The 55,214-nt window shown below is 72.1% G+C and carries 57 protein-coding genes and 1 riboswitch (2 of these 58 running past the window's edge); of the genes, 33 read left to right on the top strand and 24 right to left on the bottom strand.

The features are described 5' to 3' along the window. Positions 1-186: the 5' portion of a putative bifunctional diguanylate cyclase/phosphodiesterase gene (locus Aiant_RS01645; protein WP_189335631.1), read on the bottom strand. It extends 2,091 nt beyond the left edge of the window; only the first 186 of its 2,277 coding nucleotides appear in the window; its start codon is at positions 184-186; the stop codon falls past the left edge of the window. A gap of 204 nt (positions 187-390) precedes the next feature. Beyond that, positions 391-1,041 carry a TetR/AcrR family transcriptional regulator gene (locus Aiant_RS01640; RefSeq protein WP_189335632.1) on the bottom strand — a complete coding sequence of 217 codons (651 nt, stop codon included), beginning with the start codon at positions 1,039-1,041 and terminating at the stop codon, positions 391-393. Between the two features lie 82 nt (positions 1,042-1,123). Here Aiant_RS01640 and Aiant_RS01635 point away from each other — a divergent pair, with 82 nt between their 5' ends. The 4 genes from Aiant_RS01635 to Aiant_RS01620 all read left to right on the top strand — a co-directional run bounded on the left by Aiant_RS01635 (position 1,124) and on the right by Aiant_RS01620 (position 5,112). Then, positions 1,124-2,269: an FAD-dependent oxidoreductase gene (locus tag Aiant_RS01635; protein WP_189335701.1), complete on the top strand. Its 1,146-nt coding sequence runs from the start codon at positions 1,124-1,126 to the stop codon at positions 2,267-2,269. A 344-nt stretch (positions 2,270-2,613) separates the two neighbouring features. Further along, positions 2,614-2,964: a cupin domain-containing protein gene (locus Aiant_RS01630; RefSeq protein ID WP_189335633.1), complete on the top strand. Its 351-nt coding sequence runs from the start codon at positions 2,614-2,616 to the stop codon at positions 2,962-2,964. Positions 2,965-2,991: 27 nt separating this feature from the next. Next, the gene (locus Aiant_RS01625; protein ID WP_189335634.1) at positions 2,992-3,816 is read left to right on the top strand and encodes a phosphotransferase family protein; all 825 of its coding nucleotides are present in this window, start codon (positions 2,992-2,994) and stop codon (positions 3,814-3,816) included. A gap of 114 nt (positions 3,817-3,930) precedes the next feature. Then, positions 3,931-5,112: a GAF domain-containing protein gene (locus Aiant_RS01620; protein ID WP_189335635.1), complete on the top strand. Its 1,182-nt coding sequence runs from the start codon at positions 3,931-3,933 to the stop codon at positions 5,110-5,112. Between the two features lie 7 nt (positions 5,113-5,119). Here the strand turns inward: Aiant_RS01620 and Aiant_RS01615 are convergent, their stop codons facing one another. The 3 genes from Aiant_RS01615 to Aiant_RS01605 form a co-directional block, all read right to left on the bottom strand. Beyond that, a complete protein-coding gene (locus tag Aiant_RS01615) occupies positions 5,120-5,536 on the bottom strand; it encodes a hypothetical protein (protein WP_189335636.1) in 417 nt (138 codons plus the stop codon). A 43-nt stretch (positions 5,537-5,579) separates the two neighbouring features. Beyond that, on the bottom strand, positions 5,580-6,389 hold the full coding sequence (locus tag Aiant_RS01610; RefSeq protein ID WP_189335637.1) for an SAM-dependent methyltransferase: 810 nt from the start codon (positions 6,387-6,389) through the stop codon (positions 5,580-5,582). A gap of 174 nt (positions 6,390-6,563) precedes the next feature. After that, positions 6,564-8,114 (bottom strand): DUF6461 domain-containing protein, encoded by a 1,551-nt coding sequence (locus tag Aiant_RS01605; protein ID WP_189335638.1) that lies wholly within the window; start codon positions 8,112-8,114, stop codon positions 6,564-6,566. Between the two features lie 73 nt (positions 8,115-8,187). On the opposite strand from Aiant_RS01605, the gene Aiant_RS01600 reads away from it, so the two are divergent. From Aiant_RS01600 to Aiant_RS01585, 4 genes are all read left to right on the top strand, one after another. Continuing rightward, positions 8,188-9,102: an AEC family transporter gene (locus Aiant_RS01600; protein WP_189335639.1), complete on the top strand. Its 915-nt coding sequence runs from the start codon at positions 8,188-8,190 to the stop codon at positions 9,100-9,102. A gap of 52 nt (positions 9,103-9,154) precedes the next feature. Further along, the gene (locus Aiant_RS01595; protein WP_189335640.1) at positions 9,155-9,703 is read left to right on the top strand and encodes a ParB N-terminal domain-containing protein; all 549 of its coding nucleotides are present in this window, start codon (positions 9,155-9,157) and stop codon (positions 9,701-9,703) included. Between the two features lie 13 nt (positions 9,704-9,716). Beyond that, entirely contained in the window at positions 9,717-11,342 is a 1,626-nt protein-coding gene (locus Aiant_RS01590; protein ID WP_189335641.1) for a TM0106 family RecB-like putative nuclease, read from the top strand. 122 nt (positions 11,343-11,464) lie between these two features. Next, positions 11,465-12,415: an S-4TM family putative pore-forming effector gene (locus Aiant_RS01585; protein WP_189335642.1), complete on the top strand. Its 951-nt coding sequence runs from the start codon at positions 11,465-11,467 to the stop codon at positions 12,413-12,415. Between the two features lie 461 nt (positions 12,416-12,876). Here Aiant_RS01585 and Aiant_RS01580 read toward each other — a convergent pair whose 3' ends face one another. Further along, complete coding sequence (locus tag Aiant_RS01580; RefSeq protein ID WP_229831255.1) at positions 12,877-13,194, bottom strand: putative quinol monooxygenase; 318 nt, start codon at positions 13,192-13,194, stop codon at positions 12,877-12,879. Between the two features lie 177 nt (positions 13,195-13,371). Here Aiant_RS01580 and Aiant_RS01575 point away from each other — a divergent pair, with 177 nt between their 5' ends. Together Aiant_RS01575 and Aiant_RS01570 are read left to right on the top strand one after the other, a co-directional pair. Next, positions 13,372-13,908 (top strand): hypothetical protein, encoded by a 537-nt coding sequence (locus Aiant_RS01575; RefSeq protein ID WP_212846907.1) that lies wholly within the window; start codon positions 13,372-13,374, stop codon positions 13,906-13,908. Between the two features lie 351 nt (positions 13,909-14,259). Then, complete coding sequence (locus Aiant_RS01570; protein ID WP_306415853.1) at positions 14,260-15,393, top strand: serine/threonine-protein kinase; 1,134 nt, start codon at positions 14,260-14,262, stop codon at positions 15,391-15,393. Between the two features lie 10 nt (positions 15,394-15,403). Here Aiant_RS01570 and Aiant_RS01565 read toward each other — a convergent pair whose 3' ends face one another. Beyond that, positions 15,404-15,652 (bottom strand): hypothetical protein, encoded by a 249-nt coding sequence (locus tag Aiant_RS01565; RefSeq protein WP_189335645.1) that lies wholly within the window; start codon positions 15,650-15,652, stop codon positions 15,404-15,406. Positions 15,653-15,797: 145 nt separating this feature from the next. On the opposite strand from Aiant_RS01565, the gene Aiant_RS01560 reads away from it, so the two are divergent. Together Aiant_RS01560 and Aiant_RS01555 are read left to right on the top strand one after the other, a co-directional pair. Next, a complete protein-coding gene (locus Aiant_RS01560) occupies positions 15,798-16,862 on the top strand; it encodes a tumor necrosis factor receptor family protein (protein ID WP_189335646.1) in 1,065 nt (354 codons plus the stop codon). Positions 16,863-16,880: 18 nt separating this feature from the next. Continuing rightward, a complete protein-coding gene (locus Aiant_RS01555; protein ID WP_189335703.1) occupies positions 16,881-17,237 on the top strand; it encodes a BlaI/MecI/CopY family transcriptional regulator in 357 nt (118 codons plus the stop codon). Here Aiant_RS01555 and Aiant_RS01550 read toward each other — a convergent pair. Further along, a complete protein-coding gene (locus Aiant_RS01550; protein WP_229831258.1) occupies positions 17,227-17,787 on the bottom strand; it encodes a DUF1707 SHOCT-like domain-containing protein in 561 nt (186 codons plus the stop codon). The genes Aiant_RS01555 and Aiant_RS01550 overlap by 11 nt on opposite strands. Before the next feature lie 65 nt (positions 17,788-17,852). Here Aiant_RS01550 and Aiant_RS01545 point away from each other — a divergent pair, with 65 nt between their 5' ends. Both Aiant_RS01545 and Aiant_RS01540 read left to right on the top strand, forming a co-directional pair. Further along, positions 17,853-20,339 (top strand): DEAD/DEAH box helicase, encoded by a 2,487-nt coding sequence (locus Aiant_RS01545; protein ID WP_189335647.1) that lies wholly within the window; start codon positions 17,853-17,855, stop codon positions 20,337-20,339. Between the two features lie 177 nt (positions 20,340-20,516). Next, entirely contained in the window at positions 20,517-21,578 is a 1,062-nt protein-coding gene (locus Aiant_RS01540; RefSeq protein ID WP_425322686.1) for a helix-turn-helix domain-containing protein, read from the top strand. A gap of 94 nt (positions 21,579-21,672) precedes the next feature. Here the strand turns inward: Aiant_RS01540 and Aiant_RS01535 are convergent, their stop codons facing one another. Next, a complete protein-coding gene (locus Aiant_RS01535; RefSeq protein WP_189335649.1) occupies positions 21,673-22,332 on the bottom strand; it encodes a DUF6199 family natural product biosynthesis protein in 660 nt (219 codons plus the stop codon). Positions 22,333-22,454: 122 nt separating this feature from the next. Between Aiant_RS01535 and Aiant_RS01530 the strand changes: the two genes are divergently transcribed. Beyond that, on the top strand, positions 22,455-22,778 hold the full coding sequence (locus tag Aiant_RS01530; protein ID WP_189335650.1) for a hypothetical protein: 324 nt from the start codon (positions 22,455-22,457) through the stop codon (positions 22,776-22,778). A 27-nt stretch (positions 22,779-22,805) separates the two neighbouring features. On the opposite strand, the gene Aiant_RS01525 is transcribed toward Aiant_RS01530, so the two are convergent. Then, positions 22,806-23,462 carry a CorA family divalent cation transporter gene (locus Aiant_RS01525; protein ID WP_229831260.1) on the bottom strand — a complete coding sequence of 219 codons (657 nt, stop codon included), beginning with the start codon at positions 23,460-23,462 and terminating at the stop codon, positions 22,806-22,808. 66 nt (positions 23,463-23,528) lie between these two features. Here Aiant_RS01525 and Aiant_RS01520 point away from each other — a divergent pair, with 66 nt between their 5' ends. Continuing rightward, the gene (locus Aiant_RS01520; RefSeq protein WP_189335652.1) at positions 23,529-24,698 is read left to right on the top strand and encodes an MFS transporter; all 1,170 of its coding nucleotides are present in this window, start codon (positions 23,529-23,531) and stop codon (positions 24,696-24,698) included. 151 nt (positions 24,699-24,849) lie between these two features. Here Aiant_RS01520 and Aiant_RS01515 read toward each other — a convergent pair whose 3' ends face one another. Continuing rightward, positions 24,850-26,328, bottom strand: coding sequence for an FAD-dependent oxidoreductase (locus Aiant_RS01515; protein ID WP_212846906.1), 1,479 nt, complete (start codon positions 26,326-26,328; stop codon positions 24,850-24,852). A gap of 50 nt (positions 26,329-26,378) precedes the next feature. Between Aiant_RS01515 and Aiant_RS01510 the strand changes: the two genes are divergently transcribed. The 3 genes from Aiant_RS01510 (at position 26,379) to Aiant_RS01500 (ending at position 29,678) form a co-directional block, all read left to right on the top strand. Further along, positions 26,379-26,915, top strand: coding sequence for a PadR family transcriptional regulator (locus Aiant_RS01510; protein WP_189335653.1), 537 nt, complete (start codon positions 26,379-26,381; stop codon positions 26,913-26,915). Between the two features lie 83 nt (positions 26,916-26,998). Next, the gene (locus tag Aiant_RS01505; protein WP_189335654.1) at positions 26,999-27,895 is read left to right on the top strand and encodes a M48 family metalloprotease; all 897 of its coding nucleotides are present in this window, start codon (positions 26,999-27,001) and stop codon (positions 27,893-27,895) included. 511 nt (positions 27,896-28,406) lie between these two features. Then, on the top strand, positions 28,407-29,678 hold the full coding sequence (locus Aiant_RS01500; RefSeq protein WP_189335655.1) for an alpha/beta hydrolase family protein: 1,272 nt from the start codon (positions 28,407-28,409) through the stop codon (positions 29,676-29,678). 53 nt (positions 29,679-29,731) lie between these two features. Here the strand turns inward: Aiant_RS01500 and efeB are convergent, their stop codons facing one another. From efeB to efeU, 3 genes are all read right to left on the bottom strand, one after another. Then, the gene (gene efeB, locus Aiant_RS01495) at positions 29,732-31,006 is read right to left on the bottom strand and encodes an iron uptake transporter deferrochelatase/peroxidase subunit (protein WP_189335656.1); all 1,275 of its coding nucleotides are present in this window, start codon (positions 31,004-31,006) and stop codon (positions 29,732-29,734) included. A gap of 83 nt (positions 31,007-31,089) precedes the next feature. Then, positions 31,090-32,229, bottom strand: a complete 1,140-nt coding sequence (gene efeO / locus Aiant_RS01490) for an iron uptake system protein EfeO (protein ID WP_189335657.1) — start codon at positions 32,227-32,229, stop codon at positions 31,090-31,092. 7 nt (positions 32,230-32,236) lie between these two features. Beyond that, on the bottom strand, positions 32,237-33,076 hold the full coding sequence (gene efeU, locus Aiant_RS01485) for an iron uptake transporter permease EfeU (RefSeq protein WP_189335658.1): 840 nt from the start codon (positions 33,074-33,076) through the stop codon (positions 32,237-32,239). A 109-nt stretch (positions 33,077-33,185) separates the two neighbouring features. Here efeU and Aiant_RS01480 point away from each other — a divergent pair, with 109 nt between their 5' ends. Both Aiant_RS01480 and Aiant_RS01475 read left to right on the top strand, forming a co-directional pair. Continuing rightward, positions 33,186-33,680 (top strand): MarR family winged helix-turn-helix transcriptional regulator, encoded by a 495-nt coding sequence (locus Aiant_RS01480; protein ID WP_189335659.1) that lies wholly within the window; start codon positions 33,186-33,188, stop codon positions 33,678-33,680. Beyond that, the gene (locus tag Aiant_RS01475) at positions 33,671-34,885 is read left to right on the top strand and encodes an MFS transporter (protein WP_189335660.1); all 1,215 of its coding nucleotides are present in this window, start codon (positions 33,671-33,673) and stop codon (positions 34,883-34,885) included. Before Aiant_RS01480 ends, Aiant_RS01475 begins: the two co-directional genes overlap by 10 nt. Here the strand turns inward: Aiant_RS01475 and Aiant_RS01470 are convergent. The 3 genes from Aiant_RS01470 to Aiant_RS01460 all read right to left on the bottom strand — a co-directional run bounded on the left by Aiant_RS01470 (position 34,853) and on the right by Aiant_RS01460 (position 37,267). Continuing rightward, entirely contained in the window at positions 34,853-35,791 is a 939-nt protein-coding gene (locus Aiant_RS01470; protein WP_189335661.1) for a hypothetical protein, read from the bottom strand. The genes Aiant_RS01475 and Aiant_RS01470 overlap by 33 nt on opposite strands. A 197-nt stretch (positions 35,792-35,988) precedes the next feature. Continuing rightward, entirely contained in the window at positions 35,989-36,639 is a 651-nt protein-coding gene (locus Aiant_RS01465; RefSeq protein WP_229831262.1) for a nucleotidyl transferase AbiEii/AbiGii toxin family protein, read from the bottom strand. Positions 36,640-36,925: 286 nt separating this feature from the next. Beyond that, complete coding sequence (locus Aiant_RS01460) at positions 36,926-37,267, bottom strand: hypothetical protein (protein WP_189335662.1); 342 nt, start codon at positions 37,265-37,267, stop codon at positions 36,926-36,928. A gap of 289 nt (positions 37,268-37,556) precedes the next feature. Here Aiant_RS01460 and Aiant_RS01455 point away from each other — a divergent pair, with 289 nt between their 5' ends. Next, positions 37,557-39,119 (top strand): hypothetical protein, encoded by a 1,563-nt coding sequence (locus Aiant_RS01455; protein ID WP_189335663.1) that lies wholly within the window; start codon positions 37,557-37,559, stop codon positions 39,117-39,119. Positions 39,120-39,603: 484 nt separating this feature from the next. Here the strand turns inward: Aiant_RS01455 and Aiant_RS01450 are convergent, their stop codons facing one another. Further along, on the bottom strand, positions 39,604-40,242 hold the full coding sequence (locus Aiant_RS01450; protein WP_189335664.1) for a hypothetical protein: 639 nt from the start codon (positions 40,240-40,242) through the stop codon (positions 39,604-39,606). A 139-nt stretch (positions 40,243-40,381) separates the two neighbouring features. Here Aiant_RS01450 and Aiant_RS01445 point away from each other — a divergent pair, with 139 nt between their 5' ends. Both Aiant_RS01445 and Aiant_RS01440 read left to right on the top strand, forming a co-directional pair. After that, entirely contained in the window at positions 40,382-40,837 is a 456-nt protein-coding gene (locus tag Aiant_RS01445) for a MarR family transcriptional regulator (RefSeq protein ID WP_189335665.1), read from the top strand. A 19-nt stretch (positions 40,838-40,856) separates the two neighbouring features. Next, positions 40,857-41,228 (top strand): VOC family protein, encoded by a 372-nt coding sequence (locus tag Aiant_RS01440; protein WP_189335666.1) that lies wholly within the window; start codon positions 40,857-40,859, stop codon positions 41,226-41,228. Positions 41,229-41,388: 160 nt separating this feature from the next. Here Aiant_RS01440 and Aiant_RS01435 read toward each other — a convergent pair whose 3' ends face one another. Beyond that, a complete protein-coding gene (locus Aiant_RS01435) occupies positions 41,389-41,964 on the bottom strand; it encodes a helix-turn-helix domain-containing protein (protein WP_189335667.1) in 576 nt (191 codons plus the stop codon). Positions 41,965-42,011: 47 nt separating this feature from the next. On the opposite strand from Aiant_RS01435, the gene Aiant_RS01430 reads away from it, so the two are divergent. Then, entirely contained in the window at positions 42,012-42,845 is an 834-nt protein-coding gene (locus Aiant_RS01430) for a class I SAM-dependent methyltransferase (protein WP_189335668.1), read from the top strand. Positions 42,846-42,875: 30 nt separating this feature from the next. After that, positions 42,876-43,862: a hypothetical protein gene (locus Aiant_RS01425; protein WP_189335669.1), complete on the top strand. Its 987-nt coding sequence runs from the start codon at positions 42,876-42,878 to the stop codon at positions 43,860-43,862. Here Aiant_RS01425 and Aiant_RS01420 read toward each other — a convergent pair. Next, on the bottom strand, positions 43,856-44,608 hold the full coding sequence (locus Aiant_RS01420) for a nucleotidyltransferase domain-containing protein (RefSeq protein ID WP_189335670.1): 753 nt from the start codon (positions 44,606-44,608) through the stop codon (positions 43,856-43,858). The two genes, Aiant_RS01425 and Aiant_RS01420, sit on opposite strands and share 7 nt — an antisense overlap. Beyond that, positions 44,605-45,276, bottom strand: a complete 672-nt coding sequence (locus Aiant_RS01415; RefSeq protein ID WP_189335671.1) for a nucleotidyltransferase domain-containing protein — start codon at positions 45,274-45,276, stop codon at positions 44,605-44,607. Before Aiant_RS01415 ends, Aiant_RS01420 begins: the two co-directional genes overlap by 4 nt. A 139-nt stretch (positions 45,277-45,415) precedes the next feature. Here Aiant_RS01415 and Aiant_RS01410 point away from each other — a divergent pair, with 139 nt between their 5' ends. After that, complete coding sequence (locus Aiant_RS01410) at positions 45,416-46,237, top strand: hypothetical protein (protein WP_189335672.1); 822 nt, start codon at positions 45,416-45,418, stop codon at positions 46,235-46,237. A gap of 381 nt (positions 46,238-46,618) precedes the next feature. Here Aiant_RS01410 and mgrA read toward each other — a convergent pair whose 3' ends face one another. Next, positions 46,619-47,578 (bottom strand): L-glyceraldehyde 3-phosphate reductase, encoded by a 960-nt coding sequence (mgrA, locus tag Aiant_RS01405; RefSeq protein WP_229831269.1) that lies wholly within the window; start codon positions 47,576-47,578, stop codon positions 46,619-46,621. An 87-nt stretch (positions 47,579-47,665) separates the two neighbouring features. Further along, positions 47,666-47,756, top strand: a riboswitch (glycine riboswitch). Positions 47,757-47,833: 77 nt separating this feature from the next. On the opposite strand from mgrA, the gene gcvP reads away from it, so the two are divergent. Further along, entirely contained in the window at positions 47,834-50,641 is a 2,808-nt protein-coding gene (gene gcvP, locus Aiant_RS01400; RefSeq protein ID WP_189335674.1) for an aminomethyl-transferring glycine dehydrogenase, read from the top strand. 90 nt (positions 50,642-50,731) lie between these two features. Here gcvP and Aiant_RS01395 read toward each other — a convergent pair whose 3' ends face one another. Beyond that, positions 50,732-50,932, bottom strand: coding sequence for a DUF5999 family protein (locus Aiant_RS01395; protein ID WP_189335706.1), 201 nt, complete (start codon positions 50,930-50,932; stop codon positions 50,732-50,734). A 122-nt stretch (positions 50,933-51,054) separates the two neighbouring features. Between Aiant_RS01395 and Aiant_RS01390 the strand changes: the two genes are divergently transcribed. The 3 genes from Aiant_RS01390 to Aiant_RS01380 all read left to right on the top strand — a co-directional run bounded on the left by Aiant_RS01390 (position 51,055) and on the right by Aiant_RS01380 (position 54,046). Then, a complete protein-coding gene (locus Aiant_RS01390; RefSeq protein WP_189335707.1) occupies positions 51,055-52,281 on the top strand; it encodes a chorismate-binding protein in 1,227 nt (408 codons plus the stop codon). Positions 52,282-52,436: 155 nt separating this feature from the next. Then, positions 52,437-52,976 carry a SigE family RNA polymerase sigma factor gene (locus Aiant_RS01385; RefSeq protein ID WP_189335675.1) on the top strand — a complete coding sequence of 180 codons (540 nt, stop codon included), beginning with the start codon at positions 52,437-52,439 and terminating at the stop codon, positions 52,974-52,976. A 224-nt stretch (positions 52,977-53,200) separates the two neighbouring features. Continuing rightward, entirely contained in the window at positions 53,201-54,046 is an 846-nt protein-coding gene (locus tag Aiant_RS01380) for an AAA family ATPase (protein ID WP_189335676.1), read from the top strand. A gap of 49 nt (positions 54,047-54,095) precedes the next feature. Here the strand turns inward: Aiant_RS01380 and Aiant_RS01375 are convergent, their stop codons facing one another. Then, entirely contained in the window at positions 54,096-54,665 is a 570-nt protein-coding gene (locus Aiant_RS01375) for a TetR/AcrR family transcriptional regulator (protein ID WP_189335677.1), read from the bottom strand. A gap of 106 nt (positions 54,666-54,771) precedes the next feature. Between Aiant_RS01375 and Aiant_RS01370 the strand changes: the two genes are divergently transcribed. Beyond that, on the top strand, positions 54,772-55,065 hold the full coding sequence (locus tag Aiant_RS01370; protein WP_212846905.1) for an NADPH-dependent FMN reductase family protein: 294 nt from the start codon (positions 54,772-54,774) through the stop codon (positions 55,063-55,065). Beyond that, positions 55,062-55,214, top strand: partial view of a DMT family transporter gene (locus Aiant_RS01365; RefSeq protein ID WP_189335678.1) — the beginning only. 171 nt of this gene lie beyond the right edge of the window; 153 of the gene's 324 nt are visible here — the first part of the coding sequence; the start codon lies at positions 55,062-55,064; its stop codon lies off the right edge, out of view. Before Aiant_RS01370 ends, Aiant_RS01365 begins: the two co-directional genes overlap by 4 nt.

The raw sequence follows: 55,214 nt of genomic DNA, 5'->3' as shown, positions 1-55,214 counted from the left end.
GTCGAAGTAGTTGCGGACCGCCGCGGTCTGCTGCTCCAGGGTCAGGTCGAGGGTGTGGTCCTGCGCCGTGGCCTGTTTGTCGCGGGCCGCGAGCACGCTGGTGACCACGCTCGTCACCAGCACCAGGAGCCCGATGAGGAAGCCGGCCGAGCGGGCCAGACGAGCAATCGCCGAACGGCTGATCATCGTCCTCCTCACCTCGACACCCACGCCACCATGCCCGTGATCGGTCAGGAGAGGATCATGCTGAGATTTCCGGCCGAGGGGTCGGTGAACGGGCGTCTGCCGATGCGAATGGATCTCGTCCTGCGCTTTGATTATGGGCCCGTCATGCCCCGGTTCAGTCCCCTTGGCGATGATTTGAGGCGGGTTGCCGGCCGGACCGCCCGGTCACCGCGGCGCGGTGCCGGCGCCGCCGTCCAAGCCGATGAGCCGCGCGACGATCGCCACCTGGTCGGCGAAGTGCTCGATGAACTCCGCTGAGCGCGGATCCGCCCCGCACAGCCCCTCGATCACGTGCGGCAGCGTGGTCGTCGCCATGCACGCGGCCATCAGGATCACCTGGAGGCAGGCCGGATCGACCTCGGCCGGCAGCCGGCCCTCGGCCTGGAGCGCGCGCAGCTCGGCGGTGCCGCCCTGCAACATCCGGGTGCGGGACTCGCGGTCCGGGTCCTCGTCCGGGCCGGAATACTGAAGGCCGCTCCAGGCGAACATCCGCACGCCCTCGGGGCTGCGCAGCGCCTCCAGCGCGTAGGCCCGCAGCTGCTCGGGCAGTGAGGCGCCGGCCGGGGCGAGCTCGGCCCGGCGCTGCTGCCACCGCTCGGACATCGCCCGATACAGCCCCTCCTTGCCGCCGAAGTAGTACGACACGAGCTGCTGGTTCACCCCCGCCCGGGTGGCGATCGCCCGGGTGCGCGCCCCGGCGAAGCCGTGCTCGGCGAACTCGACGGTCGCGGCGTCCAGGATGCGCTGCCGGGTGCGCTCCGGGTCGCGCTGACGCTCCTGCGGTGTGGGTGACCTGCGCGGACGTGATGACGGCACGGGCTGATCATACCGCCGCCTGACACAGTCAAGTAATCATTTGATTGACAAAGGCATGCGGGCGGTTGATACCGTGCCGGGCATGACGCGAATCCTCATCAGCGGCGCCGGGATCGGTGGTCTCGCGCTCGCCCAAGCACTGCGACAGGGCGGCTTCGACGTCGCCGTCTACGAGCGCGAGCCCGGCCCGCGGAGCCGCAACCAGGGCTATCGCCTGCACATCGACCCGGATGGGAATGCCGGGCTGCGGGAGTGCCTGCCGCCCGCGGTCCTCGACCGGGTCCGGGACACCAGCGGGATCAACGGCGACCTCGTCGCGTTCTACACCTCCGGCCTGCGGCAGGTGCACGCGCAGGAGTTCACCGGCATCCCGGACAGCGAGATCACCAACGTGGACCGGGACGTCTTCCGGCAGGGCCTGCTCAGCGGCCTGGAGGACGTGGTGGTGTTCGGCCGCCCGGTGACCGGCTACGAGATCACCGCGAGCGGGCGGGTCAGCATCGGGTTCGACGAGGGCGATCTGCTGGTCGGTGCGGACGGGGTCGGCTCGGCGGTGCGGCGGCAGCTGCTGCCGGGGGCGTCGCCACGAGACCTCGGACTGCGCTGCGTCTACGGGCGGATGCCGCTGTCCGGCCCGGCGCTCCCGGCCGATTTCGCGCGGGGATTCTGCTGGGTCACCGGCGACAACGGGTTCGGCGCCGGCTTCGCGCCGGTGCGGTTCCGCGATCGGCGGCCCGGCTACCTGATGATCGCTCTGGTCGCGGCCGCCGGCCGGTTCGACCCCGAGCGGCGAGATCCCGCGGATCTCTGGCGGACCGTGGGCGAGGCGACCGCCGATTGGCATCCGGAGATTCACAAGCTCGTTTCGTACGCCGACAGCGGCTCCTTCTTCCCGATCACGATCCGGGCGAGTGACCGGGTGGAGCCCTGGGCGTCCGGGCCGGTGACGCTGCTCGGCGACGCGGTGCACACCATGCCGCCGGCCGGTGGGGTGGGCGCCAACGCGGCGTTGCGCGACGCGGCGAGCCTGGCCCGGGAACTGCTGGCCGGGGGAGCGGTGGGCGACGCGGTCGCGGCCTACGAGCGGGTGATGATCCCGCGCGGCTTCGACACGGTGGAGAACTCGGTCCGGATGATCGGCCGGATGACCGGCTCCGCTACGGGAGTGCCGCCAGCAACGCGTCCAGCCGCGTCGCCAGATCACGCAGGCGGGACAGCGTCGCGGTGACCTCCGCCCGGCCAAGGGGCTCGGCGGCGCGCTTCGTCGCGGTGACATCGAGCCAGCCGCCCTGCGCGGCGACCCAGCCGCCCGGAGATCCACGGCTCGGCGGGGACGGCGAGGGCGCTGCGTTCGGCGTACGCAAGGATCGCCTCCCGGAAGGCCCGCGGATCGCCACCGGACCAATCCACCGCGAGGCCGGCGATTTCCGGTACGGCCGGAGCCGCCCCCGCCGCGTCCCAGTCCAGCGCGAGCAGCGTGGCGGTCTGGCTAGCGGGGCCGGTGGCGGCGTGCCCGTGGGATCTCGAGCGCCTTCGTGGTACTGTAGTCCCACGAAGGCGAGGAGGGGTGCCATGAGCAGCGACGATCCGGCCGTCACCGACCCGGAGCTCTACCAGGTGGTCTTCGAGAATGAGCGGGTCAGGGTCCTGGAGTATCAGGACGCCCCCGGCGACCGGACCCACCCGCATCGGCATCCCGACAGCGTGATGTTCACGCTGACTGCCTTCCGCCGGCGGATCAGCCACGGCGGGCGCGAGGTCGAGGTGGACCTGCCGGCGGGCGCCGTGCGCTGGGTCGGCGCCCAGGAGCACGCCGGGCACAACATCGGGGAGACGCCGACCCACTCGATTTTCGTCGAGCTCAAGGAGCCGGCGCCGGCCGGAGCCGCCACGCCGGATGTCCTCGGTCCACAGTCCAGCTGACGCGCCTCGCCCTGCGACCATGGAGCGATGACCGAGGCGGACGTCCGTGCCGCGGTGGCCGAGGGCCTGCCGGGCTACGAGATCGGTGCGATCGCGCTGCTCGGCGAGGGAGTGGACCATCGGGCGTACGAAATCAATCGGCACCTGATCGTCCGCCTCGCCAAGTCCCCTGACCCGGACGAGACCGCCCGCGAGGCTCGCCTGCTGACCGCGGTCGCGGCGGTCGCGCCACTCCCGGTGCCGTCGCCGGCGTTCGTCATCCCGGAGCGCGGCTGTCTCGCCTACTACAAGCTTCCCGGAGTTCCCCTGCTGGAGCTGCCTCAGCAGTTCCGGGCGGCCCACGCCGCGTCGATCACCGCGGCGCTCGGTGAGCTGCTGACCGCCGTGCGGAGCATCCGGCCCGGCGAGGCCGAACCCGACGACCAGCCGCCGGGGGAGTGGCTGCGGGAGACCGCCGAGCTGTATCCGGCGGTCGCTGCCCACGTCCCGCCGGCCTACCGGGCAAGGATCGAGGCGTTCCTGCGCGCGGAGCCGCCGCCCGGTGATCACTCGCTGGTCTTCTCGCACAACGACCTCGGCATCGAGCACGTCCTGGTCGACGAGTCCGGCACGGTCACCGGCGTGATCGACTGGTCCGACGCGGCCCTGGTCGACCCGGCCTGTGACTACGGCCTGCTCTTCCGCGACCTCGGCCCGGCCGCGCTTCGCGGGACCGACCCGGATCTGACCGGACGTGCCGTCTTCTATGCGCGGTGTGCCGTCATCGAGGACCTGGCCTACGGCCTGGAAACCGGTCGGGCCCGCTATGCCGAGAAGTCCCTCGCCGCCTTGGAGTGGCTCTTCCCGGGCTGAGCCGGAGAGGGCGGACCGGGGTGGTCGCGTGCCCGGCGAAACGCCGCGTGCTTCACTACTCTGCCGGTGCCGGGGTCATCGGCCGATCGCCCCGACGTCGAAAGAGGGTTTGACATGACGGCCGCCGAGGACGTACGCGCCCTGTTCGGGGAGTCCGTCGCCCTGTTCGCGTCGCTGACCGGTCCGGACCATGTGGTGGAGACCGCGAATCCGGCGTTTCTCGCCCTCGTGGGTGAGCAGCGGGGACTCGCCGAGCTGATGCCCGACGTGGCCGGCCAGAAACTGATCGCGGTGCTGGACGAGGTCTACCGCACCGGTGAGCCGCGGACCGTGCGGGACACGCAGCTGATCAAGGCGGCCTATGTCGACATCAGCCTGGAGCCGCGCCGGGACGCCGGTGGCGAGGTGATCGGGATCCGCCTTATCGGCGTGGAGACCACGCAGGTCAAGCAAGCCCAGCGGCTGATGGCCGAGCACCGCGTGCTGCTGGAGCAGATCGCCCGGCAGGCGCCCCTGGCCGAGGTGCTCGACGGGATGGCCCGCAGCATCGAGAACCTGGCGCCCGGCGAGCTGCTGGCGTCGGTCCTGCTCGCCGACCCGGACGGCCGGCACCTGCGGCACGGCGCCGCGCCGAGCCTGCCCGAGTTCTACAACGAGGCCATCGACGGGATCGCCACCGGCGACGGCGTCGGCTCGTGCGGCACGGCCGCGTACCGGCGGGAGCCGGTCATCGTGACCGACATCGCGACCGACCCGTACTGGGACGACTTCCGGGAGCTGGCCGGCCGGGCCGGGCTGGCCGCCTGCTGGTCCACGCCGATCCTGGCCCGCGACGGCGGCCTGCTGGGCACCTTCGCGATGTACCACCGCGCGCCGCGGGTGCCGCAGGAGTTCGACCTGGCCCTGGCCCGGGTCTTCGCCGGGACGGCCGCCCTGGCCATCGAGCGGCACCACACCGAGCAGGCCCGCCAGGCCGCCGAGCACGAGCTGGCCACCGTCCTGGACGCGGAGCGGGAACTGCGCGCCGAGGCCGAGCAGCGCGCGGCCGCCGCCGCTCAGCTCACCGAGCGGATCCGTGCCGCCGCGGCCGCCCAGGCCACCCAGCCGCATCCGGACCGCTGCCAGCTCGGCGGCGAGTCCGGGTGCGGGGAGCCGGCGGAGATCAAGGTCGCGGACTCCTGGGGTGACTCGGCGTGGGGCTGCCCGGCCCATGTCGAGGAGGCCATCATCAACGTCCGGTCCGTCTTCATCGCCAACGAGGAACTCGGCGGTCTCGGGGCCTACCTCAAGCGCTGACGACGGCTCAGTCGCGCGAGGAGGCCCAGGCCAACGCGACCGCGGCGGCGTCCTCGGCGACCGCCCCAGGGATCGCGAAGTCGTGGTCCGCGGCGTAGGCGCGCCAGCGTGCCCCGGCATAGCTGGCACCGGCCGCGGCCAGCCCGGCGACGATCGCCGGACCGGCGATGCCCACGCCCCGGCGGCGGGCGAAGGTCGCCCCGGCGACCGCGCCGAGAGCCACCCGGCCGGCCAGCGGGGCCGGGCGCAACCGGCTGGGCGCCTTCCTCGACTTGTCGAACGCCATCTCGCCGAGCGCGGCGGCGCCCGCGGCGATCCGGATCCAGCCCTGCTTGCGCAGGGCCAGCCGGGCCAGCGGGGTCATGCTGCGCGCTCCGGCGGAGGCGCCGAGGACAGCGGATCGGAGCAGAACTCTGTCGGTCATGAGCGGCGAGTGCCCACACCGGTGATCATCAAACGGCGGTGCCTCAGCGGACGCGGCCGACGATGGCGTTGAAGGCCACGTCCTCGACGGCGGGGCGCGGCTGGGAGGCCTGTTCCGGCCACCACCGGGCGACGGACTGGACGCCCGGCTCGATCAGTTCCAGGCGGGTGAACAGTTTCTCGAGTTGTTCGCCGGTGCGGGCCCGGAACCGGCCGTCGCCGTTGGCGGCCTCCAGCTTCTCGATCGCTTCGGCCGGCAGGTACTCCCAGGTGGAGTGGGAGGCCACCACGTAGCTGCCGGACGGCAGCGCGTCCAGCAGGGTGTCCACGATGCCCTGCGGGTCCTCGTCGTCGCGGACGAAGTGCAGCACCGCCACCAGCATCACGGCCAGCGGCTGGGTGAAGTCGAGAGTCGCCCGCACCTCGGGGTCGTCGAGGATGCCGCGCGGGTCGCGCAGGTCGGCGTCGATGTAGGCGGTCGTCCCCTCCGGGGTGCTGGTCAGCAGCGCCCGGGCGTGCGCGAGCACGATCGGGTCGTTGTCGACATAGACGATCCGGGCCGCCGGATCGATCCGCTGGGCCACCTCGTGCGTGTTGTCCGCGCTCGGGATCCCGGTCCCGATGTCCAGGAACTGGCGGATCCCGCGCTCGGCCAGGAACCGCACGGCACGGTGCAGGAACGCCCGGTTCTCCAGGGCCGCCAGCCGGATCGTCGGCATGGCCGCCTCGATCGCCTCGGCCGAGGCCCGGTCCGCGGCGAAGTTGTCCTTGCCGCCCAGCAGGTAGTTGTAGCGCCGGGCAGGGTGCGCCACGGTCGTGTCGATCCGGTCCAGTGCGTGCCGCCGGTCAGCCACCGACGCCTCCTTCAAACCGAGCAGAGCCGAGCACGAGCCGAGCGAAACGTGCCGATCCCCGGCCGGCTCCCGGCTGGGGATCTGCCCAGCATCGTAGTACTCGATCTTCCATCCGGAGTGGACAGATCGGTCACAGCGGGAGAACACCGAGGTGGGCCGCGACCCGCGGACCGCTCAGGCGGCCGTGCCGAACCGGACCCGCAGCTCGGTCACCAGGTCCTCGTCGCGCCCGTCGAAGGTCTCCAGCGCGGTGGTGAACGTGTCGGTCAGAGCCTTCGCCGGATCCGGGTTCACCGTGTTGAAGATGGTGATCACCGCCATCGGCGCGCGATCGATCCGCTCCCGCAACTCCGCCCGCTGCGCCTCGGTCAGCCGGTCCCCGAGCTGGTCCAGCGGCAACCCGGTCGTCGCCGTCACCAGTGCCGCCGCCGAGATCAGCCGGAACACCGCCCGCCGGTCCGGGAACGGCAACGGCTCCCCGCGGTCCAGCGCCTCCAGCGCCGGGCGCGCCCAGTCCAGCCCGTCCAGCCCGGCGACCTCGAACGCCCGCCGCGCCAGCCACCGGGCCGCCGCCCGCTGCTTCTCCGCGTCCCACGACGCGAACTCCTTGGCCAGCACCCCGTACGCCGCGGTCGAACCCAGCCCGAGACCGCCCGGACGCGTCGGCGCACCGTGACCGGAACCGGCCGTCGCGAGCGCCGCCCGGACCGGCGGCGCGGCCGGCAAGTGGTGCAGCGCGCGCAGCGCGCAGCGCCGCAGGACCACCGCCTGGAGACTCCGGTCGCTGTCCCGGATCGCGTACGTCGTGCCGAACCGCTCCCGCGGATCCCCGGAGGGCACCGCGGCCGCCGCGATGTCCTGCACCGCGTGCATCGCCCGCAGATCGTCGTCGACGCGTTCGTGCAGCTCCCGCAGCCGCGTCCGCAGGTCCGGCCCGAGCGGCCGCCCGGCGTCCAGCGCCGCCAGCACGTCGCGCACCACCGGCTCGTCGATCAGCCCGGCGTCCTCGGCGATCAGCCGGGCCCGGAAGGCGGCCATCGCCGGAACGTTCTCCAGGATCGGCGCGGCCAGCATCCGCTGCACGAAGGGGTGATCGAGAGCGGCCAGTCCCCGCCCGCCCTCCGGCACGAGATCGTCCGGGACCAGGGTCAGCACCGCCCCGGGCAGGTCGCGCTCCATCAGGTCGAACGGCAGCCGGACCCCGGTGAGCCGTTCGGCCAGGGCGAGCCCGGCCGCCTCCGGGATCAGGTCGTCCTCGTAGCCGAACGGCAGCCCCTCCAGCAGCTCGTCGAGCAGCTTCGGATTCTCGCCGGTACGCCGCTCCGGCCGGATGTGGTCGATCACCACCTGGGTGCGGTCGTCGCGGACGTAGCTGAACTCGGAGCGCCCGTTGACGTTGCGATACACGTTGAACGCGATCCCGTCACCGGCCGCGGCCGCCCGGCGCAGCACCTCGGAGCGATTCCCCTGGCAGCCGTTGACCTCGATGCCGATCCGCCAGTCGCCCAGTTCCGCGACGACCAGGGTGGCCGGCTCCTCGCCGTACGGAAATCCGTCCAGGACCTGCGCCAGATCCGCCTGCGGCAGCATCGCGGACGGGTCGCCGCCGAAGGCGGTGATCAGCGCTGCGTCGTCGAGGCCCCGGACGAAGGTGAGACAGAACGCCTCGCCCCACTCCGCGTCCACCAGCATCCGGTCGTAGTACTCCGCCGCCTCGTCCCCCACCCGGTCACCGTACGACCGACCGCCGCCCCCCGGAGTCGAATCGATCACCGGTCGCCCGATAGCGTCGGCGATCATGGTCGCCGCGCTCTCCGGATTCCTGCTGATCGGGGTGATCGTGGCGGCCGGCTGGGGGCTGCGCCGCTGGAGTGACCTGCCGCCGAACGCCGAGACGGTGCTGGCCCGGGTGGTCTGGCTGGTGCTCAACCCGTGCCTGCTGTTCACCGGGGTGGCCGCCGCGGACCTGACCGCCCTGTTCAGCGAGCCGCTGCTTATCTCGGCCGCCGCCGCGTTGCTCTGCTTCGCCCTGCACCCCGTCGTCAGCAGGAAAACTGACAAGGGCACTCGGATAGTCGGCTCGCTGGCCTCCGGCTACGTCAACGCGAACTACATCGGGATCCCCGTCGCCACCTACATCCTCGGCGACCCCGCCCTGGTGGTCCCGATCATCATGGTCCAGCTTCTGATCATCACCCCGATCGCGCTGACCCTCCTGGAACTCGCCGCAACGGGACGCGCCGTACTCCGCGACACCCTGATCGCCCCGGTCAAGAACCCGATGATCATCGCGGTCCTGCTCGGCGCGACCGTCTCCCTGACCGGCCTCCACCTACCCCGCCTGATCCTCGATCCCCTGATCACCATCGGCCACGCCGCCGTGCCCCTGGTCCTGATCGCCTTCGGCATGTCGCTCTCCGGCCGCCGCGTCCTGGCGCCCGGCCCGGACCGTGCCGCGACCGTCGCCGCGGTCGTGCTCAAGACCGCCGCCATGCCGCTGCTGGCCTTCCTGCTCGCGACCGCTTTCCGTCTGGAGCCGCAGGAGACGTACGCCGTGACCGTTCTTGCCTGCCTGCCCACCGCGCAGAACGTCTACCTGTACGGCCAGCGCTTCACCGCGGGCCTGGTCGTGGCCCGGGACACCATCTTCCTCACCACGCTGGCCTGTGCCCCGGTCGTCCTATTGGCGACACTGTTGTTCACCCTTCGGTGAATAGGCAGCTCAACCTGGGCATGGCACCATTTCGCCAGTGACCGTACGCCGGATGCCACTCAGCGAAGTGCTGGCCGCATTCCCGCCGACGTTCGGTGGCGCCACGTGGAAGCGGGCGATTCCCGGCATCCTGGCCGACCCCGACAGCGCTCAGGTCGTCGAGCTGCTGCGTGCCGAACTGGTGCTGCACGGCGGCTTCACCGAGCCCATCCTGGTCGACGCGCGGGCCCGGGAGATCCTGGACGGCATGCACCGGATCGCGGCCGCCGTGCTGAACGAGCACGACACCCTCGACCTCACCGAGGACGAGGCCGACCTGCCGGAGAAACGCCTGGTCCTGGCCACCCTGGCGGTCCCCGCGATGAGCTCGGCGGCGGTCGATCGGCTGGCCCGGGCCCTGCGGTCGTTCCCGTTCGCCGGCGGCTGGACCACCTGCGGCATGCTGTTCCCCGGCAGCGACCAGGTCAGCGGCTGGTGGCGCTGCCCGCCCGGCCAGGACACCACGCTGGGCGCCGAGCTGGTCGCCCGGGCCACCCGCGCCGGCGTGCCGGTCAGTCTGATATCGATCACCGGGGTGGACGAGCCCGAGAATCCCGAGTGATCTAGCATCGCGCATGATCAACGGTCGGCCGGTGCTGCTGGGTGGTTACGCGGCCAAGTCCTGCCCGCGCGCCGTGCACAACCGGTACGACCGCACCGTGCCCCGGCCCGGGACGACCGTCGCGCCGGAGCTCCAGCAGCTGTTCGACACCGGCACCGCGTTCGAGGACGAGCTGCTCGGCGCGTGGGCCGCGCTCGGCCTGCCCGGTTACGTCGACCTGCGCGACCTGGACGGCGACAAGCGCGCCCACATCGGCGCGACGATCGGCGCCATGCGGGCGCGGGCCACCGTGATCGTCGGCGGCCGTCTCCCGGACGACGAGCCCGGCCACCGCACCGGCAAGCCCGACCTGCTGGTGCGCGCCGCGGGCGGTGGATACCACCCGGCCGACATCAAGGCGCACCAGGTGCTCACCAAGGGCACGGACGCCCTGGTCAGCACGCTCGACGCACCCGCGCTGGCAGCGGCGGCACGCCGCGCGGACGCCCGCGCCAAGGCGCACGAGGACGACCTGCTCCAGCTCGCGCACTACTGGCGCATGCTCCAGGCCTGCGGCCACCAGGCCGACGCCCCGTGGGCCGCGGTCATCGGCACCGACGGCCCGCACCTGGTCTGGTACGACCTGAGCCTCCCGCGATTCCTCACCTTCTCCCGCAGCCGGGGCAAGGCCGAGCGCAGCGCCCTCGACCGCTACGACCACGAGCACGCCTTCCGCGTCCGGGTCGCCGAGGTGGCCGCCCGTCGCGAGGGCCTGCCCACCGACCCGGAGCCACTGGTCGTCCCGATCGGCCACGCCGAGTGCGAGACCTGCCCCTGGGCGCCGGTGTGCGTGGAGCAGTTGCCACCCACCGACCTGAGCCGGGAACTGCGTGGCACCCTGAGCGTCCGGGAGTACCTGGCGCTGCGCGACACCGGTGTGCGTACCGTCGAAAGCCTGGCCGACAGCGAACCCGCCGCCCTGCTCGCCGGCCCCTACGGCAGCGAGGTCCACCATCTGCGGCAGCACCGGCATCGCCTGCGCAAGGCGACGGTCGCCGCGCAGCTCGCCCGGGACGGCCTGGTCCTGCGGATCAAGGACGGTCCGCTGCCCCCGGTCCCGCGCGCCGACGTGGAGATCGACATCGACGCCGAGTGGGGCGTCGACGACCGGGTCTACCTGTGGGGCCTGCTGATCACGTCGGACGGCGTCAGCCGCTACGAGTCGTTCTTCGACCCGGTGCTGCCGGACGAGGCCTACCCGGCCCGCCGGTGCCTGGACCGCCTCGACGCGCTCGCCGCGGCGGCCGAGGCCGCGGGCCGCAGCCTGCTGGTCTTCCACTACACGCCGCCGGAGCGGACCCGGGCGCTCACGTTTCCCCCGCCGCCGCGCGGCGCCGCCCACCCGGATCGCTGGGTGGACGTGTATCCCTTGGTCCGCGCGACGGTCGAGTCCCGCGCCGGGCTGGGCCTGAAGACGGTCGCGGTGCACGGCGCGGGCTTCCGCTGGCGCGACGAGGATCCCGGCGGGTTGCAGTCGCAGGAGTGGCATCGCCGGGCCCGCGAGGGTGACCGCGCCGCCGCCCAGCGAATCCTCCAATACAACGAGGACGACGTCCGCGCCACGCTCACTGTGCGTAATTGGTTGACAACGGTGCGCTAAATATCCAGTAATCGCACCGTGAGCTGCTGGTATAGACGATGATCGGTGGATTTCGCGATATCGTTGGGTATGCCCATTCGTGGGCGCCCTGCCTGATGTCACTGTCCGAGGCGGTGACACCCGTGACTGACCGCAGACCTGCCGTTCGCCAGCGCCCGATCGACCCCACGCTGAGTCATCTCCTCCGGGCCACTGCCGTGTCGCACGCCCGCGTCAGACGCCTCCACGCGCTGCGCCTGGTGATCTCCGCCGGGCTGGCCGCGGCCGGACTGTTCGCCGTCTTCCTCGGCGCCGTCACCGGCAACCCGCTGAGCGTCACCCTCTCGGTCATCGGCGTGCTCTGGGCCCTCGCCTACTCGCTCGGCCTGGCGTCCTGGGCCGACCGGGAACTGCGCCGCGCCGCCCTGCTGCAGGAGGCGTTCGAGGTGCGCTTCTTCCAGCTGCCGTGGAACTGCATCCTGGCCGGCGACGAGATCATCCCGGAGGACGTCCGGCACCTGAGCAGCCGGTATCGTGGCGATCCGCCCCGCGACCACTACGAGATGCCGAACCTGCCCCGCCCGTTCGACATCCTCGCCCGCCAGCAGCAGAACCTCTCCTGGGGCAGTCGCGTCCGCCGCCGTTACGCCCAGGTGGTGATGGCCGCGATGGCCGGCTGGGCCGCGCTCGGCCTGGTCACCGGCATGCTCCGCGACTCCACCATCACCGACCTGTTCGTCCAGTGGTTCGTCCCGTCGCTGGGCATGTTCATGCTCGGCTGGGACACGTTCCGCGACCAGCGCACCGTAGCCGCCGACCGCAAACGCGTCTGCGGTTACTCCCGCGCCCGCTGCGTCCAGCTGGCCCACGCCAACCTCGACCCGGAAACCAACCGCGACCTCTGCCGCATGGCCCGCCAGGTCCAGGACCAGCTCTTCCTCTCCCGCCGCCGCGCCGCCCGCGTCCCACGCTGGTTCTTCGCCCGCTACTACACCCAGGACAGCAGCGACTTCACCGCCGGCCTCGCCGAAACCCGGACCACCCTGCTCGCGGCCGGCCTGAACGCCCGGGTCCGCCGCCCCCCAAACCCCTGACCCTTCGGTACGCCCTGCACCGCCCCCCCTTGCCCACCGGCCCCGCCGCACCCCGCCCCGCCGCACGCGCGAGGCAGTCCCACCCCAGACCGACCCGCGACCCACGGGTGTGTCCCGGCCGGGCGGACCCGTCCTCCCGATCGTCCACGCACGACCCGTGACCACAGCGCCGCACAGGTACGGGCTGGCTCCTGTGGCCCTGTTGGGTTGCCGGATAGGGCGGTGGGGACCAGCCGAGGGACGCGGGCTGGTTCCTGTGGCCCTGTCGGGTTGCCGGATAGGGCCGTGGTGACCAGCCGAGGGACGTGGGCTGGCTCCTGTGGCCCTGTCGGGTTGCCGGATAGGGCCGTGGGGACCAGCCCAGGAACCTTTGAAAAGCCCAAGCGCCCCCGCGGAACGGCGCGAGATCGTCGGCTTCTCGCCATCGCGGCCGGTGGATACGCGAGAGTTTCCCGGCGGCCTTACACCGCCGGCATCTTTCCCGCGGGCGCTTGCAGCCAGGTCACTTCGAAACGGCTCACGAACTGGCCGCGTTCGGCCAGGAAGCGCACCGTGTGAGGCTGCTGTTCATGGGCGTCGAACGCGGCCTTGTCGGCGTACAACTCGTAGAAGACACGAACGAGCGGCCGGTCGGCCACTCGGTGCACCAGGTAGGCCACGGTGCCCGGTTCCTGCGTCGCGATACCTGCCACCGTGCGTTCCACCAGAGCGTCGAACGCCGCGGCAGCCGGCTCATCATGCAACGTGAACTGGACGACCAGGCCGAATGCCTCGCTCACGATCACTCCTTCTGTCATCTCGGCCGTCGCATGGCCGCAGCCGGGGCAGAACACTACGCTGCTTCGACGCCGGTATCGCTGACAACAGGTTCGGTGACTGCTGGAAGCGATCCGGCATCCTGCTGCTCGAAGCGCTACCGTCGGCCTCGCTCTGCCCACGGTCAGAAATGGGGAACCTTGACCAAGGACGCTGGTCACGGTGGACCGATCCGAGAGCTCGACACCTGGCCAGTCGATCGGCTCGAAGCCTTCACCGCCGCGCGGAACGGCGAGGAACTGGAGCAGGTCCGGGTGATCGCCCAAAATCGCGCCTACTGGTCCGACGCATCGAGACTCGCTCGCCTGCGGTGGGCCAAGCTGTCCCTGCACGCCAACGAGCGGCTGCATGGCGACGACCCATGGGAACAGGTCCGGATGGCCAACCAAGCCTTCATGCTGCGCGCCTGGGTCATCCAGCATCTCGGCCCTGATGAGGACCCGGACTGGAATCCCGAAATCCTCGCCACCGACACCCTCGCGGCGCTCACTGTCGATCCCGAGCGGGCTCGCACCATGTCCGCGAACTGGCGTGACCTCCCGATCGAGCAGATAGGCGAGCTACGCCGGCAGAAGATCCTGACAGCACACCTGGACAGACTCGTCGACCTCCTCCGGCCCGGCGCCACCAAGGATCGACTTGTGGTCTGGGCGCAAGTGCGCGAATTGCTGCCGTGAGCGCCGGGCTCGCCCAACTGCCCGGGTGAACTGGTGGATCGGAATCCACTGCCAGACATGCCGGCCAGCAGCGTTGCGGTGAAGGCTGGTCCTGGTGGCCCTATCGGGACGCCCGATAGGGCCACCAGGACCAGCCGGTGAGGGGCAGCGGGCCCGCATGACACGCGTGGCGGTCCGGAGGGGTGGCGGCCTGGCGAGCCGACTCGCACGGGACGCCCAGTCGTACCGGAAAATGATGCGGAAGCGGGCGGGCGGCGTCGCGGCAGCGGGGATGGTGTGAGCAGTTCGCCGGTCGGCGGCGAGGTTTGGACGCGCGGGCGCTGGGCAACGGCACGGTTCGTGGAGAACGGTGTGCTGATCGACGGACGGTATCGGCTTCTGGGGCGCCTGGGCCAGGGCGGCATGTCGGTGGTGTGGCGCGCCGAGGACGAGGTGCTCGGGCGGGAAGTGGCCGTCAAGGTGCTCTCGGCGCGGCTCACCGCCGACCCGCGGCTGCTGCGCCAGCTGCACGCCGAGGCGCGGGCCGCGGCCGGGCTGCGCCATGCCACGGTGGTGCAGGTGTACGACTACGGCGAGACGGCGTACCGCGGGGCGGTGCTGCCGTACGTCGTCATGGAACTGGTCGACGGCCGCACCCTGACCGAGCTGCTGGGCGGGACCGCGCTGCCCTGGCGGCGGGCGGTGCTGATCGGTGCCCAGGTGGCGGCCGCGCTGGCCGCCGCGCACGAGCGCGGGGTGGTGCACCGCGACGTCAAACCGGGCAACGTCATGGTCGGCCCGTCCGGGGTGAAACTCGTCGACTTCGGCATCTCGGCCGCGGCCGGCGCGACCGACGAGGACCAGGGCCAGGTGCTGGGAACGCCCGCCTACCTGGCCCCGGAGCGGATCCGTGGCGGCCCGGTCCGTCCGGCCACCGACGTGTACGCGCTCGGCCTGCTGCTCTACCAGTGCCTGGCCGGCCGGATGCCGTGGGACGCGTCGACGGCCACCCAGATGCTCCGGGCGCACTACTACGCCGAGCCGGCGCCGCTGCCGGACGTGCCGGGACTGCCGCCCGCCGTGGCCGGGCTGGTCGCCCGCTGCCTGGCGAAGGCGCCCGACGAGCGGCCGGCCGCCGCGGAACTGGCCCGGGCTCTGAGCGAGATCGCGGCCCGGCCGCCGGCGACGGTCCGGACGCCGTCGCCCCGCCGGCGCGCCCTGGCCGTCTGCGGCACGGCCGCCGCCCTGGTCGCGGTGACCGGCCTCGCGGTCGCGGATGCGGGCGAACCCAGCACGCCGACGCCCGCGGCAGCCGCGCCGGCCCCGAGCAGCCCGGTGCCGTCGCCGGTCAGCACGCCGGTCACCCGGACGGTCAAGCTAACCCTGGTCGGCGCGCCGAGGCCGGTGGCCAAGCCCGCGCAGCCCGCGAAGAAGCCCGAACCCGCGCCGAAAGCCAAGGACAAGGGCAAGCAGAAGGGCAAGGCCAAGGGCAAGGGCAAGCCCTGAAAGACCACCGTCATCGCCGGCGGCGGCGCGGGCGGGGCCAGCGTTTGCCGCCGACCAGGTAGACGGCGTAACCGGCCGCGGCCGCCGCCGGCAGCGCGCCCGCCCAGCCGTCGTGGATCACCAGCGGCGGCCCGGCCGAGAGCAGTCCGAGCGCGAGCACCGCCCGGTGCATGGGCAGTGGCGGCCCGCTCCGGCCCCGCGGTTTCGCCGGCCGGGCGGCCGGCTCGGTCCGCTCGGGTGGCGGGGGTGATGACGTCATGCCACGGCACGGCGTGGTCGGCCGACGCCGGGGTGCGTCAGCCGGCGGGCGAGAACAATGGCGATCACTAGGGCAGTCTGATCTCCGGACGCGGACAGGACCGGCCCCCACAGTACGCGTACGCCCCGCCCTAAGATCGGACGGTGTGAGCCGCCTGATCCTCGACGACGCGACCGGGATCGACGACGGTGGCCTCGTGCGCGGCGAGACGGTCGCCGCCTGGCAGGCGCCGGCGGGCCCGGTGGCCTGGGCGGTCGAGGACTGGCTGCCGGAGCCGGAGATCGTCGCGCAGGCGCGGCTCGGCGAGTGGGAGGCCGTCCTGGCCCGGGTCGGCCGGCACGCCCAGCTGGGCGTTCGGCACGACGGTGACCGCCCCGCCTGGCACGGCCTGAGCAAGTCGCCGGACGACATGTCCCGCGGCGCGATCGGCGCCGCCCTGCTGGCGCCGGGACGCCTCGCCGACGTCACCGCCGTCACCGGCCGGGAGAGCTTCACCGGCATTCACGTCCCGGGCGCCCATCGAGTCCAGCAACTCGTCGTGCCGCGGATCGTCGAGCACCCGCAGGGCGACGAGATGGAGCCCGCCGAGGCCCGGTTCGCCGTCGGCGCCCCACCCGCCCAGGCTCCCGCCGCCCCGCTGGATCTGCCCGAGGACCTGACCGCCTCGCTGCTGCGCCGGCTGCGCCGCACACCCGTCGACGTGGTCCGGATCGCGGTCGGGCTGCACGTCGCCGAGACCTGGGAGCTGCCGGACGGCTTCCGGGCCCAGGTGGTCTACGACGTGGCCCCGGGCCGGACCCAGGGATACGTGCTGGACCCCGACGGCACGCCGCACAGCACCCTTCAGCCCTGCCGGAACCACCACCTGGCCGGCGTGCTCCAGTGGTGCACGCACTGCCTGCGACCGACCTGCGCCGCCTGCACCGAAACGGTCCGCGCATGCGCTCTGTGCCAGGGCGCGGCCTGCGGCGACTGCGTGGTGACCGAGGACGGCCGCTGCCGGGCCTGCGCCGTCCTCGCCAAGGTCGGCATCTTCGCCCGGGGCCGCTTCGGTGTCACCGCGGGCGGCGCGGCCTGGCACGGCGAGTCCACGAACGTCCAGGTCACGGTTCGCCGGCAGGGCACCTGGTGGACGCTGGAGCGGTGGGACCGCAACGGCCGGGTGACCATCCCGCTGGCACCGGAGCAGGTTCACAGCAGGTATCGATAGGGTCTGCCCGTGAGCGAGATGCGCGGCCGTCGCCGGCCCGGCCAGCTGGAGACGGAGATCATGACCGTGCTGGGCGAGGCCGAGCAGCCGCTGACGCCCGGCGAGGTGCGCGATCGCCTCGACCCGACCGGCGAGTTGTCGTACAGCACCGTGGTCACCACGCTCACCCGGCTCTACGAGAAGGGTTCGGCGTCCCGGGTCCGCGACGGCCGCGCGTTCCGTTACGGCGCGCCGGACGGCCCGGCCGGCCTGGTCGCCGACCGGATGAGCCGGCTGCTCGCCGTCGAGGCGGATCGGGCGTCGGTGCTGCGGCGCTTCGTCGGCAACCTGGACGCCCAGGACGAGCAGCTGCTGCGGGACCTGCTCAGCGAGTGATCTCCGGCGGCTTGGACTTCACCGTGATGGCGGAGAACCAGGCGTCGACGTTCACCCGGACCTCCGGCGTGCCGGCCAGCCGCGGCACCGGGGCCAGCCGCAGGTCGTGCGCGCTGAACGCGTTCGTCCCGGTCAGGTCGACCTCGACGCCCTCCGGCACGATCACGGTCAGCTCGCCGAACACGCACCGGCCGGTGATCTCGATGACGTCCGAGCCGGTCAGCACGGCGCGCAGGTCCAGCTCGGTGGAGCCGAACACGGTGGTCGCCCGGACCGTCCGGTCACGCAGCCGCCAGCGGCCGCGCCGCCGGGTCGAGCTGAAGACCGTCACCACCTTGTCGACCGTGCTGGCCGACCCGACGATCGGCTGCGCGGCCAGGCCCTCGGTCGCTCTCGCCAGCTCGACGTCGGTCTCGGCGGCCCACACCGCGCCGACCCGGACGCTGAACTCCTCCAGGGTGAGCCGGCCCTCACCGCACGCTCGCTGGAGCAACTCGGCCACTCGCTCGCGGTCACCGTCGGAGGCCGGCGCCGGCACAGGAAGTCCCACGGCGGGAAACCTTACAACCTCCCCTTGACGCGGTGCCGCCCCCGGAATGACAGACTTGCAGGATCATGACGCTGACCGATCGCCTTCCCGGCAATGCCGAACCCGACGCCGTCTTCGAGGCCTTCCAGGCCTGGGTGGAGGAGCAGGGCCTGACCCTGTACCCGCACCAGGAGGAGTCGCTGATCGAGATCGCGACCGGAGCCAACGTCATCCTGAACACCCCGACCGGCTCGGGCAAGAGCCTGGTCGCCGCCGGCGCGCACTTCGCCGCCCTGGCCGACGGGCGCACCACCTTCTACACCGCGCCGATCAAGGCGCTGGTCAGCGAGAAGTTCTTCGCCCTCTGCGAGATCTTCGGCGCGCACAACGTCGGCATGCTGACCGGCGACGCCAGCGTGAACGCGGACGCCCCGATCATCTGCTGCACCGCCGAGATCCTGGCGAACCTGGCGTTGCGCGAGGGCGCCCAGGCCGACGTCGGCCAGGTGGTGATGGACGAGTTCCACTTCTATGCGGAGCCGGACCGGGGCTGGGCGTGGCAGGTGCCGCTGATCGAGCTGCCGCAGGCCCAGTTCGTGCTGATGTCGGCGACGCTCGGTGACGTCACCCGGTTCGTCGACGACCTGTCCCGGCGCACCGGCCGGACGACCGCCGTGGTCAGCAACGCGGAGCGCCCGGTCCCGCTGATCTTCAGCTACGCGATGACCCCGCTGCACGAGACGATCGAGGAGCTGCTCGCCACCAAGCAGGCGCCGGTCTACATCGTGCACTTCACCCAGGCGGCCGCGCTGGAACGCGCCCAGTCGCTGATGAGCATCAACATGAGCACCCGCGAGGAGAAGGACAAGATCGCGGCGGCGATCGGCAGTTTCCGGTTCACCGCCGGTTTCGGGCGCACGCTGTCGCGTCTGGTCCGGCACGGCATCGGTGTGCACCACGCGGGCATGCTGCCGAAATATCGCCGGCTCGTGGAGACGCTCGCCCAGGCCGGCCTGCTCAAGGTGATCTGCGGGACGGACACCCTCGGCGTCGGCATCAACGTGCCGATCCGGACCGTGCTCTTCACCGGCCTGTCGAAATACGACGGGGTGAAGACGCGGCTGCTCAAGGCCCGCGAGTTCCACCAGATCGCCGGCCGGGCCGGGCGGGCCGGCTTCGACACGCTCGGCACCGTGATCGTCCAGGCGCCCGAGCACGTCATCGACAACGAGCGCGCCCTGGCGAAAGCCGGCGACGACCCGAAGAAGCGGCGCAAGGTCGTCCGGAAGAAGCCGCCGGAGGGCCAGGTCGGTTACGGACGGCCGACCTTCGACCGGCTGATCGAGGCCGAGCCGGAGCCGCTCACCTCGTCGTTCCAGGTCTCGCACGCCATGCTGCTGAACGTGCTCGGCCGCGGCGGCGACCCGTACGAGGCGATGAAGCATCTGCTCACCGAGAACCACGAGGACCCGGCGGCGCAGCGCAAACACATCCGCCGGGCGATCGCGATCGCCCGGGCGCTGATCGCCGGCGGGGTCATCGAGCGCACCGGCGAGGGTCTCTACAAGCTGGTCGACGATCTCCAGCTGGACTTCGCGCTGAACCAGGCGCTGTCCCCGTTCGCCCTGGCCTGCCTGGAGCTGCTCGACAAGGAGGCGCCGGAGTACCCGCTCGACGTCGTCTCGGTGATCGAGTCGACCCTGGAGGACCCGCGCCAGGTGGTCTCGGCGCAGCGGCAGAAGGCGCGCGGCGAGGCGGTCAACGCCATGAAGGCCGAGGGCATCGAGTACGAGCAGCGGATGGAGCTGCTCGAGGAGGTCTCCTGGCCGCAGCCGCTGCGGGAGCTGCTGGAGGCGGCGTACGAGACGTACCGGCGCGGCCACCCCTGGGTCGGCGACTACGAGATCAAGCCGAAGTCCGTGGTCCGCGACATGTACGAGCGGGCCATGACGTTCACCGAGTACATCTCGTTCTACGGCCTGTCCCGCTCCGAGGGACTGGTCCTGCGCTACCTCGCCGACGCCTACCGCGCGCTGCGCCAGACCGTCCCCGAGGACGCCCGCACCGAGGAGCTCGGCGACCTGATCGAGTGGCTCGGCGAGCTCGTCCGGCAGGTCGACTCCAGCCTGCTCGACGAGTGGGAGCGGCTGCGCAACCCGGGCGCGGCCGTCGAGGAGGTCCGGATCGACGACAAGCCGCCCGCGGTCACCCGCAACGTGCGCGCGTTCAAGGTCCTGGTCCGCAACGCCATGTTCCGCCGGGTCGAGCTGGCCGCCCTGGGCCGCTACGACGAGCTGGGCGAGCTGGACGGCGAGTCCGGCTGGACCGCGGAGCGCTGGCGCAAGGCCGTCGAGGAGTACTTCGACGAGTACGACGAGATGGGCACCGGCCCGGCGGCTCGCGGTCCCGCGTTCCTGCACATCGAGGCCGGTCCGGCGGTGTGGTCGGTCCGCCAGGTCTTCGAGGACCCGGAGGGCGACCACGACTGGGGCATCGACGCCACGGTCGACCTGGCCGCCTCCGACGAGGCCGGCAGCGCCGCCATCACGATCATCGCGGTCGGCCCGCACTGACCTCACGGCCCGCTGCGGCTCCGGTCCGCCGCTTGACGGTACGCCCGGAGCCGCCGGCCGTCCGTCCGCGCACCGTGCGGCCTTGCGCCGTGCGGGGTGGTACCGGCATGTACCACTCGTGGCGCGTGCCGGACTTACCGTCGTCGCATGACGCCACGACCGACACCTGACCTGAGCATCGGGGACCGCATCCGGGATCGCCGCCTGCGCCGGGGCTGGAGCATCCGGCATGCCGCCAGCCGGGCCGGCGTCTCGCACGCCACCTGGAGCCGGATCGAACGGGGGCTGCAGGCGGCGGACAACCGGTTCATGCTGTCCGACCTGGCCGCGGCCCTGGAGTGCTCGCCCGCCGACCTCGCCGGGACCGCGGTCCCGGCCGGCGACCGGGAGGCGGCGGCCGCACACCATGCCGTCTACCGGATCCGCCAGGCCCTGGTCGATCTCGACCTCTCGGCCCCGGCCCGGTCCGTCGAGACAGCCGCCGACGTCGGCCTCTCCACGCCGCCGCCGCTCGCCGAGCTGGCCCGGACGGTCGCCTCGTCGGTGCTGCGCAACCTCGGGCACCCGGCCGACGCCTGGCTGGGCGCGGAACGCTGCCGGGACGCCGCCGACGCCACCCGTGACCCGGTCCTGCAGGGATACGCCGCGTACGCGCGGGCCGGCGCGGCCAACGCCTGCGGCTCGTTCGAGCGCGGCTACACCCTGGCCGAGCGGGCGGTCGACGCGTTGCGCCCGCACGCCGCCCGGCCCGGCGGCGCCGAGATGATCGGCTCGTTGCAGCTGATCTGCGCGTACGCCAGCCGGGGCCGCCGACGCCCGGACGACAGCCGCGCCTGGTGCGCCGAGGCCGCCGCACTGGCCCGGCAGACCGGGGAGACCACCACGCTGGGGCTCTACTTCGGCCCGACCAACGTCGACATCTGGCGGATCGGCATCGAGGCCGACGGCGACGACCCGGGCCGGGCGGCCCGGCTCGCCCAGGACACCGATCCGGCGCGGTTGCCGGTCGGCTTCCGGCAGGTCTTCTATTACTCGGACACCGCTCGCGCGCTGGCCCGGCTGCGCGGCCGCGACCGGGAGGCGGTGCGCTTCCTGCTCACCGCCGAACGCGTCGCCCCGCAGCACGTGCACACGTCGCCCCTGGTCCAGGAGACGGCCCGGGCCCTGCTGGACCGCTCCCGCCGGGTGGCCGGCGGCACCGAGCTGCGGGCTTTCTGCGAACGCCTCCAGATCGGCTGATGAGCACCGGGCTGCGCGCTTCCCGCGAACGCCTTCAGATCTGCTGACGAGCACCCGGCTGCGCGCCTTCCGCGAACGCCTCCCGATCGGCTGATCAGGGCACCGGGCGGCCGGTCGCCTCGTCGACGACCGGGCGCCCGGCCAGTGGCGCCCCGAGCCGGGCCGGGACCAGATAGATGGTCGCGCCGCCGGGCGCGGCGGTGCCGGGCCCGTAGACCCCGACGATGACCTGCCCGGCGGTCTCCCGCACGGTCACCAGTGCCGGCGGCGCGTCGCCGCGCACGCCGAGCAGCAACCAGTTCCTCCCGCCGCTGGGCAGCGCCCGGCCCAGATAAGACGGCGGGAAGGCCGGGTTCACCTCCCGGCGCCGGTAGACCTCCATCGCCGCGGTCGTCCCGGGCGACGGCGCGGCCGACGCTTGCGGCACGACGGCCACCCGCGCCCGGTCGGCGCCGAAGTCGACGATGAGGTCGGCGCGCGTCTGCACGTCGGCCGTGGCCGTGGCCGTGGCAGTCGACGAGTCCGCGCGCGGCGGGGAGTCCGTGCCGCCGAAGGTGCCGAAGCTCGCGCAGACCAGGAAGACCAGGGCCACGATGTTGCCCAGCCGCGTCAGCAGGTAGGCCGTGTCGCTCGGCTCGTTCGCCTCCGGATCCCGATAAGCCCAGCCGGCCAGCACCCGCCACTGCGAGGGCGGCGACACCGCGCCCCACAGCAGCAACGCCGCGAGCGGCACAACCCACAACAGGCGAGTCACAGCCGTCGATGCTAAGCCCACACGCGCCGCGGCGCTGCCCTCGATCCGACCGTCGCCGATCTCGAACCGGTCCCGGACCACGCGCGTACACCGGAGCGCCACCTCAACGAAGGGATCCGTCGATGGATGCCGTGCCCGCCCGGCTGCGGTTGGTGACCCGTGCCACCCGGCTCCTGCTGGCCGCCTACCTCGCCACGCTGCTCGTCCTGGCCGTCGCGGCCGGCACCGGGCGCTTCCAGGTCGGCCCCTTCGGCTGGGCCAATCTCGGCATTCCGCTGCTCGCGTTCGGGCAGGCCGCCTGGTCGGCCGGACGCTCCCGCCGGGCCACCGAACCTGCCCGGCGGCGTGAGTTCTGCCAGCGGTCCGTCATCCAGTCGGTGATCGGGCTCATCCTGCTCGGCTCCATCACCTACTACTGGACCCAGGCGCCGGGCACCTACTCCTGACGCGCTGCCCGGCCCGGACGCCGCCGGTCACAGCCACCCCGCCCGGCGTAACAGCCAGTACAGGGTGGCGGCGCCGAGCAGGATCAGCAGCATGGCGCCGTGGTATCCGAAGCGCCAGGCCAGCTCGGGCATGGTCGCGAAGTTCATGCCGTAGACGCCGCCGATCACGGTCGGCACCGCGGCGATCGCGGCCCAGGAGGCGATCTTGCGCATGTCGTTGTTCTGGTCGACGCTCACCTGGGTGAGGCGGGCCTGCAGCAGCGCGTTCACCACCTCGTCGAAGCCGTGCACCTGCTCCATGACGCTGCCCTGCCCCACCGTGATGACGAACTGCGGGCCGACGAAGACGCGGACGAAACCCGCCGTGAGCCGGTGGTGCTCGACGTACCGGGCGGCGCGGACGACGAGGAACGAAACCTCCTCGTACCGCTCGAACTTCACCCGCTGCTCCCGGTGCAGCACGTCCTCGACCGCCAGCGGATGCAGGCCGAACACCTCGGCGACCCGGGTGAGCGCGGCCTCGGTGGGCTCGTGCAGGCCCAGCCAGACGAACCCGCCGTGCTCCCGGGCCCGCTCGTGGAGCCGGTCCAGATCCGCGCCGGAGCCGGGGCTCTCGACGGCGACGCCGTCGACGAACAGGTCGCATCCGACGATCGCGGTGTGGTCGGTGCGCCGGGCGTCCACGATTCCTCCCACCTCCGGTCGCAGCCTACTGTTCTTGACCAGGCCCACGCGTGGGGGAGAAGCCGGGTGATCGGAGCGCAACGAGCCCTCGCGGCGGCCAACTTCGCCTTCACCATCGGTAGCGGCCTCTACCTGACCGCCGGTGTCCTCTACTTCACCGAGGCCGTGCGCCTGCCGGCCGCCCAGGTCGGGCTCGGGCTGGGCATCGCCGGGGTGGTCTCGCTGGCCGCCGGGATCACGGTCGGGCATCTCGCGGATCGGCTCGGCGCCCGGGGTGTCTACCTGGGCACGTTGCTGGCCCAGGCGGCCGGGGACGCGGCGTTTTTGCTGGCCACGAACTTCGCGACGTTTCTGGTCGTGGTGACGGTGGCCGCGTCGGCGAAGACGGCCGGGTTCGCCGCCCGGACGCCGCTGATCCGGCACTACGGCGGACAGCGGCCGCAGGAGTTCCGGGCGTTCCTGCGGGCGGTCACCAATCTCGGGATCGCGGTCGCGGCGCCGCTTGCCGGGTGGGCGGTGCAGGTGGGGACGCTTCCGGCGTACCGGAGCATGGTTGTCGGCATGGTGGCGGCGTCCCTTGCCGCCGCGGCGATCCTGGCCACGGTCCCGCCGATGCGGCCTGTCGAGGGTGACGGCGGCAAGCGCTGGATCGCGCTGCGGGACCGCCCCTATCTGCTGCTGACCGCGCTCGACGGGGTGATGGCGGTGCAGTTCAAGGTGCTGACCGTGGCCATTCCGCTGTGGCTGGTCGGGTTCACCGCCGCGCCCCGCTGGATGATCTCGGCGACGATGGCGACCGCGACGGTGATCGTGGTGCTCTTTCAGGTCCGGGCGAGCCGGGGCGTCGATTCCCCGGCGGCGGGCGGGCGCGCCTATCGCCGCGCCGGGCTGGCGTTTCTGCTGTCCTGCTCGCTGATCCCGCTCGCGGCCGGTCCGCCCGCGGCGGTGGCCGCCACCGTCCTGATCGTCGCGGTGATGATCCACGCGATCGGTCAGTTGTGGAACTCGGCCGGCGGGTTCGAGGTGTCGTTCGCGCTCGCGCCGGTGCACGCGACCGGGCAGTATCTGGGCGTTTTCGGTCTCGGCGCCGGGCTTGCCGACACGTTCGGACCGGCCCTGGTGATCTGGCTCTGCATCGGGTGCGGCCGCCCCGGGTGGTATGTCCTGGGCGCGATCCTCGCCCTGGCGGCCTGCACGATCCCGCTCGCGGTCCGCCGCTCCGTCACCGCCCGCTAACCCCTTTTTCGGTACGCCCTGGGCACCGTCCCGACGCCCGTTCCCCCGGCTCATCCCGCCCTGCCCGGCTCCCGCCTGCTCGTCCTCGGCTCGACCCGTCCGCTTGCTCCTGCCCTGGCTCGTCCCGCGGCGGGGCGGCCCGAGCGCACGATCAGCCCGCGGTCAGGCGGTCGAAGTAGGCGCGGACCGGCTCCACCGTCGGCGCGGTGAGCGCCAGATACCCGTCCGGCCGCACCACCCGATAGTCCCCGGCCATCCGGTGCACGTGCACCAGCTCCGGATCGAAACCGGTCACCGGCTCCGGCCCCAGCACCGTGAAGTGCGACCCCCGGAACAGATCGGACAGGCGGGCTCCGGTCGGCAGCGACCCGTCCGGCATCGGCGCCCCGCCGCCGTCCCCGATCAGCGGACCGGCCGGATAGACCGGATGATCCTGCCGCGTGCTCCGCTGCCGCCGCCGGAACCCCGCCTTCAGCAGCGGCCCGAGCAGCGGCCGGGCGAACCGCCACGTCATCATGCTGCCCATCCGCTGGTCACTGTCCGCGAGGATCTGGCGGGCCACCGGCATCCGCTCACTCTCGTACGTGTCGAGCAGCCCCTCCGGCGCCAGCCCCCGGACCACCAGCCCGAGCTTCCACCCCAGGTTGTACGCGTCCTGGATCCCAGTGTTCATCCCGTGCCCGCCGAACGGACTGTGCACGTGCGCCGCGTCCCCGGCCAGGAACACCGGCCCGGCCCGGAACCGCTCCGCGATCCGCAGGTTGTAGCGCCACACCGAGTGCCAGAGCACCTCGGTGACCCGCAGCCCCGCAAGCCCGGTGCGCTCGGTGAGCAAGCGTTGCAGGGTCTCCTCGTCGTCCGGCAGGTCCGGCCCGAGTGACACCACCACCTGCCACACCCCGGTGCCCGGGACCGGCCGGGTCACCGCGACACCCCGCTGCGGCGACAGCCACATGTTGACCCCGCCCGCCGGGTCGAGCCCGTCCAGCCGGACGTCACTGATCATCGCCCGGGTGTCCGGATCGGTCCGCCCGGTGAACGCGACCCCCAGCTCCCGCCGGATCGTGCTGCGCCCGCCGTCCGCACCCACCACGAACCGTGCCCGGATCCGCTCACCCCCGGCGAAGCTCACCTCGCTCCAGCCCGGCCCGGCAGCCCGCGTCCCGGACCGCACCTCGATCCCGGCCGGCCCGCTGACCCGGCTTCCGGACTCCGCCTCGCCGACGGCCAGCCCGGTCACCCGCATGCCGAATTCGACCTTGCCGCCCAGCTCGGCCAGCCGGTCGCGGAGGATCGCCTCGGTCCGCCACTGCGGAAGGGCGACCACATTCGGATACGGCTGCTCGACGGTCACCGGGGCCGGCGGCGTGTCCAGCTCGAACAGCCGCCGCGTCCCCTGATGAAACCGGGTGCGTCGCTCGACGAACCCGGCCGTGGCGATCTCCCGGGCCGCTCCCAGATCATCGAGGGCCGCCAGCGACCGCGGCTTGAGGCTGAACCCGCGGCCGCCTCCGCCCGGCCGCGGGGACCGGTCGACGATCCGGACGGCGACACCCTGCCGGGCCAGGTCGCATGCCAGGGTCAGGCCGGTCGGGCCGGCGCCCACGATCAGTACGTCCACAGTGTCCATGCCTACAAACGTACATATACAATTGTAGGTGTCTAGAGGGGAGCACGATTTTGTCACTACGGTTCGCGATGCTCGGCCTGCTCGAGGACGGGCCGGCCAGTGGATACACGCTGACGCTGCGGTTCGAGCGCTCGTTGCAGCGCTATGCGTGGACGGCCCGGCAGAGCCACATCTATCCCGAGCTGGCCCGGCTCGCCGAGGACGGCCTGATCGAGGTGGTCGAGGAGGGCGCCCGCGGCCGGCGGACCTACGCGATCACCGACGCCGGCCGGACAGCGCTGCGGGAGTGGCTGATGTCGCCGCCGAAAGAACGCGCGGTCCGCGACGAGCAGGCGCTCCGGCTGTGCCTGATCTCGGCGCTGGAGCCGGCACAGGCGCGGCGGATCGTGCTCGACCACCTGGCCGACGCGGAGTCGCGGGCCGCGGAGCTGCGGTCGCTGGCCGAGGCGGCCGACGCGGATTCCCACCCGCGGGGTGGTCTGCGGTTCGGCCGGCTGGCGATGGAGCTGGGGCGCTACCAGGCGCAGGCGCAGCGGGAGTGGGCCCGGTGGGCCCTGGAGCAGCTCGGTGACGACGAGGCGAGCTAGCTCCGGGTCGCCGCATAGGGCGGGCCGGGCGACGATCCGGCGTGCGGGCCCGGGTGAGAGCATCGGCGGGGGGAGGTAGCGAGGTGTTCGATCATTTCCTGTGGTCCGTGGTGGTCGTCCCGCCGCTGGCCGTGCTCGTGGTGCGCCTGCTGGCCGACCGGCTGGCCCCGGCCCGCGCGGCGTCCGTGGTCGCCTGGTCCGCCGTCACCGTCGCCGCGACCAGCACGATCAACCTGCTCCTGCTCTCCGCCCACGCGCTGGCCCAGGTCCCCGCCATCGGCCGTCTCCTCGGGTGGTCCGCCGCGGTCGTCGCCGCCGACACGGCCGGCGTCGAGTGGGTCCCGTGGCTGAGCCTGGCCCTGCTGACCGCCGTCACCGTCACGGTCACCGTCCGCTGGCGCCGCCAGCGCCGGGTCCTGGCGATGGTCCCGGACGAGGGCCCCGGCGGCCTGGTCATGGTCCCCGACGAGGCCCCGCGCGCCTTCGCCGTCCCGGGCAACCCGGGACACGTGGTGGTCACCACCGGCATGCGTGGCCTGCTCACCGACCCCCAGTTCGAGGCCCTGCTGGCCCACGAGAACGCGCATCTCAGCGAGCACCACCACCGCCTGGCCCGGCTCGCCGAGCTGGCCGTCGCCGCCCACCCCGCCCTGTGGTGGGTCGGCAGACACGTCGATTACCTGATCGAACGCGCCGCCGACGAACGCGCCGCCGCCTCCCTGGGCAGCCGCCACACCCTGGCCCACGCCATCGGCGTGGCCGCCCTGGCCGGCGCCGGGAGCCCGTTCGCCGCGGCCCTGCACGCCGCCGTTCCCGGTGGGGTCGTCCCTAAACGGGTCGCCCACCTGCTGCGCCCCCGGCCCCGCCCGGCGCCGCACCTGTTCCTCCTGCTCCCCGTCGCGGTGGCCCTCAGCTCCGTCGTCTGGACCGGCGAGGCCACCCTCGACCTGCTCGAACTGCTCCGCGCCGCGCTCCGCTGACCCCTTCTTCGGTACGCCCTCCACGCCCTCGGCCGGTGAGCCCGGAGGGCGAGTGACGCCTCGGCGCTCGCTCCGCTGATCCCTTCTTCGGTACGCCCTCCACGCCCTCGGCCGGTGAGCCCGGAGGGCGAGTGACGCCACAGCGCTCACTCCGCCGTGCACTCCGGGTGTCCTTCGCCCCGGAACTCCCGGCGACCAGGGCGGCGTGAAGCTCTCCCGAACGCCCATCCCCGGCACCCCTCGCGGACGGCAGCCACCTGCCTTCCCCGAGCGCGAGGTAGTCCAGAAAGACCGCCCCGACGATCCGCACGATCGTCAATGCCTCCGCGGCGGAGGTGCCGAGTCCGCTCGGCCCAAGACCGATCCTTGCCGGTACGCCGTCCGGCGCGGTCCGCACCAGCGCGGACAGCCCGAACGCCGCCGCCATGCTGCGCCCGGCCAGCCCGGTCGACATCCCGGCGGCGGCCGCCAGCCCCTTTCGCCAATCAGTTTGTTGTGGAAACCTGTTGGCATGACTTCAGTGATTGCTCGTCGAAGCCTGTTCGCCGCCGCACTCGCCGCCGGCGCGGCGGTTCCGCTCAGCGCTGCCGGAGCCGCCCGGGCGGCAGCATCGGCCGGAGCCGCCCGGGCGGCAGCATCGGCCGGAGGTCCCGGGACTGCGGGCCTGCTCGGAGGCACCTCGCCGGCAGCGCCGGTCAACGGCGCCGGGCCGGCGACTCCGGGCCGGTTGACGCTGCCGGGGCCGACCGGGCCCTACCGCATCGGGGTTGCCGACCTGCATCTCGTCGACCGGTCACGGCCGGATCCGAACGCCGGGCCGGGGCGGCCCCGGGAGCTCATGGTCAGCGTCTGGTATCCCGCCGGCCGCGACGGCCGGCGTTACCCGGTGGCCGAGTGGATGCCACCGGAGGCCTGGCGGGAGCTGCTCACCGCGATCGATCTCGCCGCTGACGTCGCGCCGCCCTGGACGGCCGCCCGCCGGGGTGCGCCCGTGCGGCGCACCCGGGACCGGCTGCCGGTGATCGTGTATTCGCACGGCAACGACTCCTGCCGGGCCGAGAGCACCATCGTGGTGCAGGAGCTGACCAGTCACGGGTACGTCGTGGTCACGGTGGATCACACCTACGACGGCGTGAGCGAGTTCCCGGACGGGCGGGTCACGCTGCCGACCGCGGAGTCGTTCACCCCGTGGGACTCCGCGGCCGACGTGCTGTTCGTGCTCGACCGGCTGGCGGACATCGCGGCCGGGCGTAACCCCGACGCCGGGCATCGCCCGCTCCCGGCCGGGCTGGGCGCCGCGCTCGACCTGGGCCGGCTCGGCATGTTCGGCTGGTCGAAGGGTGCGACGTCGACCGCGCTGGTGATGAACGTGGACCGGCGGGTGCGGGCCGGGCTCAGCTTCGACGGGCCGATGCAGTCACAGCCGCCGGTGGCCGGGACCGACCGGCCGTTCATGCTGATGACCGCGGAGAACGGGCGGGACGCCGAGCCGAGCGTGGCGGAGTTCTGGGCGATGCTGCGCGGCTGGCGGCTCAACGTGCAGGCCACGGGTGCGGCGCACGGGTCGTACAACGACGGTCAGTGGCTGGTCCCGCAGCTGGCGCGGATCGTCGGCCTGAGCGGCGAGGAGCTGGCCGAGTGGGTCGGGACGCTCGACCCGGGGCGGGCGGTGCGGATTCAGCGGGCGTACCCGCTCGCCTTTTTCGATCTTCATCTGCGGCGCCGGGGACATCTGCTGAGCGGTCCGAGCGCCGCGTTCCCCGAGGTGCGGTTCCTGCCGTAGCGGGAGCGGGCTTCCCGGGTGTCTCAGGGCGGCCGAGACACCCGGGAGGGGCCTCAGGCGAACAGGGAACGGCCCCAGTAGTCGTCGGCGGCGAGCAGGCCGGGCGGGCACGCGAACATGGCGCTGGAGACGTGCCGGATGTACTCGTTGAGGGCGTCCATCTTGGCCAGGTTGTTCTGCACCGGGACGAACTGCTTGTGCGGGTTGCGCTGGTAGGCCATGAAGAACAGGCCGGCGTTGAGGCGGCCGAGACCGTCCGAGCCGTCGACGAAGTTGTAGCCGCGGCGCAGCAGCCGGGCGCCGCCGTTCTGGTCCGGGTGGGCCAGGCGCAGGTGCGAGTCCATCGGGATGACCGGCTGGCCCTCGCCGTCCTGAGCGGCGAAGTCCGGCTCGTCGTGCTCCTGCTTGCCGGTGAGCGGGGCGCCCTCGCTCTTGTCCCGGCCGATGATGGTCTGCTGCTCGGCCAGCGGCGAGCGGTCCCAGGTCTCGACCAGCATCCGGATCTTGCGGGTGACCAGGTACGAGCCGCCGGTCATCCACTCCGGGCCGTCGCCCTGCTGGACCCACAGGTGCTCGTCGAGCAGCTGGGGTTCCTCGGCCTTGAGGTTGCGGGTGCCGTCCTTGAAGCCGAACAGGTTGCGCGGGGTGGCCTGGCTCGTGGAGGTCGACGAGGTGCGGCCGAAGCCGAGCTGGGACCACCGGACGCTGACCTTGCCCATGCCGATCCGGGCCAGGTTGCGGATGGCGTGCACGGCGACCTGCGGGTCGTGGGCGCAGGCCTGGACGCCGATGTCGCCGCCGGAGATCGCGTCCTCGAGGGCGTCGCGGGGGAATTTCGGCAGGTCGGCGAGGGCGGCCGGGCGTTTCGCGGCGATGCCGAACCGGTCCTTGCCCTGCGCGTTGCGGAACAGCGTGGGCCCGAACCCGATGGTCAGCGTGAGCCCCGAGGCGGGCAGCCCGAGCGCCTCGCCGGTGTCGTCCGGCGGCGCCTCCAGGGAGCCGCCGACCGCGCCGAACGTCCCGGCGTCCCGGCCCTGTGTCATCCGGGCGGCCGCGGCGGTCCAGTCCTGCAGCATGTCGACCAGGGCGGCCTTGTCGTCGGTGATCACGTCGAACGCGCAGAAGTGCAGCCGGTCCTGCGCCGGCGTGACGATCCCTGCCTGCCGAGCCCCGTAGAACGGAATCGCCCCACCGGCGTCGGAGACGAGTTCGGTGGCAACGGTGCCCGGGGTCGCCTGCCCGTGGGTCAGGGCCAGCGCTCCCGCGCCGGCGGCGGCGACGCCGGCCACTCCAGCACCGGCCAGCCCGAGGACTTTGCGCCGTTCCATCTCACAGACCTTTCGTGCAGGGGTCGGGGGGTCGGTCTCGCGCAGCCGTGGGCGAGGCAGGTGCCTCGCCCACGGCTGGGGTGCTACTTCTTGGCCGCGACGAGCGCGGCAACCCTGCTGATCGGCTCGGCCAGCGCGTTGATGTTGTCGCTGAGTTCCTTCAGATCGGCCTGGGTGAGCTGGTTGTGCAGCTTCCAGCCGTCGCCGGCGCGGTGCTTCTCGAGCGACGCCTCGACCTTCGCGAAGTTGGCGTCGAGGGTCTTGACCAGCGCCGGGTCCCGCTCCTCGAGGGCCGGGCGCAGCGCCTGGATCGCGCCCTGCGAGCCCTCGATGTTGGCGGCGAAGTCCCACAGGTCGGTGTGCGAGTAGCGGTCCTCCTCACCGGTGATCTTGCCGGTGGCGACCTCGTCGAGCAGGCCCTTGGCGCCGTTGGCCAGCTCGACCGGGGAGAAGGTGACCGTCTCGGCCTTGGTCACGATGGTCTGGACGTCCTTGAGCAGCTGGTCGGCGACCGGGCCGTCCTTGCTGACGTCCTTGGTGACCCAGAGGTCCTTCTCGAGCTTGTGGAAGCCGGTCCACTCCTGACCCGGCTCCACGTCTCCGTCGCGGGCGTCGATCTTCGGGTCCAGGTCGCCGAAGCTCTCCGCGACCGGCTCGATCCGCTCCCAGTAGGTGCGGGCGACCGGGTACAGGCTCTTCGCCTTCTCCACGTCGCCGGCCTTGACCGCGGTGACGAACGCGGTGGTCTGCTCGATCAGCGCGCCGGTCTGGCTCTTCACATAGCGCTGGTAGTCCTTGGTGGCCTGGGCCAGCTTGGCGTCCTCGGTGAGCGGCGCGGCGGAGCCCTCGACCTGGAAGGCGTTGCGGATGCCCTTGCCGATCATGCCGGGCTTGCAGGCCGTCTCGTACGCCCCGGCGGGCAGCTCGACGATCAGGTCGCGGGACAGGCCGGGAGCGATGTTCTCGATCTCGCCCATGATCCGGTCGCCGGCCGCGTACACGTAGAACTCGTTGATCTTCGAGCCCTTGTTGGTGATCGCGAAGGTGACCGTGCCCGCGGCGGAGCTGGTCCGTTCCACCTTGCACTCGGTGTCCGAGGCGGCAACGGTGATCTTGCCGGAGGCAGCGGCGCTGCCGGCCTTCGTGTCGGCGTCCTTGTCGCCGCAGGCGGTGAGGAGCAGGGCGGCTGCTGCTCCGGCGGTGATAAGGCGTGCGGGGTGCATCGGTCTCCTAGGAGGCGGTGGTGGCGGGAGTGGCGGGGGTGGGCGCCGGCTTGCGGGCCGGCCAGAGGAACAGCACCAGGACGGGAATCCCGTAGGCGAGCCAGGCGACCGTCTCGACCACGGTCGGCGCCGGCGTGAAGTTGACCATGCCGCGGAGCAGTTCCGAGTACCACGCCTCGGGCGGGAGGGATCCGCTCAGGTCGAAGGCGTGGTGGTCGAGCCCGCCGAGGACGTTGGACTCCTGGAGGTCGTGGAAGCCGTACTTGAAGATGCCCGCGGCAACGAGCACCAGCAGCGCGCCGGTCCAGGTGAAGAACGTGGACAGGTTGATCCGGACCGCGCTGATGTAGAGCAGCCAGCCGAGGACCACCGAGGTGAGCAGGCCGAGACTGATCCCGATCAGCGGGCGGGCGCTGTCGGCGGCGCCCTGTGCCGCGGCGTAGAACAGGATCGAGGTCTCCAGGCCCTCGCGGATCACCGCGAGGAAGGCGACGCCGGCGACCGCGGCCGGGCCGACCTCGATCGCGGCCTCCATCTTGCCGCGCAGCTCCCGGCCCATGAACCGGGCCATCCGCCGCATCCAGAAGATCATCCAGGTGACGAAGGCCACCGCCACGAAGGAGGCGATCGCCTCGAACAGCTCCTGGTGCGTCGAGCTGAGCCGGGTGATGCCGAGCTGAAGCAGCACGGCGAAGCCGACGGCGATGGCCGCGGCCAGCGCGACACCGGCCCAGACCAGGCGGAGCATCGGCTTGCGATCGCTCTTGACCAGGAAGGCCACGAGGATCGAGACCACGAGGGTGATCTCCAGGCCCTCGCGGAGGCCGATGAGGTAGATGGCGGTCATGGAGCTCCAAAGGTTAGCCAAACCTAAGTTCGTACCCGCATCATTCTTCTACCAGGTTGTAGATGTCAAATCGTGTAAGCACTTATATAAGCGCTGTTACTGTTGCCGGATGGCTGACGTCGACGATCCGACCGGGAAGAGCGTCTGGGATCCGCTGTGGGATCTGCAGGCCGCGATGGACGCGGACATCGCCCGCATCTATGCCGAGGCGCACATCGAGGGACTCAAGCCCACCTGGGTCAAAGAGCTGATCCGGCTGCATCGGGGCGGTCCGATGACGATCACCGAGCTGGCGGCCGCGGTCGGGCGGACCCACTCGGCGCTGAGTCAGAAGGTGGCCGCCATGCGCGCCGCCGGGTGGGTGCGGACCGTCGCCGGACCGGATGCCCGCGCCAAACGGGTGGTTCTCTCGGCCAAGGCGGAGAGCGTCGTCGGCCGGCTCGCCGCCGAGTGGCGCGCCACCGAGGCCGCCCTCGTCGAGCTGGAGGCCGAGGTGCCCTATCCGATGGCCCGCGTCGTCAGCGACCTGAGGGCGGCCCTGGACCGCAAGAGCTTCCGGGACCGGATCGCCGGGAAACTGGCCGAGGACCCGGCGTGGCGGTGAGCGGGGCGCTGATCGACCTGCGGCCGCTGCGCTCGTCCCGGCCGTTCCGGCGGCTCTGGATCGGGGCGACGTTCTCCGGGTTCGGGAGGCAGATGACCCTGGTCGCGGTGATGTACCAGGTGTGGCAGCAGACCCACAGCACGGTGTGGACCGGCGCGGTCGGGCTCGCCCACGCGCTGCCGGTGGTGCTGTTCGGCCTGTTCGCCGGCGCGCTCGCGGACCGCGCCGAACGCCGCCGGCTCTCGCTGATCACCACCGGTGGAGCGGCGGCCTGCACCGCGCTGCTCGCCGTGCAGGGCCTCGCGGGCGCGTACCCGGTCACCGGGGTGCTGGCGCTGGTCGCGGTGCAGTCCTGCTTCGGCGCGGCCGGTGGGCCGGTCGGGCGCAGCTACCTGCCGCACCTGCTGCACCGCGACCAGCTCGCCGCCGGCCTGGCGCTCCACCACATCTCGTTCCAGGCGGCGATGCTGGCCGGGCCGGCCCTGGGCGGTCTGGTCCTGGCCTGGATCGGGGTCGGCGGCTGCTACCTGATCGACACCCTGACGTTCGGGCTGGCGTTCTTCGGGGTGCTCGGGCTGCCGGTGCTGCGACCCGACGACGCGCCGGACACCTCCAGCCTGCGCGCGGTGGCGGAGGGGCTGCGCTTCCTGGCCGGGCACCGGGTGGTGCGCACCGCGCTGCTCACCGACCTGGCCGCGACCGTGCTGGCCATGCCGATCAGCCTGTTCGCCCTGATGAACGCGGCCTGGTTCGGCGGCGACCCGCGGACGTTCGGGCTGTTCCTGAGCGCGATCGCGGTCGGCGGCCTGATCGCGTCGCTGCTGTCCGGGACGTTCACCGGACATGGCCGGCCGCAGCTGGTGATGCTCGGCGCGTCAGCGGCCTGGGGTGTGGCCCTCGCCCTGTTCGGGCTGGCCGGGAACCCATGGCTGGGCCTGGGCTGTCTGGTGCTGGCCGGGGCGGCGGACACCGTGGCGGTCGTGTCGCGGGGCACGGTGGTCCAGCTGCACACGCCGAACGGGCTGCTCGGGCGGGTGTCGGCGGCCGAGCAGATCGTCGGCCAGGCCGGGCCGGACCTGGGCAACATGCGGGCCGGGCTGGTCGCCCGGGTCTGGTCCGGTCCGGTGGCGCTGGTCAGCGGGGGAGTGCTGTGCGTGCTGGCGGTCGCCGCCCTAGCCGAACACGGCGTGCGTCAGCGCCGCTGAGGCCTGACGGATCGTCCCCGGGTGCAGCAGCACCTGCCGGCAGCCGTCCGCCTCGACGTTCAGCCAGCTCGGACCGGAGTTGAGGACGGCGAAGCGGGTGGCCTGCCCGGTGCACGGGGTGGCCGGCGCGCTCGCGGCCAGCTGGGCGCGGGCGGTCGTCCACTCGGCCGGGCTCAGGCTGCGCCCGGATTCGAGCCGGCCGACCGGGAGCTCACTGCCCCGCTGATCGGCCGGGACCCGGTAGACGCAGACCTTGACGGTGGCGTCGGCGGCGGGCAGCGGCTCCGGGGACGGCGTGCCGCCGGTGCTGTCGTGGCGGGCGACGGTCAGCTCGTCCTTCCAGTCCTGCGCGCACCCCGTGGCGGCCGCGAGATCCGAGTCGAGGTTCCGGACGACCTTGGCGCTCACCTGCTCGGTCCGCAGTTTTTCGTACGCGTCGCGGAACGCCTTGCGTGGCTTGCCGCAGGAGTCGACGGGAACGCCGGGCCGGATCCAGCGGCCCTGGTCGTCGAGCAGGGCCAGCCACGGGACGAACGGCATCTCCAGCGTGCAGGCTTCGGCCGTGCCGGGCTCGTCCGGCAGGCGCAGGGCGGTGAGCAGGGCGGCGATGTCGCCGGCGCGGGACTCGGTCGCCATCAGGTCGAGGCCGCCGCCGGGTCGCTGCTTCGGCCCGATCATGCAGATGACGGCGGAGGCCGGGGTGAAGCTGCCGTCGAGGTGGGGCAGTTCGAGAGCGTCCTGGCCATGCTCGGCGCCCTCGGCGGCGCATGACGTCCAGCGGTCATGCACCGCGGGGCGGCCGGTTGTGGCGACGACCGGGGCGCCGGGCTCGTCACTGTCGACTCCGGCGCATCCGCCCAGAATGAACGCCAGCGCGATCGTGGCCGCTGTGAACCGTCTGCTCATGCGGGGTGAGACGTCCGTCGTGCGCGTCCGGTTCCCCGGGTGCCGGTTGATTGCCGGTGCCGCCTGTTGCCGGGCCGGCCCGGTGCCGCTTGTTCCGGGGCCGCTCGCTGCTGGTGCCGCTTGTTGCCGGGGCCGCTTGTTGCTGGTGCCGCTTGCTGCCGGGCCGGCCGGTGCGCTTCTTGCCGGGCCCTTGCCGCTTATTGGCGGGGCCAGTCCGCCAGGCGTGCCCGCAGCTCGGCGATCTTCGCCGCGTCCAGGCCGTAAAGGGTGAACCGCACGTCGTCCAGCCGATCCAGGTAGCGCCCCGCGTCCGCGATCTCGTCCGGCTCCAGTGCCGGGTCCGCCGCGTAGGCGAGCTCCAAGAGCCGCTCCAGCGGATACCGTTCCAGCGCCGCCGCGACGTCGATGTAGTCGCGGACCTCCCGCCGGGTCACCAGCGCCGCCACCTTCGTCGCGACCAGGTCGTCGAGGTGCATCACCGGGCCGAGGTCCATCACGACCGGGGTGCGCCGGCGGTCCAGCCGGCACAGGGTGAGCCGCAGCGCCCGATGCTCACCCGCGACCAGGAACTCCTGAATGTCCGCGTCCATCCCGGCGAACAGTTCGTCGCCCTCCTCGCGCACCACCCGGTAGCCGGCGTCGGTCAGCGCCGCGACCACCTCGCCGGCCGCCGCGAGCACCGCGCCGTCGGTGTCGGTGAACAGGTCGATGTCCTCGGTGGGGCGGGCGACCAGGCCGTTGACCAGCCAGGCGACGCCGCCACCGAGGACGAAACGGTGCTTGTCGGCGACCGCGAGCGCGATCCGCGCGACGTCACGATAGAAGTCGTCGACGCTCGGATTGGTCACACTATTTCCGCCGAATTCGTCATCGCCGGAATGGGGCCTCTCGCACGATCTAGTCCGCTGGTCGGGCGCGGCCCATTTGTGGCGAGTGGCCCGTTCGTGGGATCGGTTCTCTCATGTGAACCGCTCCGCTCGCGGGAATCGGTTCGCTCGCGGCGATCGGTCTGCTCGCGGGAATCGGTTCGCCCGTGGAGTTCGGGCCGCTCGTGACGCTCGTGACGCTCGGGCCGCTCGTGAGGATCGGTCCGGTCGTCGGAATCGGGCCGCGACTGGGAATCGTGCCGGTCATTCACGCGGTGAGACGGACGCGCAGCCGCGGATGCCGCGCCTCCCAGGCTGCCCGGACACCGCGCGGCAGATTCAGCTCGGGCCAGACCCGCACCAACGTCGCGCCGTCGATATAGGCACGCAACTCGTCGACTCGGATCGATTCGCGGAGCACATTCTCATACATCCACAGCAGCATCGTGTGCTGCCCGAGATCGAACGCGCGCTGCGGATGCCACCAAAGTCGCAACGGCAACTCGACCAGACCGCAGGTGGGCCCCCGCAATTCGGCAAGCGTGCCGGCCACGACGACCGGCCGGTGCGGCCGGGCCAGGTGGACGACGGGGGCGGCGCTCGCGGACATGCGCCCAGCCTAAACCGTCATACCGGAAGGAAAGCAAGCTCCTAGATTCCTAGGATGCAAAGACAGCATGCCGAAACTCACGGTTCGGCTGCGGTTACCGTGGACTTTTTTGTACGACCTATGCCCAGTCCCGCCGAGCAGCCCCGGACCGCTGTTGGTTCCGGCCGCTACGGGACCGCCGGGCTGAAGCTGTGGGCACGGAACACCCGTTTAGCCGCGCGCACCCGGGCCGGCCAAGAATGGAAATTCGCGTCCATTGATGCCCTGGGCGTCATCTCGCGGATCAGGTGTGGCACGATTCCACGCCGAGGTGATGTTGATCATGCAGGTGACCGATCAGGCGCTCCGGGCGCTGACGCTGGCCGCGGTGTCCGCGCATTCACGGGCCGAGACCCCGGTCAACAGCTATCACCTGCTGCTCGGCCTGACCGAGGCCGAGGGCGCCGCCCGGCACCTGCTCGCCCCTGACTCCCCGCACCCGACCAGCCCCGCGCCCGGCCCCGATTCCGAGTCGCCAGATCCGCGCGAAGCGGAAACCCCGGTCGCGCTGGAGGCCGGGTCTGGCCCGCAGCGTTCGCAAGCGGTCGGTCAGGAGCCTGGGAACGGGTCTGGCCCGCAGCGCCCGGGGGTGGTCGGTCAGGAGCCTGAGAGCGGGTCTGGCTCACAGCGTCCGGGCGCGGTCGGTCAGGAGCCCGGGAGTGGGTCTGGCGTGCAGCGTCCGGGGGTGGTCGATCGCAAGTCCGCGGTCGGGCCGGATCGGCGGCGTGCGGGTGCAGCCGATTCGCCCGCGGCGTTCCGGACCGCCAAGGAGGCCGTCGAGCGGGCGGTGGTGCACGCCCGCGGCTCGGGGCGTGATTACGCGACCACTGCCGACCTGCTGTTCGCCATCCTCGACCTGGACAGTGCTTCGAACGAGGGCCTGGATCGCGGTCCGGTGGCGCGAGCATTGCGAGTCTCCGGCGCTGACCCGATCGCGCTCCGTGCCGCCGCGACCGAACAGGATCACATCGCGTGCTGCCAGGAATCCGGGATCAGCCCGATCCGTCCGACCCTGATAGCTATGGGTTCGCATGCCGGCCGTCTGCCCGGCCGGGCGCGAACCGCCGCCGGCTTCATCGCTGCCGCGGTTCCCGCGCTCCTGTTGTGGGCCGCGGTCCTGGCCGTCGCCTGGGATACCACCGGCCCGGAGACGATCCTGGCCGCGGGCGGCCTCGCCCTGGCCGTCTTCCTCGCGCTGACGCTGGTCGCGCGCCGGCGGCAGTTCGATCGCGTCCGCGCCCTTGTCCCGGACCGCTTGACCGTTCCCGCCGAACTCCAGCCGGTGCTGGACCGTCTCGGTCTGCGCAGCCTGGAGGTACGGCGGCAGGCCGGCGTCGCCCTGGACCGCTGCTTTCGGTACGGGCCCCGAGCGCTGGTCGTGGTTTGCGCCAACACCGAGGCGCACGCCGAGTTCATCGGTTTCGTGCTGTGGCACGAGCTGGCGCACCTGGCCCGCCGGGAGCACGCCCGGCGCCGCCTGTGGTACCTGCTGCTCATCGGCCTGTACGTCGGCGCGACGGTCGGGTCCGACGTGCGTGCGCTGGCGGTCGCGGTCCTGGGTGGCCTGGTGCTGACCGTGTCCGGCCGGTGGTGGTCGGAGCTGGCCTGCGACCGGTTCGCGGTCCGGCACTCCGGAGTGGCCGGACTGCACGCGTGGGTCGCCGACCAGCGGAAGATCCGCGTCATCGCGCGTCAGCGGGGAAAGTGGTCCGCCGGGAAGCAATTAAGGAGCCTGCTCAGCCATCCGCCGCTCCGGTTGCGAGCCGCCCTGCATCCGGTGACCCTACCGGCAAGGGAAGCGGTGGCTGCCTGAGCCAGGCGGCGTGTGCCGTGCGACGCCGGCCGGGAAAGCGGTGGCCGCCTAAGTCGGGCGGTGCGTCCCTGGCTGGGCAGCGGTGGCCGCCTGAGTCGGGCGGAGCCTCCCTGGGCGGGGAGCGGCGGGCGGCGTCCCGGTCGGGCGGAGCGTTCCTGACCGGAGAAGTGGTGGGCGTCCCGGTCGGGCGGAGCGTTCCTGACCGGGGAGACGTGAGCGGCCTGAACCGGGCGGAGCCTCCCTGGGCGGGGAGCGGCGGGCGGCGTCCCGGTCGGGTGGAGCGTTCCTGACCGGAGAAGTGGTGGGCGTCCCGGTCGGGTGGAGCGTTCCTGACCGGAGAAGTGGTGGGCGTCCCAGTCGGGCGGAGCGCTCCTGACCGGGCAGCGGTGGCCGCCTGAGTCGGGTGGAGCGTCCCTGGGCGGGGAGTGGCGGGTGTCCCGGTCGGGTGGAGCGTTCCTGGGCGGGGAGCGGTGGGCGGCTTGAGTTAGGCGAAGCGTTCGGTGGTGAGCGGGACGAGGCCGCGGCGGCGGACGTCGGCCGTGAGTTTGCGCAGGACGTCGCCGACGACTTCGGGGCTGTCGCCTGTGATCAGGACGGTCACGTCCAGGCCCCAGGCGAGGCCGCTGCCGACGCGGCGCAGGTGCCAGGCGAACAGGTCGTTGCCGGCCCGGCCGTGGCCGCCCGGGAGGCCGCCGGCGCCGACACCGGGCCAGGCATCGTTCAGGTCGGTCAGGTGGGTGTCGCGTAGTTCCTTGGCGAACAGCACGCGGTAGACGCGCCGCTCGGCGAAGCCGTCCGGGGTGTCCTCCACGGTCAGCCGCAACGGCGCCGTCGTCGTGAAACGCACCCATTCCCCGAAGTGCCCGCGCAGCGACTCCTCGGCTGGCAGGGGACGCCCGGCGAGCCCCTGGTAGACGACGGCCGCCCGGTCCCGGCCGACCGGGGTGACCGTGGCGAGCAGCTGCTCATCCGTACGCAAAGCCTTGCCGAACGATCCGGCGCCGCGCCACCCGCCGCTCCCAGCCGTCCACATCGCGCCGCCGAGCCCCACGGTCACGTGGTCCTCGCCGTAGGCGAACTCCTCGACCAGGATTCCGTCCCCGGCCACCAGGTAGTAGTCCATGATTCCCCCGTTCCACCCACGTCCATCGATTGAACCCGGTCGGCCGCCGGTTGTCCGGTCTCGACGCGCCCTGCCGCTGTCGTGTTCTTGACCTCGATCGCGGTCGAAGTTTTACGGTGCGGCGCATGGAGGTGCCGACATGACGTTGTCCGATGCCGATCTCGCCGCTCAGCCGGCTGCATATTGGACCGGGGTGGCCTACGAGTCCCTGATCGCCTTTACGCGGGCGCGGCAGGCGGAGTTCGGGTTCAGTCAGCCGCAGTTCTGGCTGTTGCGCCACCTGTCCGTGAACGATCTGTCACCGGACGGGCAGGGGCGGTCGATCCCGGCGTTGCGGGAGGCGATGGCGGAGTATTTGCGAGCCGAGGACGATCTGGCCGCCGAGGCGGAGACGCTGCTCGGGCGGGGCTGGCTCAGGCTGGACGAGGACGGGCTGTGGTGGCTGACGGAGGAGGGCGAGGCGGCGCGGGTGCGGTTCCAGGGGCATGCTCCGGAGATCCGTGCGCGGATCCACGACGGCGTCGATGACGCGGACTACCTGGTTGCGCTCAAGGTGCTGCGGCGGATGATCGAGAACACCGGCGGGGCCGGCTGACCGGACGGAAGGGGCTGCCATGCCGATCGGGCGTCTACACCATCTGATCCTCGACTGTCCTGATCCGCGGGGGCTGGCTCGATTCTGGAGCGGGGTGCTCGGGGAGCCGATCACCTATGACGACGGGGACTTCGTGGTGGTGTCGGCGGACACCACGACGTCCGGGATGGCGTTTCAGCGGTCGCCGGATCAGCGGGCGGCGACCTGGCCGGATCCGGCGGTGCCGCAGCAGATGCATGTGGACGTGATGGTCGACGACGTGGTGGCGGCGGGGGAGGCGGTGCTGGCCCTGGGGGCGGTGCGGCTGGCCGGGGAGGGCGTGTTCGCGGATCCGGCGGGGCATCCGTTCTGCCTGATCCCGCGGCCGGGGTGGGCGCGGCCGGTCGGGTGAGTTTCCGGCCGGGGTCCACGGCGGTCCCGTCTGCCGCGGGGCAGGGAGCCCGGGGGAGACGGTGGGGAGGACCGGCGGCGTGCGGTGGCAAGCGGCGGGCAGGGGCGACGGCGGGCGGCGGGCTTGCGGGGCGGGCCGGGTGTGGCGGCTCTGGGCGTACCTAAAAATGGGGTTGATGCGGGCCCAAGTGGGACCGCTCGCCCTCCTGGTCGAGGATGCAGAGCACCTCGGCCGGGCCGCCCGCCGAACCGAAGGCGTGCGGGACCATCGTGGAGAACTCGGCGGCCTCGCCGGCGCGGACCGTGATGGTGCGGTCGGCCAGGCGCAGCACGACGGCGCCGGACAGGACCAGGAACCAGTCGCGCCCCGGGTGCACGCGCAGGTCGGCCGGGACCGGGCGGTCGACGCGCAGCTTGGCGACGGTCATGCCGGCCGGGGCGTTCTCGCGGGTGAGCAGCCAGGTGGTCATGCCGCGCTGCTCGTCGTGGTGCGGCCGGATGACCACGTCCTCGTCGCGGCCGGACTCGACGAGCTGGTCGAGGGTGGTGCTGAGGGCGCGGGCGATGGCGGTCAGCTGGTCGAGGGCGATCCGGCGGTGGCCGGTCTCGATGCGGGACAGGGTGGACGGGGTGAGGTAGGCCCGGGAGGCCAGCTCGTCGAGGGACCAGCCGCGAGCGACCCGGAGGCTGCGGATCCGCTGGCGGACGAGGGCGTCGAGCTCACCGTCTTGCGTCATACGCAAGATTGTATGCCGATCGCGCAAGATGGGGCTACCGTCGGGGCATGGCACACGAACACGGCCACGGCGGCCACCACCAGCACGGACACAGCGGCGGACACGGGCAGATGGCCGAGATGCTGGATCTCGACGCCGAGGTGTTGGGGGACTACTACCGCGAGGTGATCGGCTGGGCCGGGCAGCTCGTCCCGGCGGACGCCCGGATCGTCGATCTCGGCGCGGGCACCGGGACCGGCACCATCGCCCTGGCCCGGCAGCTGCCCGGCGCCACGCTGACCGCCGTCGACGTCGACGAGGAGATGCAGGCCGGCCTCCGGGAGCGCGTGGCGGCGGCGGGCTTCGCGGACCGGGTCCGCACCGTGCGGGCCGACCTCGACGGCGACTGGCCGCCGCTCGGCCCGGCCGACCTGGTGTGGGCGTCCGCGTCGATGCACCATCTGGCCGACCCGGCGCGCACGCTCGGACAGGTCCGCGAGGTGCTGCGGCCCGGCGGCGTCTTCATGATCACCGAGTTGGACGGGTTCCCGCGGTTCCTGACCGACCCGGCCGGGTCGGCGCTGGAGGAGCGTTGCCAGGCCGAGCTGGCCCGGTTGCGGCTGGAGGCCGGCCTGCACATGGGCCTGGACTGGGGCGCCCGCCTCAAGGACGCGGGCTTCGAGCCGGCCGGTGAGCGCCGGTTTGCCATCGAGCTGCCCGGGCCGCTGTCGCCGCAGGCCAGGCGCTATGCGCAGGTCACCCTGGAGCGGACCCGGGACCGGATCGCCGAGCACCTGAGCGCCGCCGACGTCACCGCCCTCGATGCCGTCCTGGCGGACCTGCCCAGCCGCGACGACCTGGTCGTCCGCGCCACCCGCGACGTCTGGATCGGCCGCCGCTGACCTCTCGACGTGGCGATCTACAGTGCGCGGATGGATAGACGCGCATTTTTGGGGGTTGTGGCCGGTTCGGCGATCGGCGGGCCGCTGCTCGGTGAGTTGCCGGCCGAGGCCGCGGCCGCCACCGTGATCACCACCGAGCAGGCGAGCGGGCGGATCCTCCGGTTCAACCCGGCGGCCTGGAACGGCGGCTCGGTGCTGTGGAAGGCGCCGAGCCGCACCGGCACCTGGACCAACCTCTCCGACGTCAAGCGTCGCGGCACCACCAGGTGGGGCTCGGTCATGCTGGTCACCGCGTCCGGCGCCGGGGACTACCTCGGCAGGGCCGCGATGATCGACGAGAGTGCGATCGGCTCGGGGCGGACCGGTGGGATCGTCTGGCAGGCGACCGTGGACGGCAACCCGCACTCGATCGAGCGGATCGAGGGCCGCGGCGCGATCGTGGTCGCCACCTCGAAGGGTGCGACCGGGTCGGCGAGCGGTGGCGGGCTGAGCCTGTTCGTGCCGGCCACGAATGGCGGCAAGCCGTCCAGCACCCGGGTCGGGTTCTACAGCTTCCCGGGGGCGCACGGCGTCACCTGGAGCCGGACCGGTCACCTGCTAGCCGTGGGCAACGGGCAGCTGCGGGCCTACACGGTGACCGGGAACGGCTCCGGGACTCGGCTGAAGTTCGCCTTCAGCACCAGTTTCAGCGACGGGTCCGGCCGGGCCAAAACCGGCCACGACGTGCTGCCTGACCACGCCGCCGCGGACACGTACCTGTTCACTTCGTCGTACTACGTGCGCCGGGTGAAACTGGTGGCCGGCCCGACCGGCTGGCATTTCGGCAAACTGTCGACGGTGAGCAGGGCCGCGCATGTGAAGTCGTACACCCGGATGCCCAGCGGCGTGACGACCTGGATCGTGCCGGGCGGCGGCGAGGGCGACTGGAGCCGGACGGTCCACTTCAGCTCCGGGAACCACAGCAAGAGCGGGGCGCGCTTCTACCGGGTGCGCTACAACACGACGGCCTATCACTGAGCCGCGAGGCGGGTGCGGACGACCAGGTCGTGCAGGGCGTCGACGGCGGCGAACGACGGCTTGTCGGGCAGCGGCGAGTTGTCCCGGGCCGCTTCCAGCTCGGCGCGCAGCCGGGGGATGTCGGTGGCCAGCCGGTCGGCCGCGCCCGCCGGGAACGGTCCGTGCTCGGCCTCGCGCTTCGCCGCGATCAGCTCCGGCACGTAGTCGATCTCCGCGCCCAGGATCCGCAGGTCGGTCTCGAGCCGCCCGGTACGCATCAGGTGGATGCCGGTCAGCAGCACGCGCAGCGTGTACAGGGCCGGCTTCAGCTCGCCGCTCTTGATCCAGAGCTTCTCCTGGCTGTGCGAGAAGCCGAGGTAGTGGTAGGTGTGGTTGCGGGTGATCAGCCCCGGCGCCAGGGCGACCAGCTCGGCGTGCAGCGGGGTGGTCACCACCACCAGCGGCGACAGGAGCTGCTCCAGGACGTAGCCGTTGCGGCTGTTCAGCAGCTTGGCGAACTTCAGCAGGTCGTGCGAGACCACGTCCAGCTCGACGCCGTCGCGGACGCCGGCGCGCTGCAGCGTGTCCGGGCCGGTGCGCAGGCCGACGACCTCGGCCACCGGCAGCACGTGGGCGCCGCGCAGGTCGAGGTCCGAGTCGACCGAGGCGAAACCGTACAGGTGGGCGCCGCTGACGGTGCAGAAGACCAGGGGATAGGGGAGTTGCGTGGCGGCGTCCGCCGCCCACTCCGGCACGTCGATCGTCACAGTCCACGCTCCCTGACAGCGGTCAGCAGTTCGTCCACCCGGTCCCGGTCGGGCCGCTCCGGCAGGGGCGTGGCCGCTGCGGCCTCGTCCAGCTCGGTGAGCAGCGAACCCGCCCAGGCGGTGACGTCCTCCCACGGCACCAGCCCCTGCTTGACCGCGAGCAGCTGGTCCCGCAGGTGCCGCACGTCGACCAGCACCTCCCCGGTCCGCAGCACGTGCGCCCCGGCCATCAGCAGCCGGATCATATGCATGGCCTGCTTGTGGTTGGTCTCCCCGGTCCGTGCCCGCCGGGCGGCGACCCGGTCGAGCTGGTCCCGGGCATAGTTCCCGTACGTCTCCGCCACCCGCCGCGACAGGAACGCCGTGCGGATCCCCCGCAGCTCCTCGCCGTCGGGGGTGATCTGCTCGACGATCGGCGACCAGAGCACCTCCAGCACGGTCGGGTTGGCCTGCAACGCGAGCGTGCAGAACCGCTCGACCTCCCAGGAGAACTGCTCCTCCGCGGGCCCGTCGAGGTGCGTCGGCGGTTTGTCCAGCCGCCAGAAGTCCCTGGTCGGCGCGGCATAAACCCCGCGCCGGTCGTGGTCGCTGTCCGGCCCGTCCAGCCCATAGGCCCGGGACCCGACCACCACGGCCAGGATCGTGTGCTTCTCGACAAGCCCCGTCATGCCCGCGAACGCTACTGATCCCACCGCGAAGGCGCGCGTTCTTTTCCGCCTTGAGCACTGGCCCGTCTCGGTCGGCGCAGCATCGCCCGGCTCGGGCCGGGGCGTCCGATTCGCGTGCCGACATTTATGATCTTCACTCATGTCTGACCGTGATGCCGCCGTGCCGGGCATCGCCGACCCGGCGTCGGCCGACACCGCGCCGGACGACGCCGTCCTGACCGGGATTGACCACGAGCTGTCCGCGCCCGTGGTGAGTTCTCCGAGCACCGACGGGCGCAACCCCGATGCGAGTGCTGGGATGGGTTCCGGCGAGGGCGAGGGCGAGGGCGAGGGCGAGGGCGAGGGCGAGGGCGAGGGCGACGGCGAGGGCGACGCCTACGGCTACGGCTACGGCTACGGCGAGGATGACGGCGAGCAGGCGACGCCGGGGCCCGTTATGGACTCTGATGCCACCACGGTCGAATCCGGCACCGGCACCGGCGACGACGCAACAGAGAACGCTGATGGCGCCGGCGGTGACGCCTCGGAGAACGTCGCCGCGGAGGATGCGACCAGCGCCCGGGCGCCGGAGAACGCTGACGGCGACGAGGCGGATGATGGGAGGTTTGCCGAGGTCGGGCAGTGGCCCCGCGGCGGCTTGGACCGGCGGCGGGATCTGCTGGCCTATTTCGGGGTGCCGTTGATGACGCTGTTCGCCGTGCCGGCCATGGTGCTGTTGTGGGGAGTGATGATCCTCGGTCATGGCACTGAACCGCCGGCCATCTGCGACGAGGTCCTCCCGGTCAACGGTTGCGGGGAGGTCACCTGGGTCGTGGTGCGAGTGCACGTGCTCGGCTTTCTCGGCCTGTGGGCGCTGCTTTGGGCGTTGCCCTGGTGGCGCGGCTTGCGCACGCCCCGGGTGCTGCTCGCCGTAGCGGCCGCCGTCTTCCTTTTCGCCGGCCTGCTTCGCCTCGCCGCCTGAGGGCCGCGTTTGCCGCGCGGGTATATCCGCCTGAGGGCCGCGTTTGCCGCGCGCGTACATCCGGCTGAAGGCTGCGTTTACCGCGAGGGTATATCCGGATATATCCGCCCCAGAGTCGGCACGAGACACCCCACCTGTAGACAACACGAGGCACTCAACCAAGCAGTACTGATCTCGGGAGTCATGGGCCCGGGTTTGATCTCCGGAACCAGCCGCGGACGTCGCCCTTCCGGGTCGGGCGTTCGGGACGCGCCAGCGTCCTGCCCGTCCCGGAAGGGTCCCTGGCGGGAGCGACGATCAGTGATCAGCGCGGCCCGAGTCAGCAAGAATTTGATCTTGATCGGACGAGCCCGCCACCTCCAGGCCGCTCCCGGCGGTACGTCAGAGGTCCAGGACCGTCCCGTCGATGTCGCCGAGTTCGGCGTCGCTGAGCGACAAATTGTCCAGGGCGGCGATGTTGTTCTCCAGCTGCTGGACGCTGGACGCGCCGATGATCAGGCTGGTCATCCGCTCGTCGCGCAGGGCCCACGCGAGGGCCAGCTGCGCCAGCGACTGCCCCCGCCGCTTGGCGATGTCATTGAGGGCGTGCAGCCGTCCGAGGGTCTTGGCGTCGAGTGCCTCCTCGTTGAGGAACACGCTGGTCCGGATGCGGGAGTCGTCCGGGATGCCGTTGAGGTAGCGGTCGGTGAGCAGACCCTGCTGCAACGGGCTGAACGCGATGCAGCCGGCGCCCGCGTCGGCCAGGGTGTCGAGCAGCCGGTCGTGTTCGATCCAGCGGTTCAGGATCGAGTACGACGGCTGATGGATCAGCAGCGGCGTGCCCAGGTCGCGCAGGATCGCGGCGGCCCGCGCGGTCTGCTCGGACTTGTAGTTGCTCAGCCCGACGTAGAGCGCTTTCCCGGAGCGCACGATGTGGTCCAGCGCGCCCATCGTCTCCTCGAGCGGAGTGTCCGGGTCGGGCCGGTGGTGGTAGAAGATGTCGACGTAGTCGACGCCGAGCCGCTTCAGCGACTGGTCCAGCGAGCTGACCAGGTATTTCCGCGAGCCGAAGTCGCCGTAGGGGCCGTCCCACATGGTGTAGCCGGCCTTGCTGGAGATGATCATCTCGTCGCGGTGCTGCCGGAAGTCGGCCGCCAGGATCCGGCCGAAGTCGGTCTCCGCGCTGCCGGGCGGCGGCCCGTAGTTGTTGGCCAGGTCGAAGTGGGTGACGCCGAGGTCGAAGGCGCGGCGGACGATGTCGCGCTGGCGGTCGGCGGGCCGGGTGTCGCCGAAGTTGTGCCACAGGCCCAGCGAGATGGCGGGCAGCTTGAGGCCGCTGCGCCCGGCGCGGCGGTAGGTCATGGACTCGTAACGATCAAGAGCAGCGGAATACGTCACACGCCCAGCCTAGGCATTCCGATCTTGACGGGGTCCACTGGTAGGTTGGGAACCAGCCGCGCGGGAGAGACCTGCACATCCAGGCGCCGAAGGGGCAACTCCTCCCCGGAATCTCTACAGGCAAACGGACCGCGCGGGCAGGCGACTCTGAAGTGCCCTTTTCGTGGGTATGACAGAGGGGGAGGGCTTTGTCAGCCTTCTCAAGCCTTGGAGTCGCCCATGACGTCGTCATTCACCCATCGGCACATCGGCCCGCAGGCCGATGAGCAGGCGGAGATGCTCAAAGCGATCGGGTACGAGTCGCTCGATCAGCTGATGGACGCCGCGATCCCGGAGTCGATCCGGTTCCACGGCGCGCTGGACCTGCCGGCCGGCGCCGGCGAGGAGGAGACGATCGCCGAGCTGCGTGCCATCGCCGGCCGCAACACGCTGGTCACCCCGATGATCGGGCTCGGCTACTACGGCACCCACACGCCCGCGGTGATCAAGCGGAACGTGCTGGAGAATCCGGCGTGGTACACCGCGTACACGCCGTACCAGCCGGAGATCAGCCAGGGCCGCCTGGAGGCCCTGCTCAATTTCCAGACCGTGGTCACCGACCTGACCGGGCTCACCACGGCGAACGCGTCGATGCTCGACGAGGCCACGGCGGTCGCGGAGGCCATGACGCTCGCGCGCCGCGCTTCCAAGGTCAAGAGCTTGGTGTACGCGGTGGACGCCGACACGTTCCCGCAGACCCTGGCCGTGCTGCGCACCCGGGCCGAACCGCTGGGCATCCAGGTCGAGCTGGTCGACCTGGACACCGAGCAGCTGCCCGAGGAGTACTTCGGCCTGCACCTGCAATACCCCGGCGCGTCCGGCGCGGTCCGCGACCACGCCGCCCTGATCGAGGCCGCGCACGCCAAGGGCGCCCTGGTCACGGTCGCCGCCGACCTGCTCGCGCTGACCCTGCTGCGGGCCCCGGGCGAGATCGGCGCGGACATCGCGGCCGGCACGACGCAGCGCTTCGGCGTGCCCCTGGGCTTCGGCGGCCCGCACGCCGGCTACCTGGCGGTGCGCGGCGGCCTGGAGCGCAGCCTGCCCGGCCGCCTGGTCGGGGTGTCGAAAGACGCCGACGGCGCTCCGGCGTACCGGCTCGCGTTGCAGACCCGCGAGCAGCACATCCGCCGGGAGAAGGCGACCAGCAACATCTGCACCGCCCAGGTCCTGCTCGCCGTGATGGCCAGCATGTACGCGGTCTACCACGGCCCGGCCGGCCTGCGCGCCATCGCCAAGCGGGTGCACGACCACGCGCTGACCCTGGCCGGCAGCCTCACCGCGGCCGGCATCGAGGTCGCCCACCGGGCGTTCTTCGACACGGTCACCGCGGTGGTGCCCAGCCGCGCCGAGCAGATCGTGGCGGCCGCCGCCGCGAACGGTGTGGATCTGCGGCTGGTCGACGCCGACCGGGTGTCGATCTCGACCGACGAGACCACCACGGCCGCGCACGTAGAAACCGTGCTCGCCGCCTTCGGCGCCACCGTCGCCGAGCCCGCCGTCTGCGGCGCCAAGGCGCTGGCCCGGACCAGCGACTACCTGCACCACCCGGTGTTCAACACCCACCACTCCGAGACCGGCATGCTGCGCTACCTGCGCAAGCTCTCCGACCGGGACTACGCGCTGGACCGCGGCATGATCCCGCTGGGCTCCTGCACGATGAAGCTGAACGCCACCACCGAGATGGAGGCGGTCACCTGGCCGGAGTTCGCGAACATCCACCCGTTCGCGCCGGCCTCGCGGACCGAGGGCTACGAGAGCCTGGTCGGCCAGCTGGAGGCCTGGCTGGCGGAGATCACCGGGTACGACGCGGTCAGCGTCCAGCCGAACGCCGGCTCCCAGGGCGAGCTGGCCGGTCTGCTGGCCATCCGCGGCTACCACCGCTCGCGGGGGGAACTGCACCGCGACGTCTGCCTGATCCCGTCCTCGGCGCACGGTACCAACGCGGCGAGCGCGGTCATGGCCGGCATGCGGGTCGTCGTGGTCGCCTGCGACGAGAACGGCAACGTCGACCTGACCGACCTGGCCGCCAAGATCGAGAAGCACCGCGACGCGCTGTCGGCGATCATGGTGACCTACCCGTCCACCCACGGTGTCTACGAGACCGGCATCGCCGAGCTCTGCGAGCGGGTGCACGAGGCCGGCGGCCAGGTCTACGTCGACGGGGCCAACCTGAACGCCCTGGTCGGTTTCGCCAAGCCGGGCAAGTTCGGCGCCGACGTCTCGCACCTGAACCTGCACAAGACGTTCTGCATCCCGCACGGCGGTGGCGGTCCCGGCGTCGGCCCGGTCGCGGTCCGCGCCCACCTCGCCGACTTCCTGCCCGGCAACCCGCTGGAGCCGGGCGACCACCACGCGGTCTCGGCCGCCGCGCACGGCTCGGCCGGCATCCTGCCGATCTCGTGGGCGTACGTGCGGATGATGGGCCCGGACGGCCTGGCTCAGGCGACCGCGACGGCGGTGCTGGCGGCCAACTACGTGGCGGCACGGCTGCGCGAGCACTACCCGGTGCTCTACGCGGGCGAGCACGGCCTGGTCGCGCACGAGTGCATCCTCGACCTGCGGCCGATCACCAAGGCCACCGGCGTCAGCGTGGACGACGTGGCGAAGCGGCTGATCGACTACGGCTTCCACGCGCCGACCATGTCGTTCCCGGTCGCCGGCACCCTGATGGTGGAGCCGACCGAGAGCGAGGACCTCGCGGAGCTGGACCGGTTCTGCGACGCGATGATCGCCATCAAGGGCGAGATCGACCAGGTCGCCGCGGGCGTCTGGCCCAGGGACGACAACCCTCTCGCGAACGCGCCGCACACCGCCTCGGCGGTCGCCGCGGACGAGTGGTCACACCCGTACCCGCGCTCGGTGGCCGGTTTCCCGGAGGGCGTGGACCGGACGGCGAAGTACTGGCCGCCGGTGCGCCGCATCGACGGGGCGTACGGGGACCGGAACCTGGTCTGCTCCTGCCCCTCGCCGGAGGCGTTCGAGAGCTGACGATCGCCGGTCGTGCGCAGGTCGCGGTCCACGGATCGCGGCCTGCGCCGTCTTCGGTAAACGGGGCGCTCGTTTTGTTACTCTCAGTGACTAAGCAGCGAGGGCGTGGACTGCCGGACCGCGGTGCGGCTCGATGGTCGTACCGTCCGGAAGGAGCTCTCCGGTGTCCTCGAAAACGATGACGCCGTTGCAGAGCAGGCTCCAGCCCTGTTCGCAGAAGGTCGCCACTGTGCGGGCGGCCTCGCGGTCGATGGCGTCGGCTGGAGGGCAGGGGGTTCGGTGCTGGCACATCTTGGGTTTACTCCGGTCGGGGGCTGTGTGAAGGCTCACAAAGTCGGGGTCGAACGTTACCTCAGATCGAACGAGAACGGTTCACTGCGGTGACGGCATCGGCCCGCGGTTTCGCCGTATCGATGGTCCACGCGCAGGGGTCCGGTGACCACTCTCCGGCACCTCCTCCCGGTGCTCCGCCGGCGGCTCCGACCGCCTGCCATGCCCGTCACCATGCGTTACGTGTCTTCGAGTGGCACCGGGGTGATTCCGGTGACCCTGCCGAGCTTCTGACCGGGTTTCTCGGAGACAACGGACTAGCGGTGCGAAACCTTGGCCGTTCGGATGACAAATCTCAACCGGACGGCTATTCCGATATTTGCGGAGCGTCGCTGTACGTATCCGCGGATGCCGGATGCGTGATGATCAACGCCACTCCGGGCGGCCCCAGTCCGGTCCCTGTGGTTCCGGACGTGTACGCCGTCGTCTGGGTACACACCAACCGGGGTGCTCCCGGTTCAGCTCAGCATGAACCGGGCTGGCAACTGCACCCCTGGCAGGCCAGCTGGACCCCAGAACAGCACGCGCACGCCGTTGAGCAGGTCCGCGAGGCGATCGGGCGGGGCGACGTCTACCAGGTCAACGTGGTCGGGCACGCGGCCGCGGCGTACGTCGGAAATCCGACCGCGGCCCTGCGCCGCGTCGCGGCCCTGCCCGGCGCCAAGTACGGCGGCGTCCTCGGCGACGCCGAGGGACGCTGGGCGCTCGCCACCGCCTCGCCGGAGACCCTGGTCGAGGTCCGCGACGGCCGGGTGCTCACCCGCCCGATCAAGGGCACCCGCCCGGCCACCGAGGCCGGGCGCCGGGACCTGCTCGCCTCCGCGAAGGAACGCGCCGAGCACGTCATGATCGTCGACCTGGAGCGCAACGACCTCGCCCGGCTGCCCGGGACCGGGCCGGTGCGCGTCGACGAGCTGTTCGCGGTCCGCCGATGGTGTGGTCTCTGGCAGGCCGAATCGGTCGTCTCCGCGCCCCTGGACGGCGATGTCGGGCTCGCCGACCTGCTCCGCGCGGTCTGCCCCGGCGGCAGCGTCACCGGCGCGCCGAAGCTCGCCGCCCTCGACCAGATCGCGGCCCTGGAGCCGGTCGGGCGCGGGGTGAGCATGGGCGCCCTGGGCTGGATCGGTCACGACCACCTCGACCTGGGCCTGAGCATCCGGACCGTGGCGGTCGACGGCACCCGGGTGCACGCCTGGGCCGGCGGCGGGATCACCGCCGACAGCGACCCGCAGGCCGAGGTCGCCGAGGCCGCGGCGAAGGCCGGACCGCTGCGCGCGGCGCTGGAGAACCGGGTCACAGCCCGCTCATAGTGGCTTCCGAGCCTTCTCTACCTATTGCGTGCCACTCTCACCGTCCGCCCCCACGAACGGGGACGGAGCGCGTACCTTGGCGCTCGCGTTTCACCGAGACGGTCCACAGTGGCGATGCGAGCCGCCGCCGCTGCACAGAAGGCGACACCCTGGCCATGCTTGAACTCCTCGACCCCCCTGGTCCGGCGCCCTGTCGCGCGCCCGCGACGACCGAGGAGTTCACGCGCTTCGCGTCGGACAGTTCCCCGCGTCTGCACAGCACCGCCTTCCAGCTCTGCCGTGACTGGCATCTCGCCCAGGACCTGACCCAGACCACGCTGACCAAGCTGTTCCTGAGCTGGGAGCGGGCCGCGATGAGCGAAAACCTTTCGGCGTACGCCCAGAAGGTGCTGTTGCGGACGTACCTCGACTACCGGCGCCGGCGCAGCTCCACCGAAGCGACGCCGGGCGAGATGCGCGAACCGTCCTACTCGGTGAACCGGGACCTGCGGATCGCGATGATGGACGCGCTCGGCCGGCTGCCCGCCCGTGACCGCTCGATCGTGCTGCTGCGGTTCTTCGCCGACCACAGCGTCGAGCAGGTCGCGGAGGAGTTGGACGTGCCGGTCACCGTGGTGAAGAGCCAGACCCGGCGGTCGCTGATCAAGCTGAAGCACCTGCTGCTGCGCGAGCGGTCGAGCCTCTTCGCCGCCTGAGCGGGACTTGCGCCGGGCGGTATGCTGTGCCGCGAAGGGGAGTAGTCCTTCGCCGGTCGTTCGACATCCTGGAGCCTTCGGGCACCCGGCGGCCGGGCCTCGGGGTTCGCCCGGGGTGGACCAGACCTTCGGCCCTGTTGGTGACGTTGTCGCCGGGACAGGGGCCGGGGTCTCGGTGCTCGTGCCGGAGTTCGGTTCCTGCCACGGCGGGATTGGACCGATCGATGACCACCCTTCACCTCGCCCCCGTCATGGTCGCTGCCGGCCAGGACTTGCGCGGGCAGCGGGTCGGTGAGCTGAACTACCCGGCGCGTTCCGTGTTGGTGGTCGCCGGGGTGCCCGGCGCGGGCAAGACCACACTGCTGAAGCGGCTCTTCCCGCGGCCCGGGGTCCGGCTGCTGGACTCGGAGCGGGCCCGGGTCGAGTGGAGTCCGTACTTCGGGGCGGTGCCGTATCGGTACTGGCGGCCGCTGGTGCACGCCGCGCATTACGTGCGGCTGTTCCGGGCGCTGCGCGGCGACGAGTCGATCGTGGTGCACGAGAGCGGCACCCGCTCCTGGGTCCGCAAGCTGATCGCCATGGCGGCGCGGCGGGCCGGGCGGCGGACCCACCTGCTGCTGCTGGACGTGGCGGCCCGGGAGGCGCTGGCCGGTCAGCGGGCACGGAACCGCAAGGTCCGCCGGTCGTCGTTCGCGAACCACTACCGGAACTGGCAGCGCCTGCTCGCCGGCGTCGCCGACCCGGCCCACCGGATTCACCGGGAGGCCGCGACCATCACGGTCATCGACCGGGCCGTGGCGTCCGGGCTGACCGCCATCCGATTCGAGGGCCTCCAGCCCGTTCCGGTCGCCGCTTCTGCGGTTCCGGGTGTGCCTGTCGCGGCTTCTGCGGTCCTGGCTGTGCCTGTCGCTGCTCCTGCGGTTCCGGTCGTGCCTGCCGCCGCTTCTGCGTTCCCGGTCGTGCCTGTCGCCGCTTCTGCGGTCTTGGCTGTGCCTGTCGCCGCTTCTGCGGTTCCGGCCGTGCCTGTGGCTGTTCCTGACGTCCCTTCGGTGGTCGCTGCTGCCGCCTGACGCCTGCCGGTCGGCGCCTTGGGCGAGGCCGCCTGATCGCCGCCGCGCCTCAGCCGGTCGCCGGACCCGCCATGGCGCTCGCGAGGTGGGCCAGCGCGGCCTTGAGGCGATCCGTGGAGATGCCCTGGGTGCGCTGGTGCCGGAAGACCTCGGGAGCCAGCGGCGCGAGCAGCGTGTCCGCCAGAGCGTCCGGATCGGGCGTGCCGGCCTGCCGCAGCAGTGCCAGGACATGGGCGCGCCAGAAGCCGTAGGCGCCGGTCGCGAACCGCCGCGGCCCGGCCTCGGCGCCCAGCAAGAGATGACTGTGCTGCTCCAGCAGGTCGACCATGGCGGCGAGGAAGGCGGCGAGCCGCTCCGCCGGCGGCGCCCCCGGCCCCAGCGGCGGGTCACCACGCAGCAACGCCTCCTGCAAGGTCCGCTCGTGCTCGTCGAGCAGGGCCGTGGCGATCGACGCGACGTCCGGATAACGGCGGTAGAGCGTGCCCCGGCCGACCCCGGCCGCCCGGGCGATGTCCTCCATGGTGACCGTCCGGGAATCCCCGGCCGCGAACAGCCCGGCCGCGGCGGCGAGCACCTTGGCCCGGTTGCGGGCCGCGTCCGCCCGTTCCCTCGTCTCCACCTCGACAGCCTACGGCAGGCCGGAATAACCGGACAGGCCGTCCAGTTGCTAGGGTCGAGATAACCGGACGCTGTGTCCGGTTAACCGTCTCGATCGGGAGCCGATCATGCCCTCAGTCACCCAGCTGCACCTCGACGCCGGCGCTCGGCGCGCCGTCGCCGACTCCTGGCGCTCGTCCCGCCCCGGCGGCCGCTACCCGCACCGGGATCTGGCGCTCACCCCGGTCCCGCAGATCGGCGAGGCCTGGACCGAGCTGGGCGACCACGTCCTGGCCCACCGGCTCACCGGCATCGCCCGGGCCGCCGAGGCGATGCGCACCGCAGCGTGGGCGATCGTCGGGCCACTGCTCGACGAACTCGTCGCCGCCGACACGGCTCGGGGGATCGGCGGCGAGCGGTGAGCTGGCTGCTGCTGATCGCCGCCGGGCTGGTCGAGGTCGCCTGGTCGCAGAGCATCAAACCGACGGCCGGCTTCACCCGCCTGCTGCCGACCCTGCTCTGCTTCGCGCTCGCCGCCGTGGCGGTCTACCTGCTGTCGCTGGCGATGAAG

Origin of the sequence: Actinoplanes ianthinogenes, assembly GCF_018324205.1 — a bacterium.
Lineage (GTDB): Bacteria > Actinomycetota > Actinomycetes > Mycobacteriales > Micromonosporaceae > Actinoplanes > Actinoplanes ianthinogenes.
This window is presented reverse-complemented; position numbering and strand designations above follow the sequence as displayed.

Coding starts and splice junctions, on each gene's coding strand:
- gcvP (WP_189335674.1), top strand. CDS start 47,834: ATGACGTCGTCATTCACCCATCGGCACATCGGCCCGCAGGCCGATGAG.
- efeU (WP_189335658.1), bottom strand. CDS start 33,076: ATGACCGCCATCTACCTCATCGGCCTCCGCGAGGGCCTGGAGATCACC.
- Aiant_RS01625 (WP_189335634.1), top strand. CDS start 2,992: ATGACCGAGGCGGACGTCCGTGCCGCGGTGGCCGAGGGCCTGCCGGGC.
- Aiant_RS01565 (WP_189335645.1), bottom strand. CDS start 15,652: ATGACGTCATCACCCCCGCCACCCGAGCGGACCGAGCCGGCCGCCCGG.
- Aiant_RS01600 (WP_189335639.1), top strand. CDS start 8,188: ATGGTCGCCGCGCTCTCCGGATTCCTGCTGATCGGGGTGATCGTGGCG.
- Aiant_RS01500 (WP_189335655.1), top strand. CDS start 28,407: ATGACTTCAGTGATTGCTCGTCGAAGCCTGTTCGCCGCCGCACTCGCC.
- Aiant_RS01385 (WP_189335675.1), top strand. CDS start 52,437: ATGCTTGAACTCCTCGACCCCCCTGGTCCGGCGCCCTGTCGCGCGCCC.
- Aiant_RS01620 (WP_189335635.1), top strand. CDS start 3,931: ATGACGGCCGCCGAGGACGTACGCGCCCTGTTCGGGGAGTCCGTCGCC.
- Aiant_RS01445 (WP_189335665.1), top strand. CDS start 40,382: ATGACGTTGTCCGATGCCGATCTCGCCGCTCAGCCGGCTGCATATTGG.
- Aiant_RS01460 (WP_189335662.1), bottom strand. CDS start 37,267: ATGTCCGCGAGCGCCGCCCCCGTCGTCCACCTGGCCCGGCCGCACCGG.
- Aiant_RS01415 (WP_189335671.1), bottom strand. CDS start 45,276: ATGACGGGGCTTGTCGAGAAGCACACGATCCTGGCCGTGGTGGTCGGG.
- Aiant_RS01410 (WP_189335672.1), top strand. CDS start 45,416: ATGTCTGACCGTGATGCCGCCGTGCCGGGCATCGCCGACCCGGCGTCG.
- Aiant_RS01480 (WP_189335659.1), top strand. CDS start 33,186: ATGGCTGACGTCGACGATCCGACCGGGAAGAGCGTCTGGGATCCGCTG.
- Aiant_RS01370 (WP_212846905.1), top strand. CDS start 54,772: ATGCCCTCAGTCACCCAGCTGCACCTCGACGCCGGCGCTCGGCGCGCC.
- Aiant_RS01545 (WP_189335647.1), top strand. CDS start 17,853: ATGACGCTGACCGATCGCCTTCCCGGCAATGCCGAACCCGACGCCGTC.
- efeB (WP_189335656.1), bottom strand. CDS start 31,006: ATGGAACGGCGCAAAGTCCTCGGGCTGGCCGGTGCTGGAGTGGCCGGC.
- Aiant_RS01615 (WP_189335636.1), bottom strand. CDS start 5,536: ATGACCGACAGAGTTCTGCTCCGATCCGCTGTCCTCGGCGCCTCCGCC.
- Aiant_RS01435 (WP_189335667.1), bottom strand. CDS start 41,964: ATGACGCAAGACGGTGAGCTCGACGCCCTCGTCCGCCAGCGGATCCGC.
- efeO (WP_189335657.1), bottom strand. CDS start 32,229: ATGCACCCCGCACGCCTTATCACCGCCGGAGCAGCAGCCGCCCTGCTC.
- Aiant_RS01555 (WP_189335703.1), top strand. CDS start 16,881: ATGCGCGGCCGTCGCCGGCCCGGCCAGCTGGAGACGGAGATCATGACC.
- Aiant_RS01450 (WP_189335664.1), bottom strand. CDS start 40,242: ATGGACTACTACCTGGTGGCCGGGGACGGAATCCTGGTCGAGGAGTTC.
- Aiant_RS01515 (WP_212846906.1), bottom strand. CDS start 26,328: ATGGACACTGTGGACGTACTGATCGTGGGCGCCGGCCCGACCGGCCTG.
- Aiant_RS01440 (WP_189335666.1), top strand. CDS start 40,857: ATGCCGATCGGGCGTCTACACCATCTGATCCTCGACTGTCCTGATCCG.
- Aiant_RS01630 (WP_189335633.1), top strand. CDS start 2,614: ATGAGCAGCGACGATCCGGCCGTCACCGACCCGGAGCTCTACCAGGTG.
- Aiant_RS01430 (WP_189335668.1), top strand. CDS start 42,012: ATGGCACACGAACACGGCCACGGCGGCCACCACCAGCACGGACACAGC.
- Aiant_RS01395 (WP_189335706.1), bottom strand. CDS start 50,932: ATGTGCCAGCACCGAACCCCCTGCCCTCCAGCCGACGCCATCGACCGC.
- Aiant_RS01635 (WP_189335701.1), top strand. CDS start 1,124: ATGACGCGAATCCTCATCAGCGGCGCCGGGATCGGTGGTCTCGCGCTC.
- Aiant_RS01470 (WP_189335661.1), bottom strand. CDS start 35,791: ATGAGCAGACGGTTCACAGCGGCCACGATCGCGCTGGCGTTCATTCTG.
- Aiant_RS01530 (WP_189335650.1), top strand. CDS start 22,455: ATGGATGCCGTGCCCGCCCGGCTGCGGTTGGTGACCCGTGCCACCCGG.
- Aiant_RS01425 (WP_189335669.1), top strand. CDS start 42,876: ATGGATAGACGCGCATTTTTGGGGGTTGTGGCCGGTTCGGCGATCGGC.
- Aiant_RS01380 (WP_189335676.1), top strand. CDS start 53,201: ATGACCACCCTTCACCTCGCCCCCGTCATGGTCGCTGCCGGCCAGGAC.
- Aiant_RS01390 (WP_189335707.1), top strand. CDS start 51,055: ATGGTCCACGCGCAGGGGTCCGGTGACCACTCTCCGGCACCTCCTCCC.
- Aiant_RS01590 (WP_189335641.1), top strand. CDS start 9,717: ATGATCAACGGTCGGCCGGTGCTGCTGGGTGGTTACGCGGCCAAGTCC.
- Aiant_RS01595 (WP_189335640.1), top strand. CDS start 9,155: ATGCCACTCAGCGAAGTGCTGGCCGCATTCCCGCCGACGTTCGGTGGC.
- mgrA (WP_229831269.1), bottom strand. CDS start 47,578: ATGACCTACCGCCGCGCCGGGCGCAGCGGCCTCAAGCTGCCCGCCATC.